Raw genomic sequence first — 57,422 nt, forward strand, 5'->3', positions numbered from 1 at the left:
GAAATTGGTGACCCATTGATTGTGATTGACGATGGTTCAGCTGCTGCTCCTGATTTGGCTAAAGGCGGCGACGCCGATGCTGCGCCCACTGAAGATGCCACTCCGGCACCAGCCCCAGCGCCAGAACCAGCTGCTGCCCCAGCGCCAGCACCTGCACCTGCCTCAGCGGGTGTTCCAGCTGCTTCTGATCCAAATAAATTAGTGATGGCGATGCCATCCGTCCGTCAATACGCACGAGACAAGGGCGTTGACATTACATTGGTTGCCCCAACTGGTAACCATGGCCAAGTCTTAAAGGCTGACATTGACAACTTTAACGGTGCCGCTGCTCCAGCCGCTGCACCTGCAGCCGCAGCAAGTGATGCTGGTACCGTTAAGAGTGCTGGTGGCAGTGCTATCAAGCCTTGGAAGGCTGACCGTCCAGATCTCGAAACTCGTGAACCAATGTCAGCAATGCGGAAGATTATTGCCAAGAGCATGCGGACTTCAAAGGATATTTCACCTCACGTAACGTCATTCGATGAAGTGGAAGTATCAGCCTTGATGGCAAATCGGAAGAAGTACAAGCAAGCCGCTGCTGACCGGGACATTCATCTGACGTTCTTGCCGTACATCGTTAAGGCCTTAGTTGCCGTTATGAAGGACTTCCCAGACCTGAACGCTTCCATTGATGACACGACTGAAGAAATTGTTACCAAGCATTACTACAACATCGGGATTGCCACGAATACTGAACATGGTCTCTACGTTCCTAATATTAAGAACGCCGATTCCAAGGGCATGTTCGAAATTGCCAAGGAAATCACCGAAAATACCCAAGCAGCCTACGACAACAAGTTGAAGCCTGACGCAATGTCTGGTGGCTCAATTACCATCAGTAACGTTGGTTCCATTGGTGGTGGCTGGTTCACACCAGTTATCAACCAACCTGAAGTGGCGATCTTAGGTGTTGGCCGGATTGAAAAGGCACCTTACGTTAACGATGATGGCGACATCGTTGTTGGTCGGATGCTGAAGCTTTCCCTGAGCTACGACCACCGGTTGATCGATGGGGCCTTGGCTCAAAATATCTTAAACGAATTAAAGGCATTGCTCCACGATCCAGAAATGCTGTTAATGGAAGGGTAGGAATAATATGGCAGATGTTGAAAAAAAGGACACCGTCATCGTCGGTGCCGGACCCGGCGGCTATGTTGCCGCAATTCGGGCTTCTGAATTAGGCCAAAAGGTCACTTTAGTAGAAAAATCCGATACCTTGGGTGGTGTGTGCTTGAACGTGGGCTGTGTACCTTCCAAAGCCTTGATTCAAGCTGGTCACCGTTTAGAACAAGCCAAGGATGGATCCACTTATGGGATTTCGACTTCCTCTGCCGTCATTGATTTCAAGAAGACGCAAGATTGGAAGCAAACCAAAGTGGTTGACCGGATGACGAGTGGGGTTAAGATGCTGATGAAGAAGCATCATGTTGACGTCGTCAATGGTGAAGCCGTCTTCCTTAGCGACACGCAACTTCGGGTCATGCCTACCGGTGAAAAGCAATTTATGTCCACCGATACTGGTCAAACCTTTGAGTTTAATAACATCATTATCGCTTCTGGTTCTCACCCAATTGAAATCCCTGGGTTCAAGTTTGAGGGCCGGGTGGTTGATTCCACCGGCGGTCTGAGCTTGCCAGAAGTCCCTAAGGAATTTGTTGTCATTGGTGGTGGGTACGTTGGAACTGAATTAGCTGGTGCTTACGCCAGTTTAGGTGCCCACGTCACAATCATTGAAGGAACCGGCTCGATCTTACCTAACTTTGAAAAGGACATGGTTGCCGTTGTCCTGAAGAAGTTAAAGAAAAAGGGTGTCGATGTCATCACGAACGCGATGGCTAAGGGTTCCACTCAAGATGACAACAGCGTCAGTGTTACTTACGCCGTTGATGGCAAGGAATCCACGATTAAAGCAGATTACTGCATGGTAACCGTGGGACGCCGGCCGAATACCGATGACTTGGGCTTGGAATACACCAAGGTCAAATTGGATGACCATGGGCTGATCAAGGTTGATAACCAAGGTCGGACCGATTCTGAACACATTTGGGCAGTTGGGGACGTTGTTCCTGGCGCTGCATTGGCTCACAAGGCCTTTGCAGAAGGCAAGACGGCCGCCGGTGCCATTTCCGGCAAGAAGACCGCCAACGACTGGCTCAGTGTTCCTGCAGTTTGCTTCTCTGACCCTGAAATTGCCACTGTTGGTTACAGCGAAGCCGCTGCTAAAGACAAGGGTATCAAGGTTAAGACAGCAAAGTTCCCATTTGCTGGGAATGCTCGGGCGGTTTCCCTGGACTCACCTGATGGCTTCGTTCGGTTCATCTACACGGATGACGACAACAAGAATATCGTGGGTGCCGAAGCCGTCGGTCCTGAAGCTAGCACCATGGCTGGTGAACTCTCAATCATTGTCAACGATGGCTTAAACGTTGAAGACGTTGCGTTGACTATTCACCCACACCCAACATTAAACGAACCAATTCAAGAAACGGCTGACATCGCAATGGGCTTCCCAACTCACATTTAAAGTGACTGGACCCGTACGAATAGGCTTAAGGAGTCACTCTGCGGAGTGACTCCTTTTTGAGTAGAGTGAGCGTTCCAGCTTGCTATCCCGTACGGTTCACTTATAATAAGTTTATGTCAGTATTTTACGCAGAAAGGGGGGGCCACCATGAAACCGACGTTAATTATTCAAGGTAACTTAGAACAAGCCAGTCAATTGATTCAACTCTTATTGGTGGCAGATTTGCCGGTGGACTGTGTGGTCATGCCTAATACCCTGGACGATACACCGCGTTATCAGTCACTAGTAGTTGCTAGTACCGTTTGTGCTCACTTGGCTTTAAGGGTCGGTACTGCCGCCGATTATGGCCAGGCACACTGGGTCGTCCTTTTGGATCGGGCCGAAGCGGACACACCACAGGTGGAACGGGTCGCCGAACTTCGCCGGCTGTTGAACCATATGGTTGAAAACGGGTTTAAGGGACAATTAGTCTTTGCAGGGCGAGAGGACGATGTGTTGACCAGCTTTGCCAGTCACTTTTCCGGGTTACCTACGGAACAGATTTGGGGCTTGGGAACGTATCCACTGACGCGGTTGTTGGCACATCGATTAGCCGATCAGCTGGGGCTAGGCGCTGCAGCCATCCGAGCGACGGTGGTCGGAAGTGCAGCGAATCCCACGGTGGCTTGGAGTCGGACCTATGTGGGCCCAACGCCAATTCTCATGTATTTGGCCAATGAGGATGCCAAATTCAGTGGGGATGACCTCAGCAAGGTTGGCAATTGGCTGCGTCGTGAAGCAACCGAGCAGTTGGAGACCTTACGTCTTTTAGGCCTGATTCATCTCCTCGAGGTCATCCTGGCCGATCAGCCGGTGATTGAGACGGTGACAAATATTCAGCCCGGTGAAGCGACCTATGCGGCAGCAACCCCTATTTTGGTAAATGCCACGGGCGTTCATAGGTTAACAAACTTGGTGTTGTCGGAAGACGAACAACAAGACTATGCAGCGGGCATTACGGAATTAAAAACAACGATCACGGCGATCGAAGGCCAACAGACGGAGGGAAAGTAAGGCATGACAACGAGTTCAAACTATGAATATCCATTATTTCCAGATTGGTCAACGGCAGATATTGTCGCTGTAACCAACCTTTATCAATTAGTTGAGGCAGCCTATGAGGATGCTCACGGTGTGGCGGCTGACGAGTTGGTTACTGCTTATCGGGGATTTCAGAAGGTTGTTCCCCAAAAGTTTGAAGAAAAACAACTTGACCGTGATTTTGAAACGGCTTCCGGTTATAGCATTTACCGAACGGTTAAGGCGGCACGGCAAGGCGACGGTCAGATTAAAATGAAGGAGCACAACTAATGGCACAAGACTGGCAGCAACTGAATGAACAGGTGACAGCTCTCTTGAAGACGGCAAGAGAACAGGTATTGGCAAAGATGCAGTCTCCGCTGACCGTTGACGAAAAGACAAATCGGAAAGACTTGGTGACCAATGTCGATAAGTCTAATGAACAATTTCTGATTGAGCAAATTCATCAGATTGACCCGGCGGCGCGAGTCTTAGGTGAAGAGGGCTTTGGCGACACTTTGCAAGATTTGGATGGCCGTGTCTGGATCGTTGACCCAATTGATGGCACGATGAACTTTGTGAAACAACGCGATAATTTTGCCATGATGATTGGCATTTACCAGGATGGCGTCGGCCAGTTGGGCTACATCTATGATGTCATGCAAGATGTGCTGTATCACGGTGGGCCAGCACTGGGGGGCGTATTTGCCGGTGAACGCCGTTTGAAAGCCCCAGCCAATATCGCCTTGGCCGATGGTTTAATTGGCGCTAGTGGGCCGCTGGTGGTCCATGACATTAGTCATATGCAGGCCATCGTGCATGCTAGTGCGGGGATGCGAGTCTACGGTAGTGCAGGCATCGAATTAATTAATATCATGTTGGGTAAGACCCTGGGTTATATTTCTTATCTAAAACCCTGGGATATTGCCGCCGGGAAGGTCCTGCTTGAGGCGTTAGGGTGTCAAGTAACAACTATTGACGGGCAACCGCTCAATATGTTATCATCTAACCTTGTACTAGTAGCGACGGAAAAGGCGCAACGTGATATTCTCCAAATTGAAGAAGATGACGTCTCACTGTGACACTGTCACAGTTTTTTTATGCGGCCGGCTGGTATGGATGGACTTTACCAGTTATAGACGCTACACTAAGCGTACTTACTCAGTAAGCATGCCGTGATTCCATCTAATTCACCAAGCACGAAAGGAAGAAATACACTTGAAAATCAGAGATGATATCCGCAACATTGCCATCATTGCCCACGTTGACCACGGTAAGACCACCTTGGTTAACGAAATGCTCAAACAGTCCGATACATTAGACGAACACGCGTCTATTGAAGACCGTGCCATGGATACTAATGCTATCGAAAAGGAACGGGGTATTACGATCCTGTCCAAGAACACTGCCGTCCGTTATGGCGACAAACAAGTTAACATCTTGGATACCCCAGGACACGCCGACTTTGGTGGTGAAGTGGAACGGATCATGCGCATGGTTGACGGCGTTTTGCTTGTCGTTGACGCCTACGAAGGAACGATGCCACAAACTCGTTTCGTTCTGAAGAAAGCCCTCGATCAACACTTAACCCCAATCGTGGTTATTAACAAGGTTGACCGTGAAGGCGCTCGTCCATCCGAAGTCGTTGATGAAGTCTTAGACCTCTTCATCGAGTTGGGTGCTGACGAAGACCAATTAGACTTCCCAGTTGTTTATGCTTCAGCTATGAACGGGACCTCTAGTTACGAACCAGAAATTTCTTCACAAGAACACACTATGAAGCCAATTTTTGACACTATTATTAAGCACATCCCAGCACCAATCGATAACAGCGACGAACCATTACAGTTCCAAGTTGCTATGTTGGATTACAACGACTTCGTTGGTCGGATTGGGATTGGTCGGATCTTCCGTGGGAAGATCAAGGTCGGTGACAGTGTTACGGTTATGAAGCTTGACGGTTCTAAGCAAAACTTCCGGGTTACCAAGTTATTTGGTTTCTTCGGGTTGAAGCGTTTGGAAATCAACGAAGCTCAAGCCGGTGACTTGATTGCCGTTTCTGGGATGGAAGAAATCAACGTTGGTGAAACGGTGGTTGCTCCTGATCATCTGGAACCACTCCCAGTTCTGCGGATTGACGAACCAACCTTGCAGATGACTTTCCGGACTAACGACTCACCATTTGCTGGTCGAGAAGGTAAGTTTGTGACATCTCGTCAAATCGAAGAACGTTTGAAGCGTGAACTTCATACCGACGTTTCTTTACGGGTTGACGATACCGACAATCCTGGTGCCTGGATCGTTTCCGGTCGTGGTGAACTTCACTTGTCTATCTTGATTGAAACGATGCGGCGTGAGGGTTACGAATTACAAGCTTCTCGTCCAGAAGTTATCTACAGAACGATTGATAACGTTCGTTGCGAACCATTTGAATCTGTTCAAATTGATACGCCAGACGAATATACCGGTTCAATCATCGACACGCTTTCTCAACGTAAGGGTGAAATGAAGAACATGGAAGCCGTTGGGAATGGTCAAACGCGTTTGACATTCTTGGCGCCTTCTCGAGGGTTGATCGGTTACTCAACTGAATTCCTGTCCTTGACTCGTGGTTACGGGATCATGAACCATACCTTCTCCAAGTACCTGCCAGTTATCAAGAACTGGAACCCAGGTCGTCACAACGGGACTTTGGTTTCCATCAATTCCGGTAAGGTTACCACGTACGCCATCATGGCTGTTCAAGACCGTGGATTAATCTTTACCGATGCTGGGACGGAAGTTTACGAAGGAATGATCGTCGGCCAAAACAGCCGAGACAACGATATCTCCGTTAACATCACGCGTGGTCGTAACCAAACCAACGTCCGGGCCGCTGGGTCTGAAGATATTGCTAAGGTTAAGTCACCACTGAAGATGTCACTGGAAGAATCACTTGAATTCATTAACGAAGATGAATACTGTGAAATCACTCCAGAACATGTTCGTTTACGGAAGACTATCCTGAACACGGGTGAACGTGAAAAGACCGCTAAGAAGCGCCGGACCGCTGCTCGTAAGTAAGCCTAACTTTAATTAAAACTTTACCGGTAACAAACGTGGGTAACCACGGGTGTTACCGGTTTTTTTATGCAAAAATGGTCGCGGAGCTATGCTATAATATAAACATTCGATTACCGTGGAGAACGGTAGATTTGGAGCGAACTAATCGTATGCGAAAGTTAAAATATCTAGACTATTGGTTATTGGTCCCGTACCTGGTGTTGAGTATCTTCGGAATTGTGATGGTGTACTCGGCCAGTGCGGATATTGGCAGTCAAAACGGGGGAAGCCCGCTGAGTTACCTAATCAAGCAAACCATTTACGTCATCATGGGGCTGTGCATTTTGAGTTTCATGACGATGATGAACATTAATAAGTTACGTAATAAAAACGTATTGAAGTACGCAGGCTACGCGGCTCTGGGTTCCTTGGCGCTGTTGTTAGTCATGGGACAGACCATTAACGGGGCTGCTGGGTGGTTCCACTTGGGGCCCATTAGCATCCAACCCGCTGAGTTTGTAAAGTTCTACGTGATTATTTGGCTAGCTAACGTCATTGCTAATCGTCAGGATGAGATTCAGCTTGAAGGTTGGTGGGCGACGATGCGCTGGCCGTTGATCATCTGCCTTGGAATTGTGGGACTGATCTTACTCCAACCGGACCTTGGTGGAGCCACAATTAATGCCAGCATTATTTTCGTTATGGTTCTGGCCAGTGGTTTTAACTGGAAAGGTGCCATGTTGGTTTTCGGCGGGGCCTTCTTGTCGGTGGTGGGGATTCTTTTTCCAATCGTCGTCAAAGTTTCTGAAATGGGCTTTGCCAAGAATAATTATCAACTCCAACGGATTGTGGCGTTTATCAATCCGTTTGAGCATTCCCAATCGGTTGGCCAGCAATTGGTTAACTCCTATTATGCGCTTAGTAATGGGGGGGTCTTCGGGGTTGGCTGGGGGAATAGTATCCAAAAGACCGGGTACCTACCAGAACCCAATACCGACTTCATCATGGCCATTTTGGCCGAGGAGCTGGGATTGATCACGGCGCTTGGCATCATTGCCCTGCTATTCCTGATTATTATTCGGACAGTGTTAATTGGTATCCGGAGTAATTCAGCTTATCAATCATTAATTTGTTATGGTACGGCAACGTATCTGACCGTCCAAACGTTGTTTAATTTAGGTGGCGTCCTCGGGATGTTACCGATTACCGGGGTAACCTTTCCATTTATTAGTTATGGGGGGTCCAGTACCTGGACGCTTGCGCTAGTTATGGGGGTTGTCCTGAATATTGGAACCCGGCAGAAACGTTATCGATTGACCCATTAGGAGGTGGACCAATGGCATTTGAAATGCAAGACCGACAAAGCTTAATTGTTTACACCTACAGCTTGAAACAAACCCGTCAGCTAAAGCGTTATGGGACTGTGATGTATGTCTCGAAGAAGATGCGTTACGTGGTGCTCTACGTCAATCGTGACGATATCTCGGCATTGACGGATCAACTGAGTCATCTGCGTTTTGTTAAGCGGGTGGTGGCTTCAAACCGTCCCGACATCAGAGAAACGTTCAATGGTGTTGCGGAAGACTTAAAAACCCCAGATTTAAAGGATGAGGAAGAATGAGAATTGTTGCAGGAGAATATGGTGGCCGGCGGCTAAAGGCTGTGCCAGGAATGGCCACGCGGCCAACAACCGATAAGGTTAAGGAAGCCTTGTTCAATATGATTGGACCGTACTTCGACGGTGGTCGCAGCCTAGACCTATTTGCTGGTTCCGGTGGTTTAAGCATTGAAGCCGTTTCGCGGGGGATTGACGAGGCGGTTTTGATTGACCGGCAGTACGCTGCGATCAAAACGATTAAGGATAACGTGGCCGTGACCAAGGCACCGGAGAAGTTTGAGATCCTGAAACGCGACGCCAATCGGGCCATCCCCGAATTAGCAGATCGCGGCGATCAGTTTGACTTGGTTTTCTTCGATCCACCGTATGCGCAACAAAAGATTATGGCCGAAATGACCCGGCTTCATGAATTGGGGTTATTAAATACTGGTGCTCGGATTATTTGTGAGACCGATCAACAGGCTCAATTGCCGGATGAAATTCCGGCCTTTGAATTGGTTGAACGGCGAGACTATGGAATTACCGAAATCACTATTTATAAATTGGGAAGTGACGTGCAATGACCATCGCTGTTTTTCCAGGAAGCTTTGATCCCTTAACCAATGGCCACCTTGATCTGATTCGCCGGGCTAGTCGCCTGTTTGATCAGCTGATTGTAGCGGTTGGTCAGAATACCAGCAAGGCCAGCGTCTTTACGCCAACTGAACGGGTAGCATTTATCGAAGCAAACGTGCAGGATTTGCCAAACGTCAAGGTTCAGATTGAATCCGGACTAACGGTGAGTTTCATGCGGCAGAAGCAGGCCACGGCCCTGGTTCGGGGACTGCGTAACGGCACCGACTTTGAATATGAGCAGGGGATTGCCGGGATGAATCGTTCCTTGGCCCCGGAGATTGAGACGGTCTGCCTTCTAGCGGACAGTCAATATCAGTTTGTCTCGTCTAGTTTGTTAAAGGAAGTGGCACGGTTTGGTGGGGATCTATCAAACTTAGTCCCGCCAGTCGTTGCCGCGGCGTTGGTGGACCGATTAGAAAGTGGGCGGACACGTGATTAAACGATTATGGCATCGGGCCGGCCGCCAGATTTTAGTAACGGTGGCGCTAGTAGGGGCCGTATTGGCATTTTTCTTTTGGCCACTGCCTAAGTACATTGAGGGACCAGGTGGGGCGGACGACTTGAAGTCGTTTGTCAGTATGCCTGGACATGCTGATAAACGGAGTGGGAAGTTTATGATCACTTCCGTTGCCTTGGCGCAGGCCCGTCCAGCCTCCTATCTGTATGCCAAGTTTAATCCCACTTTCAGCGTTGAGAGTGCCGATACGGTGACCGGTGGGGAAAGTAATGCCACCTATGACCGGGTCCAGAACTTCTACATGCAGAGTGCTATTAACGAATCAATTTATACGGCATATAAGGCGGCTGATAAGACGGTTAGTCGCCAGTACTTAGGGATTTACGTGCTTAACGTGGCCAAAAATTCGCCGTTTGTCAAATCACTCAAGGTGGGTGACACGGTGACCAAGGTGAATGGTCGACACTTTAACTCGATGGTTGGGTATCAACACTACATTCAGAAGCAGGAGGTTGGCCAGCGGGCAACCGTGACCTATCAACATGCCGGCAAAACACGGGAGGCGACGGCCAAGCTGATGACGTTGCCAGGCACCAAGAAAGCCGGCATTGGGATTACCTTGACCGATAACGTTAAGGTTACCGCTAAGCCGAAGGTAACCGTCAATCCAGGTAATATTGGTGGTCCTTCTGGTGGCTTGATGTTTAGCCTACAGATTTATACTCAGGTGACTGGAAAAAATCTGCGTCAGGGTCGAAAGATTGCTGGTACCGGAACGGTTGATAGCAATGGCGATGTCGGCGAAATTGGCGGCATTGACAAGAAGATTATTGCTGCCAAGCGGGCTGGTGCAACGGTGTTTTTTGCGCCATACGTGAAGCCAACCAAGCTCCTGCTGAAGTATGAGGAACATCATCAGACTAATTATCAATTAGCCAAGTCAACAGCAAAAAAGTACGCACCAAATATGAAGGTTGTTCCGGTCAAGAATTTTAAAGACGCCGTAAACTATTTGGAAAAATAATTGGATTGCCAGCGATGGCAATCTTTTTTTGTTGTAGTCAAATAATCGGCACGGTTTAACGGAGTTAGTCGATAAGGGAGGCGAGAACATGCAACGAATTAGTGACTGGTGGATACAATTGCCGCGGGTGTGGCAACTGGGGCTTGGTCTAGCTGGTGGATTAATCATCGTGATCATGGGATGGGGATTACTTGCGCCATTGAAGGCCCCAGCGGCTGGCCCGCAACCGTTAGTGAGTACGGCGGTTACGTCGCAAGTGTCTCATAGCCGCTCATCTCTAATGGAGAATTCGACACGATCCGGCAGTGTGGTTAGTCATCCGACCCGAATTTTTGTCGATGTGCAGGGGGCGGTGCACCATCCGGGTCTGTACCAGTTTACCAATGAAATGCGGGTAGCAGATGCGTTAAAGGCGGCCGGAGGACTGGTCAATCGAGCCGATCGACGACAGGTGAATTTGGCGGCTCGGCTCACCGATCAGCAACAGCTGTATCTTCCATTAAAAGGGGAAAAGGTTCCACCGACGGCCACGCAAATGACTGGCGCAACCAGTACTAGCGAAAGCGCGGCAACTGTGGTTAATCTGAATTCAGCAACGGTGGCCGAACTGCAGCAACTCACGGGGGTGGGTGAGAAAAAGGCCGAGAAGATTGTTGCCTATCGTAACGATCATGGGTCCTTTCAGTCGGTAAAGGATCTGGCCCAAGTACCGGGCTTTGGCGATAAGACGGTTGCCAATTTAGCCGACCAACTGACGACGTGACACGTGGTATACTAGCCAACAAAACAATTGAAATGGGGTCATTACTGATGACAGATGAAAGAATTCCATGGGATCAATACTTTATGTTGCAAGCGCTGGTGATTTCGACGCGAAGTACCTGTAATCGCTTGGCGGTCGGAGCAACTCTAGTCCGGGATAAACGGATCATTGCTGCAGGCTACAACGGGTCCGTGTCCGGTGATGAGCACTGTCTGGATGAGGGGTGTTATCTGGTTGATGGCCACTGCGTGCGCACGATTCATGCCGAAATGAATGCCGTGTTGCAGTGTGCCAAGTTTGGTGAGGCCACAGATGGCGCCGAGATTTACGTGACGGACTTTCCGTGTCTTCAATGCACCAAGATGTTGTTGCAAGCCGGAATTAAGAAGATTAGTTATCTCAGAAATTATCATAATGACCCATACGCGCAGAAGCTGATTGATCTGAAGCGAGTTGAGCTACATCAGGTGACGGTGGATCCCGAATTGTTGAACCGGATCAAGACTGATTTACCGACTGACAAATAGTGCCAGCGGCCTGGTTTTTCTTTGGCCTGACGTTGGCGGCGGTCAGTGTCACGGGCGGTGGCCACTTTTGGGGTGGTTGCGGACTGTTAGCATTGATTTTGCTGCGGGTGATTAGTCTCAAATCACGGCGGGTCTTGTGTACCGTCTTGATTGGTGGCGGATTATTTGGTGGCTGGCTTTGGTTACAGCAACAGCAGTTGGATCGGTGGCGTTTGGCGATGGGGGCCAAACAGACCCAGGCATTGGAGATTAGAGTTCAACCCGACGCGATGGTTGTCAGGGGAACCAGTTATTATTTTGTCGGTCGTGATCAAACGCATCACGATTGGGTGACGGTGCACGGGCAGTTACGAACGCCACACGAACAAACGACTTTGCAAAACGTTGATCGGGCCATGCTTTGGCGGGTCACAGGGGAAATAAGTGGGATTCTACCAGCAACCAATTTTAATCAGTTTGACGCGGCCCGGTACTGGTCACATCGGAGGATTGTGCGATCGGTCAAGGTGACTGCGGTTAATAGCCGGTCCCCCAGTGGGGCGACAATTTGGCAGTACTGGTCAGATTGGTGGCATCACTGGCGTTCCCAGCTAATTCATTATTGTGAACGACTGCCAGGTGCCCTGTCCGTCTATGCACTTGGTCTATTTCCAGGAAATAAAAGTGTGGCCTTTGCGGATGAAATGCAGGGAATGCAGCAGTTGGGTTTGCTACATCTATTCGCCATCTCTGGGCTGCATGTGGTCCTGTTGTTAACCGTCTTGGAATGGTTAGCCGTGCGACTACATTTACCCCGTGAATGGTGGGAATGGGGGCTCTTCGTCTGCTTACCCGGCTATCTGATCCTAGCGGGTGGTGGTAGTGGGGTCCTGCGGGCGTGTTTGATGCACGGCAGTCAGTTACTGGGAAAACGCTGTGGGTATCGGTTGGATCGGCTGACCGGTTGGTCGATAGCCCTAGTCGTCGGCTTAATCGTTAACCCAGGATTGCTCTTTGAATTGGGCGGTCAGTTGAGCTATGGCTTGTCGCTAGGGTTAATCTTGTGGGCACGTGAATCTTTGGTTTGGCGTCAGCTAGGACTGACCTTGTTAAGCCTCCCAGGCATCTTGACGGCCTTCTTTCAATGGCACGTATTGACCCTATTAGCCAACTGGTTGGTGGTGCCTTTATTTCCCAGTGTGATTTTACCCCTCACGGTGGTGGGAACCGTTTGTTTCAGTTGGTTTCCACGGGTCAGTGTTGCCTGTAGCTGGCTCCTAGGTAGTTTTGATCAGGGCTTACGAATGGTTGGCCGGCTACCTGGTAATATCTTATTTGGGAAGCCCGTGTGGTGGATTGCCTGGTTGTGGGTTGTTCTGACCTGGCAGCTGTTCAGTCGACCAGTCAGAGCTCGTCGGCTTTGGTTAATTGGCTTATTCGTTATTTATAGCGGGATGTACGGTTGGAATCACTGGCCGGTTACCGGTGAGGTGGCCTACTTTGACGTGGGGCAAGGGGATAGCATTTTATGGCGTGAGCCGTTCAATCGGCGAGTAAGTTTGATCGATACCGGAGGGCGGCTGGCATTCCCCCAACCGACTTGGGCAACTCGGGCACCAGTCCGGTACGGGGCAGAACGGACTTCAATCAATTATTTACATAGCCGTGGGATTCACCGAATAGACGACTTGTACCTGACACATCATGATGCGGACCATATTGGGGACTTACCAGCGTTTATAAAACAAATGCAGATAAAGCGACTCCTGGTTCCGGCGGGGATGGAACAAGAACCCAGTTGGCAAAGGGGGTTACATCTATCCGGAATTCGGGTCCAACCTATTAAGGTTGGGGTGGCCTTACCGGTTGTGGTGCGCCATCCCTATGAATCTGCTCCAGCCGAAAATGCCAACTCACTAGCATTACAGACTCAGGCAGGGGGGCTAAACTTTTTGTTTATGGGCGACTTGGATCGGCCGGGAGAACAAAAGATGATGGCAGCAGATTCCCAGTTGCGAACGGACGTGTTAAAATTAGGACATCACGGAAGCAAGACCGCGTCGGCCCCTGCGTTTATTCAGCAGCTGCGGCCACGCCTAGCCATCATTTCTGCCGGTCGGGACAACCGTTATGGTCATCCCAATCCGGAAACGTTAACAACGCTGGCACAGGCTCATTTGCCCGCCCTGAGTACCCAAACTAGTGGGATGATTCGCTACGTTTATCGGGGGAATTGGGGGCAGTGGCAAACTAAACTTGGAGGGAGACCATAAGACGTGTCAATTACAGAACTTTTAAAGAGTCTACAGGACCAACGAACTTTGAAAAATGTGTATCTCATTCTCGGACAGGCGGATTATCTACAGCAACGGATCAAGTCGAGCTTGAAGCAATTGGTTCCAGATGAGGAACAGACCATGAACTTTGCCAGTTATGATATGGACACGGTGCCCCTGGCTGTCGCCCTGGATGATGCCATGGCGGCACCATTCTTTGGTGAACGGCGAGTTGTCTGCATCGACAACCCCCAGTTTTTGACGGGGGAGACCAAAAAGCAAAAAGTGACGCACGATGTTGACAGTTTACAAAAATATTTAGAGTCCCCGATGCCCAGTACGATTCTGACTTTCTTTGCGCCATATGAGAAGCTGGATGGTCGGAAGAAAGTTGTTAAGCAGTTAAAAAAGATAGCCACGACCATCGATCTCGGCCAGTTTAATGAGCGGGACACTCGGCAGTTCGTTCAGTCGCGTTTAAAGTCCGATGGCTATACGCTAGAAGAGGTCGCACTCAATGAGTTAATCCAACGGACCGATGCCGACCTGACGTTGATGATGAGTGAGTTGCCGAAGCTTGAGCTGTTTTCGTTACCTGATAAAGCGATCAAGCTCGCGGCGGTTCAGGGATTAGTCACACAGACCTTAACGCAAAATGTTTTCGATCTCGTTAACAAGGTGCTGGCTAAGGATACGGCTGGGGCAGTGACCTTGTACCGGGAGCTCTTACAAGCTAAAGAAGAACCACTTAAGATTAATGCGATTCTTCAGGGACAGTTTAGATTGTTAATCCAGACGAAAGTCTTGGCTAAGCAAGGCTATAGTCAGGGAAAATTAGCCAGTATTTTAAAAGTTCATCCGTATCGAATTAAGCTCGCACTTCAGTCACAACGCCGGTTTCAATTAACTGACCTGAATCGGGCCTACCTCGGACTCTTTCGGGTGGAGCAGCAAATGAAGTCAACACCGCTTGATCCAGAAATGCTATTTTCGCTGTTTATGACCCAGTTCGCGGGGCAGTTCGTTCGCGTTTAAAAGTAACCAAAAAGGGCGTCAACCATATCGGTTGACGCCCTGAATGTATCATCTAATCGTTTGATTAATTGATTACTTTGCTAAACGTGCAGCCATCCGTGACTTGTCACGAGATGCCTTGTTCCGCTTGATTAAGCCCTTTGAAGCAGCCTTGTCAACGGCAGCACTAGCTTGACGGTATAATTCTTCCGCGTTGTCAGCACCGGCAGTCTTAGCAGCTTCGAAACGCTTAACAGCAGTCCGCATCGTGCTTAATTGTGCGGAGTTCCGTTCGTTAGCCTTAACGTTAGTCTTGGCACGTTCGATAGCAGATTTGATAATTGGCATGAAAATTTCACCTCCGAATGAGAAATCCTGGTACCGGAAATCTTAATTTCAACGTATGTAATTATACAGAACGAAAAGACTGAATGCAATACTTTTGACAGATAAATGTAAAGTAATTTTACTTGATAGGCGGATTGACGAAAATCCTTGCTATTCCGGGTGAACTTCAGTATGATAGATAACTGTGCTAGGCACAAACCTCTCACTTAGTTCGCTCGCCGGCCACCGACGACTTACTCAGTCTGAGGCACTTATATTGAAGGGTGGTACATTTACCATGGCTATTAGTCAAGCAAAGAAAAACGAAATCATCAACCAATACGCACGTCACGAAGGCGACACCGGTTCTACCGAAGTCCAAGTTGCTGTATTGACTGCTGATATCAACGAAATCAACAACCACATGAAGATTCACCGGAAAGATTTCCATTCACAACGTGGTTTGATGAAGAAGATTGGTCACCGTCGTAACCTTTTGGCTTACTTACGGAAGACCGACGTTCAACGTTACCGTGAATTGATCAAGAGCTTGGGCCTTCGTCGTTAATCGACAGCCTTGCTCGAACCCATTCTCATTGGAGAATGGGTTTTTTTGTGCATTCTGAGTTCACTATGGCTTCGGAGTTCTGTAAATGATTAAAGTATGGTACACTGAAGAAAGCTTAATCATGGACGACTGGGGCGTTTTTTAGCTCTGAAGATTCTTTCGACGAACAGATTAGTCGAAAAATAAATTGAAACTATCGAAGATACTTGAGGTGAACTTATGAGTGCAAATATTAAAATCATTCCGTTTGGCGGTGTCCGCGAAAACGGGAAGAACTTGTACGCCGTTGACATTAATGGCGGAATTTATATTTTAGATTGTGGGTTGAAGTACCCTGAAAACGAACTGTTAGGGATTGACGTGGTTATTCCAGATTGGTCCTATTTACGAGAAAATAAAGACCGGATCGTTGCGGTTTTCTTAACCCATGGGCATGCCGATGCCATTGGGGCCTTACCTTACTTTCTCAGCGAGTTTAAGGTGCCGGTATTTGGGTCAGAAATGACTATTTCATTGGCTAAGCTGGGGGTTCAGTCCGAAGATAAGCTGAAAAATTATAATGACTTTCACGTGGTTGACGAAAAGACAGAAATTGACTTCGGCGACGTGACCGTTTCCTTCTTCTCAACGACACATTCGATTCCAGAATCATTGGGGATTGATTTGAAGACCGACGCAGGCCAGATTGTCTACACCGGGGATTTCAAATTCGATCAAACAGCTAAACCCGGCTATCAAACAGACTATGCCCGGTTAGGTGCCATTGGTCAGGCCGGTGTATTGGCGTTGCTGGGGGACTCCGCGAATGCTGAAAACGCCACGATGAATGCTTCGGAACAAACGATTGCCGAATCAATTGAAGAAACCTTCCATTACCAAGATGGTCGGGTTGTGGTTGCCTGCGTGGCATCCAACATTTTACGGATTCAACAGGTCTTTGATGCCGCCGTCGAAACGGGACGGAAGGTTTGTCTGACGGGTCAGGATCTCGAAAAGATCGTTAATACGGCCATGAAGCTTGGCAAGTTGGAATTTGATGATGACCTGTTAGTCACACCAGAGCAGTTGGACAGCCTGGCTCCTAACCAGATTGTGATTTTGCAAACGGGTAAGATGGGTGAACCAATCAAGGCTATTCAACGGATGGCGAACAAGCAGGAAAAGACGATTAACATTCAAAAGGGTGACTTAGTATACATCACCACGACACCTTCGCATGCGATGGATACGACCGTTGCTCGGACCCGGGACATGATTTACCGGGCGGGTGGCGAAGTTAAGGCTATTTCAGATGAGATGAATTCATCGGGTCATGCCTACAAGCGTGACTTGCAATTAATGCTAAATCTCTTGAAGCCACAGTATTTGATTCCAATTCAAGGGGAATACCGTTTGCTGAATGCTCATGCACAAGCCGCTATGGAATTAGGGATTCCGGCTGACCATATCTTCATCTTGGCCAAGGGGGATGTTTTAACCTATGCGAATGGCCAAATGGGGCTCGGCGATGGCATCGACGTCAGTGACACCATGATTGATGGGATTGGTGTTGGTGATATCGGAAACATTGTCCTACGAGATCGGAAAGTCTTAGCTGATGACGGTATCTTTATCGCCGTGGTTACCATTGACCGCAAGAAGAAACAGATTGTGGCAGAACCTAAAATCACTTCACGTGGATTTGTCTACGTGAAGGCTAACAAGGATTTGATGCAAGAGAGTGCTCAGATTATCAGTAAGGCGGTTCAAAATAACCTGGATAATAAGGAATTTGACTGGGGGCACTTAAAACAAGATGTTCGGGAACATTTGAGTCATTACCTCTTTGACCAAACTCACCGGCGTCCAGTGATCTTGCCTGTGATTATGGAAGTCAACCAACATCATCGTCGAACCACGCCTAAGGGTAAAGGAAAAGACGGTAAGGAAGTCGGCTCAGCCAAGGAGTCAAAGGCTAAAGATACCAAGGCTAAGGAAGGTAAGTCGGCTAATAAGCCAGCTCATAAGGCTCACCGTAGCCGCAAACACCATCGGCCAGAAAAGGCTGCAGCGACGGATCAGAAAAAATAACGTCATGGACCGGGAGCCGTTAAGGCCGTCGGTCCATTTTGATCCTAAAATTATGGCAAAAAAGGAGGAGACCAACGTGCAAGAACAGCCAGATAAGTTCATGGACCAAGAGGCCTTTAAACGGGCGGTCAGTGCCTTTGATAGTGGCCATTACTCGGAGGCCGGCTCGGCCTTTGAAGCGCTGTATCAGGAGCAACAGGTCACCAGTATTAACCATTATTTAGTAGCGAGTCTCTACCAAGATCAACAATTTTTGGCGGCGGAACAATATGCGGCGGAAATGGATGCCAGTTACCTGGCGTCGTCGGCGTTATTTACGCGACGACTGCAGGTTGCTTTGGCCAATCAGCAGTTTATCTTTGCTCGTGAGTTTGTCAGTCTTCCCGCCGCTCGAAATTGGCGTGACCAGGGGTTATTGACGATTGAGGCGGCCGAGAAGGAGAGTCGCACGTCACTGGCAGCTAAACAACGAGTAATTGCCAAACAATTTTCTCATTTAGGGGATGTATCGTTTGGTGAACAGCGGCGGCGTTATGAACGAGCCAAGCAACTTCCCTTACAGGAATTTATGCAGGGGTTAAAGTTTCTCTTGGTCGATCCGTTTTTGCACCCGCTGATGAAGGCAACCTTACTGGAAGAACTTTTGCGTCTACGGGTGGATGATACGGTCCAGCTCACTTGGCTGGACGGGACCACCCAGTCATTAGACACCAGTACCCTGGAACCTGTGGGAGCGAGTTACGCCGCCCAGACGATTCAGCAGTATTTGCAAGGTCGACTGGGACAACAGGATCCGGTGAAGGCGGCCGGTCTCCAGCAGACGGTGACCTTGCAGTTGATGATGCTTTATCCCTATATTGATCGCATTATTACGAATCCAGTGGCTTGGATTCAAAATCAAGGGGACATCCCGTTCGATCCAGAGCCTACCAGTAGCGAAATAAAGGGGATTCGGGATTGGCAAGAACGATTGGAAAACTTAATCACAGATTTATTGGGACCCATGGGCCCCGAAAGTGCCGAAAATCCCGAAAAACCGTAAATTCATTGATTTTTTAGTTTACAAATAATTCTTCAGCATATATACTGGTCAAGGATTCTTTTTTGAGAGGGCTCCAGCTTTCCCTTTCCGAAAAGAAGTAGTATAATTTTACGCAAAGGGTGGTTAGTTTTCTAACGGGAACTAGTTATCCTTGCGATAAAATACAGGAGGGTTTCATTAATGGCTGAAAAAGAACATTATGAAAGAACTAAACCCCATGTAAATATTGGTACTATTGGCCATATTGACCATGGGAAAACGACGTTAACTGCTGCAATTACTAAGGTACTTGCTGACAAAGGTTTGGCAAAGGCCGAAGATTACGCTGATATCGATGCAGCTCCAGAAGAACGTGAACGTGGTATCACGATCAACACCGCCCACGTTGAATACGAAACTGAAAAGCGTCACTATGCGCATATCGATGCCCCAGGACACGCTGACTACATCAAGAACATGATCACTGGTGCTGCCCAAATGGACGGTGCTATCTTGGTTGTTGCCGCAACTGATGGTCCTATGCCACAAACTCGTGAACACATTTTGCTTGCTCGCCAAGTTGGTGTTAACTACATCGTTGTCTTCTTAAACAAGACCGACTTAGTTGACGATGACGAATTGGTTGACTTAGTTGAAATGGAAGTTCGTGAGTTGCTTTCAGAATACGATTACCCTGGTGATGACATTCCTGTTATCCGCGGTTCTGCTTTGAAGGCTCTTGAAGGCGACGAAGAACAAGAAAAGGTTATCCTTCACTTGATGGATGTTGTTGATGATTACATCCCAACGCCAGAACGTGAAAACGACAAGCCTTTCTTGATGCCAGTTGAAGACGTCTTCACGATCACTGGTCGTGGGACTGTTGCTTCTGGTCGTATCGACCGTGGGCAAGTCAAGGTTGGTGACGAAGTTGAAGTTGTTGGTTTACATGACGACGTACTGAAGACGACTGTTACTGGTCTTGAAATGTTCCGTAAGACGCTTGACCTTGGTGAAGCTGGGGACAACGTTGGTGCCTTACTTCGTGGTATTAACCGTGAACAAGTTGTTCGTGGCCAAGTACTTGCAAAGCCAGGTTCGATCCAAACCCACAAGAAGTTCAAGGGTGAAGTCTACATCTTGAGCAAAGAAGAAGGTGGCCGTCATACGCCATTCTTCTCAAACTACCGTCCACAATTCTACTTCCACACCACTGATATCACTGGTGTTATCGAATTGCCTGATGGCGTAGAAATGGTTATGCCTGGTGATAACGTGACGTTCACTGTTGAACTGATCCAGCCAGCTGCCATTGAAAAGGGTACTAAGTTTACTGTTCGTGAAGGTGGCCACACTGTTGGTGCCGGTACTGTTACGGTAATCGACGACTAATTTAATTAGTCGTACCTTAAAGAGGGACCGAGAAGCTATGCTTCTGGGTCCCTTTTTATTGTCCTGACATGACTCGTCGATGACGCGGGTGGCGTCACCGGTAATTCGATACGAGCGTTGTAGCCAAATTGAACGTGGATCTTTGGAATAAAATTACGGGAAACCGCGTCATTCACGGCGTTTAAGCAAAAATCATTTTACAATTTTGGCCGTATAAGGTACACTAATACAGTATGCAATTGCTAGAATTGTAAATAGTAATATCTTTCATTTCGGAGGGAAAACAATGACTGCAAAGTGGGAAAAACAGGAAGGCAACAAAGGCGAATTGACCTTTGAAATCGCCCCTGAACAAATCAGTGAAGGTTTAGACAAAGCCTTCCAACGGACTAAAAAGAACTTATCTGTACCAGGTTTCCGTAAGGGCCGGGTACCTCGCCAAGTCTTTAACCAGATGTACGGCGAAGAAGCATTGTACGAAGATGCTTTGAACATTGTTTTACCAGATGCTTATGATGAAGCAATTAAAGAAACCAACATCAAGCCAGTTGATCAACCACAAGTTGACGTTTCCTCAATGGACAAGGGCAAGCCTTGGGTATTGAAGGCCGTTGTCACGGTTGAACCAGAAGTTAAGCTTGGTGAATACAAAGGCTTGAGCGTTACTAAGCAAAACACCCGCGTATACCAAAAAGATATTGACGCTGAATTAGAAAAGCAACGTCAACAACAAGCTGAATTGGTTCTTAAGGAAGACGAACCAGCAGCTAAGGGCGATACGGTCGTTATCGACTTCGAAGGGTACGTTGACGGTAAGCCATTTGAAGGTGGCCAAGCTGACAACTACTCACTCGAATTAGGTTCTAACTCCTTCATCCCTGGTTTTGAAGACCAATTAGTTGGTCACAAGGCTGGCGAAGATGTTGAAGTTAAGGTAACCTTCCCTAAGGATTACCAAGCCGAAGACTTACGTGAAAAGGAAGCAACCTTCAAGGTTACGATTCACGAAGTTAAGGAAAAGCAATTACCAGAATTGGACGATGAATTTGCCAAAGACGTTGACGAAGAAGTTGACAGCTTAGACGAATTAAAGGCCAAGACTAAAGATCGCTTGAAGGAAGAAAAGGTTTCCGGTTCTCGTGAGGCCATCGAAGATGAAGCCGTTAGCGAAGCCACTGACAACGCTGAAATTGGCGAAATTCCTGCAACCATGATCGAAGCCGACATCAACCGTCAAGTAGAACAATACCTTGCTAACATGCAACAACAAGGGATTGAACCAAAGATGTACTACCAATTGACTGGGACTACTCAAGATGACCTGCGGAAGCAATTCGCCGACGGTGCCGAAAAGCGCGTTAAGACGAACATGGTTCTGGAAGCCGTTGTTGAAGCTGAAAAGATTGAACCAACGGAAGACGAAATCAACGCAGAAATCAAGGACTTGGCTAGCCAATATGGTATGGAAGAAAGCGCTGTTCGCAGTGCCCTTTCAGACGATATGTTGAAGCATGACATCACGGTTAAGCATGCTGTCGACTTGATTGCCGATTCTGCTAAGCAAGACAAGAAGAAGGATGCTGACGATAAGGATTAATTTCAAGTCGAATGCATTTGGAACCGGGATGACAGTCAGTTATCCCGGTTTTCTTTTTGACTAGCCTAGACAAATAGTCAACGAGGCCAATTGATTTTCTAAAAGCGTCAGTTGTGGTATAGTACACGATTGACAGGGAAATCGGTTAGTTTGTCGCGCTTACTGACTAGATTATAGGCAAACTAAGCCGATTCTTAGCCGAATGAGAAAGGGTGAGTTTATTGTTTGAAAACACCGAAACTGATGGCACAGTGACCTGCTCGTTCTGTGGTAAAACACAAGACCAAGTTCAGAAAATTGTTGCTGGCCCGGGTGTTTACATCTGTAATGAATGTATTGACCTCTGTAAAGAAATCATCGATGAAGAGTTTAACCAAGACAATGCACAGGAGGACTTGGAAGTTCCAACGCCTGCTGACATCGTCAACACGTTAGATGACTACGTCATTGGCCAAACTGAAGCCAAGCGGACGCTCTCTGTGGCGGTTTACAATCACTACAAGCGAGTTAACGAAATGGCTAAGGCGGACGCCGAGGATGGTCCTGAATTACAGAAAAGTAACATTGCTGTGATCGGGCCCACTGGTTCTGGGAAGACTTACCTGGCCCAAAGCCTCGCTAAGATCTTGAACGTTCCATTTGCCATTGCGGATGCCACGACCTTGACTGAGGCGGGTTATGTCGGTGAAGACGTTGAAAATATCCTCTTGAAGCTGCTGCAAAATGCGGATTACGATGTTGATCGCGCCGAAAAGGGCATTATTTACATCGACGAAATCGATAAGATTGCCAAGAAGGCCGAAAACGTTTCGATTACTCGTGACGTTTCTGGTGAAGGGGTTCAACAAGCCTTGTTGAAGATCTTGGAAGGAACGATTGCCAACGTGCCGCCGCAGGGTGGTCGTAAGCATCCCCAACAAGAATTCATTCAAATTGACACAACCAACATTTTATTTATCGTTGGTGGGGCCTTTGACGGTATCGACAGCATCGTCAAGCGTCGCCTGGGTGACCAGACCATTGGATTTGGTGCTGATTCCAAGGAACAAGATGTGCTGGCATCCGGTGATAGCCTAATGCAACACATCATTCCAGAAGACCTCTTGCAATTTGGTTTGATTCCAGAATTTATTGGTCGGTTGCCGATCTTGACTGCTCTGGAAAAGCTGGATGAAAACGACCTGGTTCGCATTTTAACTGAACCTAAGAACGCCCTGGTTAAGCAGTACGTGAAGTTGCTGTCGCTGGATGGTGTTGGTCTGCAGTTCCAGCCTGATGCTTTGCGTGAAATGGCCAAGTTGGCGATTGCGCGGAACACCGGAGCTCGTGGTTTACGGTCGATCATTGAAGATGTTATGCGTGACATCATGTTCGACTTGCCAAGTCGTGACGATGTGGATAAGGTGATTGTCACCGCCAAGACCGTCACTGATCATGAGGAACCTGAGTTGGTCTTGAAGGACCAAAAGGCTTCATAATAAAGTTGACGAGTTGTGACTAAAAAGATCGGCATACGCCGATCTTTTTTTGTGGGGTGAAAGCTTGTTGCGAGGGGCTTTGCCCTCATCGTTAAAAAAAGGCTCCCGGATTTTCGGTTTTTCTGTGTTAGAATGATGAAAGATATTTTGGAGAGGATGACACGAACGAATGGAAGTCAATCATGTTGAATTAGTGATGAGTGCGGTTGATCCCGCGCAGTACCCAACGACAGGGTACCCAGAGATTGCCTTTGTTGGGCGGTCAAACGTTGGCAAGTCGTCCTTGACCAACGTTTTAATCAATCGGCATTCCTATGCCCGGACGTCCAGTCAACCAGGGAAAACACAGACGTTGAACTTCTATAATGTGGAGGATCAGTTATACTTTGTGGATGTTCCTGGATATGGCTATGCGAAGGTGTCTAAGGCCGAACGAGAGAAGTGGGGCCAGATGATCGAAACCTATTTAACACAGCGTGAGCAGCTGCGTGGGGTTGTTTCACTGGTCGATGCTCGGCATGCTCCCACCGAAGCCGATGTTCAAATGTATCAGTGGTTGGCTTACTATGATTTGCCAACGTTGATCGTTGCCACGAAGGGTGATAAGGTTGCCCGGGGCAAATGGAACCAAACCATGAGTCAGATTAAAAAGACGATGGACTTACCCAATACGGATAATATCGTGGTCTTCTCAGCACCCAAGAAGATTGGGAATGACCAGGTTTGGGATTGGATTGAACAACAAGCGTTTGGGGGGCAATAACAGTGGAATTCAATGACTATCAAAAGGCCGCAAACCGGACCTTATACGGGAATGAACAGGTTTTAACCAACTGTGCTTTGGGGCTGGCTGGTGAAACGGGTCAGGTTGTTGACCTCGTTAAGCGCTACACGTTCCATGGTCAGGACTTGGATCATGAGGCGATCGTCAAAGAAATGGGCGACGTGCTCTGGTACCTGAGCCAAATTGCTCAGTGGGCCGACATCGACTTCGATGAAATCGCTCAGGATAATATCAAGCGGTTAAACGCCCGTTATCCAGACGGTTATCAACCTAATCATTAAGGCAAACAAAAAACCTTGGCGCTTAAACGCCAAGGTTTTTTAGTCATTTTTTTTGGATGCGTGCCTTGATTTATCGTCGTCGATGAGGCCTTTGGAACGTTTGTTGTCCTTGTGAGCATCATCGCGCTTGAGAAACTTGTCACGCTTAACATCGGTGGGGTCCATTTCGGCAAATTTACCGAACATGGAATCCAGGTCGTCTTGTCGTTTAACCTTTAAAGCCAATTCAGCCACCTCCTTGCCATTTCCAGTAATCATAGCAGAATTTTTGCGATTTGTCATGGATGAGTCAAGACTCGACGGTTGGGAGTGAATTGCTTGCGCCAAACACGCATTCGGCCTATACTTTATAGGCTAATTAACGATTTGAACAGGAGGGATTGTCCGTGGCATCGGAATATTTAGAACATAAATTGGCGTTGTTACCGGGACTACCCGGGTGTTACCTGATGAAAAATATCAATAGTCAGATCATTTATGTGGGTAAGGCGAAGAACCTGAAGAACCGCGTGCGGTCCTATTTCAAGAGTAGCCATACCGGAAAGACGGCCCAACTGGTGAGTGAGATCGTTGATTTTGAAACGATTATCACGTCGACGGACAAGGAAGCCTTCTTGCTTGAAATTACGTTGATCCAGAAACATCAACCCTACTTTAATATCAAGTTAAAGCGAGGGACGGGTTACCCCTACATTAAGATTACCAAGGAACGGGACCCGCAAATTTTGTTGGTGAGTGATATTCGTAAGGATGGGGCCTATTACTTTGGACCATATCCCAACGTATACGCTGCCGAGGAAACCATTCATTTTATTCAGAAGGTTTACCCGTTGCGGCGGTGCACCGGTTTTCAAGGTCGGCCCTGCCTGTATTATCATATGGGACAGTGTTTGGGTGCCTGTTTTAAAGAGGTGCCAGAGAAGGATTATGAGCGGCAAATCACTAAAATTAAGTCATTTTTGAATGGCAACGTTGGTCACGCGGAGAAGGAATTGACGACCCGGATGGAGCAGGCAGCAGCAACGATGGAATTCGAGCGGGCAGCCGATTTGCGAGATCAGATTCGCTACATCGAAGCGACCGTTGAAAAGCAAAAAATTATTTCAAATGATAGCACGCCACGAGATATTTTTAATTTCTATCTGGACAAGGGCTGGTTGTCCATTCAGGTCTTCTTCATTCGCCAAGCGCGATTGATGAAGCGTGAAAAGCGGCTCTTTCCAATCGTGAATACCGCGGAGGAAGAAATTGCCAGCTTCATCGTGCAGTTCTATCAACGGAAGAATACGGTGCTGCCGCGAGAAATCTTAGTTCCCGCCAGCATTGATGGTGAGGTTATTGAGGAACTACTCCATGTCCCCGTACGGACGCCCAAGCGGGGGACTAAACGGGATCTGTTGGAAATGGCTGGTAAGAATGCGCGCCTAGTCCTGGAAGAAAAGTTCCGGTTACTTGAACTGGATGAAAGCAAGACGACCGGGGCAATGAAAGAGATCACCGATGCCCTGGGGATTAAGCCCGGCCACAAAATCGAAGCGTTTGACCACTCCCACATTCAGGGGGCGGACCTAGTTTCTGCAATGGTGGTGTTCGTTGACGGTCAACCCAATAAGAAGCTTTATCGTAAATATAAATTACGGACGGTCGATCACGCCGATGAAACGGCCAGTACCATTGAAGTTATTCGCCGGCGCTATACTCGGCTCTTAAAGGAGCATGCGGCGATGCCCGACCTGATTTTGATGGATGGGGGCGACATTCAAATGAATGCCGTCAAGGATGTCCTAGAAAACGAATTGGACCTGCACATTCCGGTAGCCGGGATGGTGAAAAACGATCATCACAAGACCGCGGATCTGTTATTTGGGGAAGATGATCATCATATTCATTTGGACCCTAAGAGTCAGGGCTTCTACCTGGTACAGCGAGTCCAAGATGAAGTTCACCGTTTTGCCATCACCTTCCATCGCCAGGTCCACTCGAAGCATTCCCTAGGATCGCGCCTTGACCGGATTCCCGGTGTGGGACCCAAGACACGAAATAAGCTGTTAAAGAAATTCGGTTCGATGAAGAAAATTAGTGACGCCAGTCTGGATGACCTTCAGGCCTTAGGAATCAGTAAGACGGTGGCGCAAACCATTCGTCTGAGTCTTCAGGCCGATCCGGCGGAAGTTAAGAGTCCCCGGACGCCAACGAACCTTTGACGTGCCGGGACTTTGCCGGTATACTGTCAAACAGGAGTCTCAGCGCGAAGACGGGGATGACCGTCTTAGAAATCGAGGAAAATTAATATGTTTGTAGACCAAGTGAAAATTAATGTGAAGGCCGGAAACGGTGGCAACGGAATGGTTGCCTTCCGGCGTGAAAAATTCGTGCCGAATGGTGGCCCAGCCGGCGGTGACGGCGGCCGTGGAGGGGACATTGTCTTCGTCGTTGACGAAGGTTTGCGGACCCTGATGGACTTCCGTTACCAGCGTAAGTTTAAGGCTAAGAGTGGTGGCAATGGGGCCATCAAGTCGATGACGGGTCGGGGTGCCGACGACACCATTATCAAGGTGCCTCAGGGTACGACCGTGATGGATGACGAGAGTGGTCAGGTTATTGGTGACCTGGTAGACAACGGCGATTCCGTAGTCGTGGCGCATGGTGGCCGTGGCGGTCGGGGTAATATCCATTTTGCATCCCCAAAGAATCCCGCTCCCGAGATTGCCGAGAATGGTGAACCTGGTGAAGAAAAGGAAATTCGCCTAGAATTAAAAGTCCTAGCCGATGTTGGCCTGGTAGGCTTTCCTTCTGTTGGGAAGTCCACGCTCCTGTCGACGGTGACGAGTGCTAAGCCTAAGATTGCGGAATATCACTTTACCACCCTGGTGCCTAACCTGGGGATGGTCCGCTTACCCGATGGTCAAGACTTCGTCATGGCTGACTTACCAGGGTTGATCGAAGGTGCCGCAACCGGTGTCGGACTGGGTTTTCAGTTCTTACGGCACGTTGAACGGACGCGAGTTATCTTACATTTGATCGATATGAGTGGGGTTGAAGGACGAGACCCGTACGATGACTTCGAAAAGATTAACCATGAGCTGGCAACCTATGATCCAGATATCTTGAAGCGGCCACAGATTGTGGTTGCCAACAAGATGGACATGCCGGATTCAGCAGATAACTTGGCCAAGTTCAAGGAAGACCTGAAACAAGATGAGCTATTAGCCGAAGAGCCTGAAATCTTTGCCATTTCAGCTTTGACGCATGATGGGTTAACGCCATTGATGCAACGGACGGCTGAGGTGTTGGCCGCGACACCGAAGTTTCCAGTCAAGCAAGAAGAAGTTTCGACCGAAGCCTCCTATGAATTTAAGGAAGCCCCAGCGTTCACGATTGATCGTGATAAGGATGGGACCTGGATTCTTGGTGGTGAAAAGCTAGAGAAGCTGTTTAAGATGACGGATATCAATCACGATGAAAGCCTCCTGCGGTTTGCCCGGCAAATGCGGGGACTGGGAGTCGACGACGGTTTGCGTAAGCAGGGTGCCAAGACCGGAGATTCCGTTCAAATCGACGATTTTGTTTTTGAATATTTAGCCTAACTAAAAAAAACGACGATGACCGCGGTCATCGTCGTTTTGTGTTTAAAGGGTTAATTTTAGCCAGCCGGTTGGGTCGACGACTCGTTGATGCTTGCTGTCAAAAGCAGCGGCAAAGGCGACTTTGACGCTCTTAAACGTTGGTTTAGTCTTCTCATTGGCGAGTCCCGTGGCAAAGGTATTTAATTTGCCCTCGGCCGGAATGGTTTTACCCGCACTGGCATCGCTAAGTTGGCCGGCGGCATTTAGATCATGGTCACCCGTCAGCCGAATGGTCTTGATGCCATCGGTAGTCACGGCCTGTTTTCCGCGATTAGAAATGGTAAACTTGAGTTGAATCGTGTAATAAGGACTCTTGATCGTGGCTAGGTTCAAGGCAGAGGCAGCCATACGCTTAGCAGCGGCCGTTTCCGCGGTGTTTTTGATTAACCGCACCGTGGTCACCTTGTAGGTCAGTTGCCCGCTCTTAATCGTGGTCTTGGGATGACTGACACTCGTCAGTTGCAGACGGGTGCCAACCTTATCGAAGGTATATTGGCCGGTCTTCTTCAGGTTACCAGACTTCACATACTTGGCCCCCTTGATTGCGGCGGCCTTAGGCTTGTAAGTCTGGGCTTCCTTCTTAGACGAGGAGGCGGTGACCGCCGCGTCCGGTTCCGGCGCCTGGTAGCTACTGCTGGTCTTGCTACTACTGTTTTTGAAGCTAGCGGTACTCTTAGCGGCGTTATCTCCACAGGCGGTCAGGCCTAAGGTCAGAAGACTAATTCCTGCGAGAACCATTACTTTTGTAAAACGCATGAAAATATACTCCTTTCAGCCAAACAAAATTTGATGGGGGACCAAACGATAGCCATAGAGGCGTTGCGGTGGGTTTCCGGCAATGAACAAGTTGGCATGGCCAGAAACCTGCTGGACTCGTGCTCGGAACTGGTCGAGCGTTAGTGGCGATGTGCCTTCAGTCATGAGCCGGAGTTGCCCGGGTTGTGCCTGCAGATCCGTAATCGGCAATTGTTGACCCGCATGCTCCCAGAATAGCTTCAAGCTGGGATGTAGGTCGATGGTTGAGAGATTGAAGTCGGTTAGTTGCATAGTGGAACTCCCCCGAATTTAACTTGTTTCTAGGTCAAGTATACCTAATTTTTTCGTGGAACCCTAATGATATTTCTGCCAAGGGAAGCAAATGGGGGAAAAGTTGCGCTTTACGCAGAAATCCCCTAAAATAGTGAACGGACTTTAATTATAGAATAGGATCGAAAAAAATATGGAAATTGAATTTTTAGGGACGGGCGCTGGCTCTCCCGGAAAGTTTCGCAATGTGACCAGTACGGCGTTACGTTTGCTTGATGAGCGTAACTCGGTTTGGCTGTTTGACGTTGGTGAAGCCACGCAACATCAAATCTTACGGACCACATTAAAACCACGAAAGATTGATAAAATTTTTATTACCCACTTACATGGTGACCATATTTTTGGGTTGCCCGGGTTGTTAAGTAGTCGTTCCTTCCAGGGCGGCAATGAACCTTTGACGATTTACGGACCAAAAGGAATTCGTAACTTTGTGGAGGTTAGTCTACGGGTGTCCGAGACGAAACTCTCCTATAAGATTCATTATCAAGAATTGAGTTCCGATGGGATGATTTTTGAAGACCAGAAGTTCCGGGTCTATGCGCAACATCTAGACCACCGGATCGAATGTTTTGGCTACCGGATTGTTGAGAAGGACCATCCGGGTGAGCTGCAGGTTGACCGGCTACGAGCTGATCAGATTCCGTCCGGTCCAATCTATGGAGACTTGAAGGCTGGCAAGACGGTGACGTTACCGGATGGCCGTCAGGTCAATGGTCGAGATTACCTGGGACCTGCTCAACCAGGTCGTATCGTGGCGATCTTAGGGGATACCCGGCAGACGCCGAACGCCGAACGGTTGGTAAAGGATGCCGACGTGCTGGTCCATGAGAGTACGTTTGCCAAGGGTGAAAGCAAGTTGGCACATTCCTATTACCACTCGACAAATATTCAGGCAGCCGAATTGGCTAAGCGGATGCATGTGAAGATGCTCCTATTGAACCACATTTCGGCTCGTTATACCGGCAAGATGGCGGTCGAACTTCAACAGCAGGCGCGAGATGTCTTCAGGAATACGCGAGTTGTGAAGGATTTTGATGAGGTGACCGTTCCATTTCAGAAGGTACCAGCCCAGGAGGCTAAATCATGAAAAATCAATGGCGGATCGTGGTCACCATTTTGTTAATTATTGTTGTGGCAATTTTTGCCATTCTTAACGTCGAAAGTGTTCCGGTCTCATTCGGTTTTACGACCGTTCACTGGCCATTAATCTTATTGTTATTGGTTTCAATCCTGATTGGTGCAGTTCTGGTCTTACTCTTTTCTGCCATCACAAACGTGCAGCGGAACCGCGCCTATAAAAATTTGGAAAAAACGACTGATGCCAAAATTGCCAGCCTGACAGATGAGAATGACCGGCTTAAGATGCGGCTACAAAATTCTTCAAGCAAACAGGCCAATGGTCAACAAACTAAGCAAATTGAAGCCTTACAAAGTGAAATTGCGAGTCTAAAGGACCAGTTAGCAGCTAAATAGGAAATGAACGTGGAGTGGTGTGGTGAGCACCACTCTTTCAAGTTAGAAAGGATGTTTTGCTGGTGATTATGCCACAGTACCGTTGGCAAATTAAGAACGTCGACCAACCGAGTTCCGCAGCTCAAGAGTTAGCAACGGCAGAAAGTATTTCGCCATTGGTAGCCCAGATCCTGTGGAATCGCGGCTATCAATCACAATCTGCCGCGCATGAATTCCTGAATCCAGGGCCAGAACAATTACACGACCCCAACTTGTTGCATGATATGCAAAAGGGAATCGAACGCATTGAACAGGCGATTGGGAGTGACCAACAGATCACGATCTATGGCGACTATGATGCCGATGGCGTCACCAGCACGGCCATTCTTTACGAAACGTTAAATGAGATGGGCGCCAAGGTGAATTATTATATTCCTAATCGATTCACCGATGGCTATGGTCCGAATACGGCGGCCTTTAAGCGGTTAATCGAAGCGGGGACGCAACTATTTGTTACCGTGGATAATGGCGTTGCCGGTAACGAGGCCATTGCGGCGGCTAATGAGGCCGGCGTGGATGTCGTCGTGACCGATCACCATGAGTTGCCCGCTGAATTACCGGCAGCCTATGCGATTATCCATCCCCGTTATCCAGGTGCCGAATATCCCTTCGGTGGGCTTTCCGGTGCTGGGGTAGCCTTCAAGGTTGCTCAGACCATCCGGGAAGAAATTCCCCAAGATGTTCTTGATTTAGCTGCCATTGGCACCGTGGCCGATTTGGTCCCACTCGTTGATGAGAATCGGGTGCTGGTTCATTTTGGCCTGCAACTCCTGCAACAAGACGAGCGGCCAGGCCTACAGGCACTGATGAAGGGGGCCGGCCTGAATCCGGCAGAGTTGACCGAACAATCGATTGGGTTCGGCATCGCACCACGACTGAATGCACTCGGTCGCTTAGACGATGCCAGTCCAGCGGTTGAGTTATTGACGACGCTAGACGATACCCAGGCTGAGGAGCTGGCGTCGACGACCGAGCAGAAGAATCGGCAACGGCAAGATCTGGTCAAGTCGATCAGTACCAGTGCCCTTGAACAGGCTCAGGATGCCGATCATCAACAACGGCCAGCTCTCGTGATCAGTGGCCATGATTGGCATGAAGGGGTGCTAGGGATTGTGGCCAGTAAGGTTGTTGAGGCGACCGGTAAACCGACACTGGTTTTGAATGTGAATGATGAAGGGCGCGCCAAAGGTTCCGGTCGGAGTGTCCCGGCATTTAACCTCTTTATGGCCCTAGATGGTCACCGTGACCTTATGACGGCTTTTGGCGGTCATCACATGGCTGTTGGGTTAACGGTGCCAGAGGACCAATTAGGGGCTTTGGCGGATGTCTTAGCTGAAGAGGCAGTCGCCCAGAAGTTGACCGAGAGTGGCCCCAGCGAATTAGCGGTGGCGGCCACGTTGAAGGTGGACCAGGTGACGCCGCGGCTGTACCAAGAATTGGCTAAATTAGCCCCATTTGGCACGGATAATGACCAACCACTCTTTGCCTTTGAAACGGCGGCGGTTACTCAACCTAAGGCGATTGGTAAGGACCAGTCCCACCTGAAGTTCCAGCTACAGGAGGGGACGCACCAACTCAATGCCATTCAGTTTGGTGCTGGATCGGCTGTGGCGGCCCTCAGCGCGGTCGATAGTCAAACGGCCGTGGTCGGGGCCATCGAAGACAATGTCTGGCAAGGCCGACATTCGCTGCAGTTGATGGTCAAGGACCTGAAGGTTACCACGCCACCGGTTGTCGATGCCCGAACCAAGCAGCTCTCAGCGGGCTTATTTCAGGCGTCAGGGATCTACGTGTTCTTCCACCGGAATATCTATCGGCAGTTACTCAAACAGTTACCAGCGGACGCTCAGGCCGTTTTGTTCGATGGTAGTCAGGTGACCGAACCAACTGGTGGGGAGTTATTTCTCGTGGATTGTCCAGATGCAACGACGGACCTGGAACAGGTTCTCAGCCAGCTACAACCGCAACATGTGACGGCGTATCTTTATAAAAAGGAAAGTCTTGAGCGATTAGGGATGCCAACACGCGAACAATATGCTAAACTATTTAAGTTCGTTGAATCACATCAACAGGTTGATGTGGGGCATCAATTGGCGGAACTCGTTAAATTTTTGCAGATTCCGCGAACCCAGTTGGTATTTATGATTCAGGTCTTCTTTGAATGTGGTTTCGTGACCATTGATCATGGGGTGATGAATGGTGTCGTCCATCCAGAACACCATGATTTGGCCACCGCGCCAAGTTACCAGCTTCGGCAACAACAGATGCAAACTGAAAAAGATCTATTACTCTGTTCAAGCGCTGACTTACTGCAGCGTCTCCGTGCCCCATTGAACTAAAATAAAGGAGCTACACATTCTTATGGCAACTGATTTTACGAAGTATATTGCAAGCGTTCCGGATTATCCCGAAAAGGGCATCATGTTCCGGGACATTTCCCCACTGATGGCAGATGGCAAGGCCTTTCATGCCGCTACTGATGAAATTGTCGCCTATGCGAAGGATAAGGGCGTTGAAATGGTCGTGGGTCCTGAAGCCCGGGGCTTCATCGTTGGTTGTCCAGTGGCGTACGAAATGGGCATCGGGTTTGCTCCTGCCCGTAAACAAGGGAAGTTGCCTCGCGAAACGGTCAAGGCAACCTATGACCTTGAATACGGTCAATCTGCCTTGTACATGCATAAGGACGCCATCAAGCCAGGCCAACGCGTTTTGGTTACCGACGACCTTCTGGCTACCGGTGGGACCATTCAGGCCACGATCCAATTGGTCGAGGACCTTGGTGGTATCGTGGTTGGGACGGCCTTTCTAATCGAATTGGCTGACCTGCACGGTCGCGACAAGCTTAAGGGCTACGATATCTTTACTTTAATGGATTACTAAAAATAATTAGGCGGCGGTTTTTCAGTAATGAGAAGCCGTCGTTTTTCTTTAACGAAAAACCGTCAGTTACTGCCTCGCAGTCCTGACGGTTTATTTTGAACCTTAGATTATTCGACAATTGACCCGTGCCGTTGAATCAGCACACCAGTAGCGGTTAGAGCGACGGCGCAGGCGGCCATGATCCCGAGGACCAGCACCCATGATTGAGTGAAGCCATGAATGAAGCCAAAGACTAGTGGACCAAATGCGGCCAAAAGATAACCGGCCGATTGGGCCATCCCGGATACCGCCGCCGTTTGGTAGGGGTTGGTCGTCTTTTCTGTAAAGAAGAGAATAGCCAGGTTGAAGGCAGCACCGGAACCGAAGCCAATGATTAACGCGGTGATGGTCAACAGGACCAGTGATTGGGTGGGAATCAAGAGGGATAATGGGGCGACCACGTAACCCAGGCTCATGACGCTGAGGAGAATGGTCACGCCGTGGCGCCGGCCATACAATAATGGCACCATGAAGGATAAGGGCAGGCCACTGAGTTGGAGTAACGTGAGTAGATTACTGGCCGCGATAGTTGAGACCCCGTGAGTGGTGAGAATTGCGGGCAACCAGGTGATGATGGCGTAGTAAACTAACGACTGTAACCCGAAGAACAAGGTGATTCGCCAACCCTGACGTTGCGTCCATACACTGTGATAGTGCGGCCGTTCGAGCGGATGACCGGGAGCAGTATCTCGTTGGTTGGCTCGTAAGTTGGGTATCCAGGCCACTAAGGCAATGATGCCGATGGTGGCCAGTAGGCCTTGGGTCACGGCAAACGATGTATGTGAGATAAGCAGGCCGGCGACGGCGGTTCCGATGGCCCCGACGAGTAACATGGACAGGGTGTACAGGCTCATGCCTAGTCGTAATTGCGTGGGTAGGTGGTCCTTGATGAGAGCGGGGACCAGGACGTTTCCGCTGTCGATGCCGATACCGACGAGGAAGGTTCCCAGAAATAGGGCCAGTGTCGTGGGAATAATCCGCACGTAGGAACCGATGACCAGAAGTGTAAAGAGCACGAATACCGTGAGCTCGTTGCCCCAGCGTTGAGCAATTTTCACGATGATGGGCGAGCAAATGGCAAAGGTGACCAGCGGGATGGATGTGATTAAGCCGGCCATACTGCTGGGCAGCCCGAGGTCGTGCTCAATAGCGGGTAACAGGGGTGGAATAATGGTGATGGGTAGTCGGAGATTGGCGGCAATGAGCATCATGCCGATCAGGAACCACCGTCGCTTTGAATCTGGCAAAATTGTTTCCTCCTAATATGGTTGGCCTAAGAAAATAAAGGTCGATTTAGTGTCTTATGTAAATGTGGCAGCAATTCAGAACGCTCACATGAATTTTTTTTATTCAGTGAAGTCGTGAAGAAACTCTGATAGAGTATACGCTGTGTGGGAGGATTTGGCCAGATTGATGATTAGTGATGAGGAGTGAGGTTTTAAACAAAGCTTGCATTTATACTCATTATTGGTAAAATATATTAGTAGTTACTTGGAGAGTTGGCAGAGTGGTAATGCAACGGACTCGAAATCCGTCGAACCGGCTAATACCGGCGCGCAGGTTCAAATCCTGTACTCTCCTTCAAGTAGTTATTCATATCGCTGTAAGACGCCGCTAACCGTTGGATTTACGGCGTTTTTGTTTGTCTTAAGGCGGATTAGAACGAGATAAAACGAGAACTTGGTGCACTTTTCGGTGCACTTTTACAAAAAGTGCACCGAATTTGCTTTTTTCGAAAAAATAAAGTGCACCATTTAGGTACTGAAATCAATCGTAATCCCTTTAGTACCATGCGATCTGACGAGTGCACCAAATGCACTTTTTAGTTGATGTTTTCGAGTGCTTTCAGAGTCAAAGCCTCCTCTTGTTGCTGGTCTTCTTGCATCAAATGAGCGTATACATTATTTTAATTCACCTAGGCGGGTAGAATTGTGGATTAAGGTTGTGGCAACACCTCCTTTAAGTTAATATTGAATATGTAAAAAGGGTTCACTAATCCTTTGGATCTTATATGATGCGCATCTCCACTGTCTTGGCGGGTAGGGGGATGCGCTTTTTTATTTTCATAATTAAATACCTATGGTCTAGCATCAGTGGTGTACCGGCGTTCATTTATTTTACGAATTAAAAACGAGTACAGAATTAATTAGATTCACTTAAATCGGTTTTAGATTTTGTTACTAGTTTGTCATTCATAAAGGAGAAAGAAACAGATTTTGTTCCTTGAACGTAAGAGAGATCTTGGGCGTTCATTGAACCTATCTTAGAAATAGATTCGCCTTCGGGTGTTCCAAGCTGCTTTTTTACATCCTTAACGGTAGTGCCAGTTTGAACGGCCTTATATTTTGCATCGCTTATCTTGTGACTGATTGAAGCTGAGACGTAACCTTTTCCGACAGCGACACCATCAATAAAGTCGACGTTAACCGTAGCACCCTTCAAAGAAGACGCGACTTTGTTCCAAGAGTATTGGGTTGCTTTCTTAGTGGCCCCGGGTACTTCGGTCTCAGTCTCGATGGTTGCCTTACCAAACATCTTTTTAACTTGTTTTTTGGTGGTTCCATTGTCGCCAAGCTTGACTGAATTATATTGAGATAACGTCACACCAATCTCTTTCTTGCTACTAGAGTTACTAGAAGTCTTGGATGAGCTTGATGTGTCACTTGAGCAGGCAGCTAGGGACAAGCTGGCTAAAAGGGTAATACCAATGGTAAGAATACGTTTCATGATATTGCCTCCTTATTGGGAGTTATGTATTTGCAGCTTTTAATGCCTTCAGCAGTATTGGGCGGGCATTTATGATTTGGATGAAGCGATAAGTTCATTGACACGGTCTAGTCTTTTAGTGAAGTCCTTGCGTGCAACCCCAGGATTGCGCTTAGTTCGCTCGATTCCGATTTCTAAGATTCTAGCTTCATCCTCGAGACGTTGCTGCTTTCTGTAGAGCATAGCCAAAGTGTGAAAGATAACGGGATACCAATTACCCTCCTGTATGGCGCGTAAACCAAGTGATTCAACTTGGTTTAATTTTTTTTGGCTCCAAAGCCCCGATAAAGTCTGACCTTGACGGAAGAAGTAATCTTCTGTGAATGTAGCTTTATCTACTCGAGTTGAATTAATATGTTTCGCTAGCAGCGATTCCTTAGTTGTGGTTAGAGCATTAGCTACATTGATTATGCCGTCTTTTGAATTATTTTTATGTGCCCATACTAAATAGCTGTATTTTTCTAAAAGACTGTTACCAGTTGGCGTACATATGAGAGACCGGTTCACAAAAGAAGTAGAGTACGAACTTTCGCCGATATTGTCAGTGATACGCTGAATTAAGTCAGGTTTCTTTCCTGATACTTTTTGGTTGTTCTCCCGAAGGATATCTTTAAGTTCAGGTACTCTTAAAGATTTTAGTGATTCAGAAGGTGAGGCAACTGTTAGGTAGCCCAGTCTGATAAGGTTATGCCTGTCTTTGGCCGCATTGAGTCCGTATTCGTATTTAAAGTAGGCGGGTATACTGGCAGTTTCGCTTTTATGGTTAGCCCAATCCAAAAGAATAACTTCGCCAGGTAACAATCCTTCCTCAAGGGGGGGCATTAATCGCTTGTCTGGTACGTTTGTTTGGTTATTGTGTGGCTGCGCATCATTATGTTTGGGGCGGTTGATCGACGAATGTTCAGGGCTATTATTAGCATTAGATACTTCTCGGACGGGATCGAAAATTTGTTTTCGTATCCATGAAAAAATACTCATTGACTAAACGCCTACTTTCGGTCAAGTTTGATTCGTTAGCGTTAATAACGAAGACTGTACGGGGTGTGCTTTCACTGAATTTCATGGGAATTGAATTCGGAACTGGTTGTCGTCTATACTCCTGACATAGCCTAAATGAAAAATAGAAATTTGGACTCTATGATATTTGAATATTGTATTTATTTTAAGTTTTTTTAATACCTCAGGCATAAAAAACCTCCTAGGATTAAAGTGTTTTCACTTTAACTCTAGGAGGACACTTCGGTTTAAAGTCATTCAAATAATAATTTATTTCTTCCCAGCACTCTTTTCATGAGCGGCAACTGCTAATTCAGGGAACCAGATGGCAATTTCATGGTGGGCGTTTTCACGGCTATCTGACGTGTGGACCACGTTACGGAGAACACCGTCAGGGTAGGAGTGGGCGTAGTCGCCCCGAATCGTCCCTGGTTGCGCATCGTTTGGCCGTGTCTTGCCGGCTAGGTTATGAACCGCCTTGACGATGTCAGTCCCAGTGGCGATGATGGCCACCAGTGGACCTTCTTGCATGTACGTTTCAATTTCGTGGAAAAATGGTTTGTCGACTTGGTCAATGTAGTGCTTCTTCAATTGCTCGGAAGTCGCGTTAACCACCTTGAGCGCGGTAATCTGATAATTTTTACGTTCCAAACGGCTGATGATATCGCCAATGTGTCCCTCAGCGACCCCGTCCGGTTTGACTAACAGTAACGTTTTTTCAGAATTTGCCATGACAGAAACCCCCTTGAATTTTTAAACAATGCAAAGGCAATCGTTTAGCTTTCAACAAGTTGCTACCTTAAAGTGTAAATGAAAACGCTTCCATAGTCAACTATGTTCAGTAGAAAAGCGTGCCAGTGTTAACCAGCACGCTTAGTCAGTTCTATTCGGGATCGCCCATAATCATCCACAAAATGAGGTAGGCAATTAAGCCGGGAACAACCGGCGTGATGGCGAGCACAACGAATAGGAGTCGGGCGACGCCAACATTCCAATCGTAGTGTTCGGCGAGGCCGCCGATAACACCAGCAACGATGCGATTATCTTTTGAACGATGGATATTTTTCATAAGAATACCTCCTAGGATTGAAAATCGGTCTTGTTAAAGAAGACGACATGGATATCATCATCGGTAATTTCCAACTTGGTAATACTGCCATTGATTGTGGCCACACCCTCATCAAGTTCTGGCGTGTAGCGGTCCACAATGGAACGAATCGTCATGCCATGAGAGACAACCAGAACCTGGTCGCCATCCTTTGAATTGGCCCGTAACTTGTCGAAGCCCCGGTCCAAGCGTTTCCAGAACATAGCGTTATCCTCGGCATCGCCATACAGGTCAGCCTGATGGATGAGGTCTCGTGCTCGTTCCAAGCCGTAGGTCCCTAGGACATCGGACTCGGAAGTCATCTTGACTTGTTCACCGACGAATTGCCACATTTGATTGGCATCATTGCCCTCAAAGTAGCCGTGACATTGTTCGCGGAACTCGGGGTATTGATAACTCACAATATTCATATTATTAGGATTTTCGCGAAGGGCAATTCGTGCCGTTTCGATGGCCCGGCCAGAATCGCTACTGTAGGCAGCGGCGAAGGGAATGTTGCTGAGCTGCTTGCCGGCCCGTTTTGCGTCCGCACGACCCTTTTCGGTTAGGGGGGAGTCAATCCACCCTTGAATTTTATTATAGTGGTTGAGCATGGTTTGTCCGTGACGAACAAAGTACGCAGTGACCTTTTTCATAGACTCACGACTTCCTTTCATGGAACTTCATCAGTAGAACCACTTTCAGTATAGCAAGCTACTGCCGTGATTGCGAAATTTTTGCCAGAAATATTCAGGAGAATGCAAGCCTTTTCAAGTAGGATGGATCATGCTACAGTAATGGCATAACAGGAGATGATTGGTATGAGTACGGAAGCGAGTTACCGGTACACGGGTGAAACGGATATCGACCTGAGTCAATTAGCCACACAGGTTGGCCGCGTTCCTGAACAGGCGATTATCGAAAATGCCTTACAAGCCAACGGGGTTAAATTGGCCGACTTGCAGGGGCGATTGTATTCCGAAAAGCAGACCGGAGTTATTATCATTCTGCAAGGGATGGACACCGCCGGTAAGGATGGGTTGATTCGTCACGTCTTTACCGGATTGAACCCCTCGGGGACCAGTGTGGTCAGTTTCAAACAACCGACGCAGGTTCAACTGGATCACGATTTTCTGTGGCGCATTAACGAAGCGTTGCCAGAACGCGGGGGAATTCGGGTCTTCAATCGCTCACAATACGAGGACGTCTTAATTAGTCGCGTACATCCGGAAATGTTACTCCACCAAAATCTCCCAGGGGTTAACGACTTGACCGACGTGGATGAGGCTTTCTTCCAAAAGCGCTATCACGATCTGCGTCATTTCGAAAAATATTTGCGGCACCAAGGCTTTGTCACGATCAAGTTCTTCTTACACTTGTCGAAGGAAGAACAAACTCGGCGCTTTGAAAGACGGATTCAGATTCCCAGTAAAAATTGGAAATTCTCGCCCAGTGACATGCAGGAACGGGCATTTTGGAATGATTATCAAACAGCCTATCAACAAATGTTAGAGAATACCGCGACCAAGAAAAATCCGTGGTATTTAATCCCGGCGGATGACAAAGGGATTGCCCGGTTGATCGTCTCCAACATCTTGGTCAAACGACTGAAAGACCTGAATCCGCAGTATCCAGCCGTGAGTGACGATGAACGCCAGCATTTGAATGCGATTTTAAAGGACTTGAAGTCTGGTAAATTGTAATTAGCAATTTGCCATTTTAAAGGGTGAAAACTCTTTGCATAAACCATAAGATTGCTAGATACAACTGGTCGGTGGTTGCCTTGGACTTGACATTAATGCTAGAGTTAATGATAACGAATTTTGCCCGGTTGGGCGCAAGGAGGCGTCAGTGAATGAGCGTCAAGGTCGGCATTGATCAGATCGGGTTTTACACACCCGACCACTATTTGCCATTAGCGGATCTGGCAGTGGCCAGAGGGGATGATCCCAACAAGTACCTCATTGGTATTGGTCAGACGAAGCAGGCGGTGATTCCACCTACCCAGGACGTGGTCACCATGGCCGCAAACGCGGCTGAGCAGATTTTGACTGATACAAGTAAGTCGGAAATAGCCATGGTGCTTTTTGGTACGGAATCGGGGGTCGACAACTCTAAGGCCAGCGCAGTCTACCTGGCCCATTTGCTGGGACTGCCCGCGAATACGCGAGCGATTGAACTCAAACAGGCCTGTTATGGGGCCACGGCCGGATTACAAATTGCGGCCGACTTCGTGCGAGTTCATCCGGCAGCTAAGGTGTTGGTCATCGGGGCGGACATTGCCCGGTATGGCTTGCACAGTGCCGGTGAAGTGACCCAGGGTGGTGGGGCCATCGCCATGCTGGTGACGGCCGATCCACGCATCCTAACGCTGGATGAGGTCAGCAGTTATCACACCGAAGATGTCATGGACTTTTGGCGACCGGTCTATCGGACCGAAGCCCTCGTTGATGGCCGTTACTCGACCAATGTTTACCTCAAGTTTTTCGAAAAAGTTTGGCGGGATTATCAGAATCAAACCGGTAAAACCATTGCCGACTTTGCGGCGTTTGTCTTTCATTTACCTTTTACCAAAATGGGTCGGAAGGGATTGCAGCAAATTCTGCCCAGTGCATCGGCCGACCAGCAAGTGAGTCTAACGGCTAACTTTGAGGCGAGCCAGGAGGACAACCGCAATGTCGGGAATCTGTATACTGGCTCCCTGTATCTGAGCTTTTTGTCCTTGTTGCGCCACGGTCCACTCCAAGGCGGTGAGACTATTGGGCTCTTCAGTTATGGGTCGGGTGCCGAAGGAGAGTTCTTCAGTGGCACCGTTGAACCCACTTATCACGAAGGATTTGCCGAGGCCAAGATTGCGGCAATGCTGGATCATCGGACGGCGGTTATCGTTGATGAATATGAAGAACTCTTCAACGAACAATTACCCAACGATGCCGAGGACGTGCGTTTGCCGGTTGGGACGGAGCATGCTCAATATTACTTAGCGGGACGCCGTGGTGAACAACGGTTGTATCGGCAACAAGGGACTAATAAATAGTGATTGATCAAAAGGAGACTGCGATTTTTTATCGCAGTCTCCTTTAGCTTGGGCAGATAATTAATCAAATTCGTTCTTCGTCACGGTCCCGTCCTTGAAGACCAACACCGGTGATTCATTCTTGATGCCGAGGGTTAGGGTGTAACCATCGCCGAGCGACTTTTGAATAGATTTACTGGTTTTCGTGAAATTATCCGTGAACCGTGGCCATTTAGCGCGCTTAGCCTGACTCGGATCTTCTTCCAAGGCCTTGATGGTCTTGATCAGGTCCTTATTGGTTACGGTGATGACGTAGGTCTTGCTGTCGCTGTCGAAGGTAATGGTACCGATCGACTTCAAGGCCTTGCCAAGTTGTTGACGAATAAGCTTTTCGGCTTCAGGTCGTGACATGGTCGAGCTGGATGAGGCCCCAAAGGTTTGGCTACCGCTGGAACTCATTGAAGACTTTTGTGACATCGAAGTCGTCGGTTTTGAGTCGTTATTCGACCAGTAGGGTAACTTCCAAATAGAAAAGCCCGTACCAATGACGGCAACCACTAATAGTAGAGTAGCCCCGATCCAGGAATCATGTTGCTGAATGGCAGTCATAAGCGAAAAGGCTGCGATGATGGCGATAATCGCCCCAAAAATTGCAAAACCTAGAAACATAGTAAACCTCCCACAACACAATTTAAATCCAGTATAACACGTTGGTTCGTTTGCTGAGCGTTCAAGAAATATTTTGGAATAAAGTCGAATTATTTCAGATATAAAAGGAATTATGGCCCTCTAAGCGAAATATAACCGAATATTAATGTTAAAGTAGTCGCCAAAAGTTAATGTTTCCAGTATAATACTCGTATACCAGAGAAATGAGGAGATTAGTGTGACCAATATCTATTTAGCAGGACCATTTTTTGATGATGAACAGATCGAACGAATCGAACGGGTGGAAAAGGCCTTAGCTGCCAACCCGAAAATTGGCCATGTCTTTAGCCCTCGTTTGGACGAAATCCCTGGCTTAACCATGGGAACGCCAGAATGGGCAACGCAAACCTTCCAAATGGATGTCTCGCAGATTGATAAGGCTGATGTTGTCGTCGCTTTATCAGACTTCGTGGACGATCAAGTGGACTCGGGGACAGCCTTCGAAATTGGTTATGCCTTCCACAGTAAAAAGCCGATTGTCTTGCTACATGAAAAGAAAACGATTCTGAACTTGATGTTAGCTGAAAGTCTCCATGCGCACCTAACGGATGCTGCGGACCTCGCAACCTATGATTTTTCGACTTTACCTGAAAGTCACTACGAAGGTAAGGTTATCTAAGACTGAACGAAGAAAAAGAGCTGTTACCTTCATTGGTAACAGCTCTTTTGTCGTTAGTGGACGTCGTCGCGGAATAGACCCACGACCTTACCCAAGACACTGACGTGATTCAGAATAATTGGTGCCATGGTGTCATTTTCAGGTTGTAAACGGAAGTGGTCGGCTTCCTTAAAGAATCGCTTGCAAGTTGCTTCGTTTTCCTCCGTCATGGCAATGACGATGTCGCCGTTGTCGGCGGATTGCTGGCGACGAACGATGACTTGGTCACCGTTCAAGATGCCAATGTTAATCATGCTTTCGCCACGAATGGTTAGCATGAACAACTGGTCGTCGTCACGTTCAAATTCAGGTGGAATGGGAAAGTAATCGGTGGCCTCTTGTACGGCCAGAATGGGTTCCCCAGCTGTGACTGTTCCCAAGACGGGAATTTGCGTTTGTTTTTCGTGGACGCCCAGTTCGTCCAGGCCGGCAGGGGTGACTTCGAGTGCTCGGGGCTTGGTCGGGTCCTTCGTCAGCAACCCTTTCTTTTCCAAGCGAGCGATGTGACCGTGAACGGTCGACGTTGAAGACAGTGAAACGGCTTCGCCAATTTCACGAACCGTTGGCGGGTATCCTTTTTCGTTAACGCGTTCCCAAATGAAGCGCAGAACCGCGAGTTGTTTACTTTCTGATGCTTTGCTCATCTTATTTTGCCACCTCATTCGTCAGTCATAGTTTGGTTTAAAGCAATTGTAGCATAGGGTTACGGCTTTTTCAAACAGATGTTCGGGTAGATTGGTTGAATTCACGAATCAACCCTGATATCATATGAGCTAGTGAAAAATCAGTGAAAATAATAAATTTGAGACAGAGGAGTGGATTTGATGGCTGAAACCACGATGGACACGTTGCTGGTTCGGATTAACGAACTGGCGCACAAGGCGAAGGGGACCGGATTAACCGATGATGAAACGGCGGAACGGGCCGATCTTCGACAACAATACCTAAAGCTCTTCCGGGCCAGCTTTAAGAGTCAGATTGAAACGATGGCGGTTTTTGATAAGGATGGCAACGAAGTCACCCCTAAAAAAGTCCAAAAGCTACAACGTGCCAAGGGACTTCGCGATAATTAATTGGCTGAGTGAGTCTTTTTTGAAGATTCACTCTTTTATTTTGCCCGGTATTTGTGTAAAATTGACAAATGAATGACTTCAAGCGAGGAGGAACACGCTTTGGCTAATATTGCACCTTGGATTTGGATTTTGATTATTATTGTGGTTGCGATTGCAAGTGCGCTTGCCGGATTCTTTGGCGCCCGTAAGTACATGCAAAATTACTTAAAAGATAATCCACCAATTAACGAAGACCAGCTGCGGGCAATGATGCTGCAGATGGGTCAAAAACCATCTCAACGTAAGCTTCATCAAATGATGACGGCTATGAAACAAAACGCTCACGAGAAGTAAGCGTCGACATACTGAGGCTCACCCTGTCAGTTCAGACAGGGTGAGCTTTTTTAGTTGCATTTTGCAGAAAGTTGGGTAAACTTATTAAGTCTGTAATATTTTTAATCGTATTCTAATTTAAGGAGGGATCGACATGAGTATTTTTCGCAAGTTGGCGTGGTATTTCCGTCTCGAGTGGCGGCAGTATCTCGTTGGGATCGTGGGCCTCTTACTAACCGCGATTATTGCGATTATCCCGCCACGGATTATTGGGAATCTGGTCGATGGGATTCATGGTCAAACAATGTCGGGACGACAGTTGGCCTTAGACATTGGGCTGATTATTCTGGCAGCCATTGGCCAATACGCCACGCGGTACATGTGGCGTAATGCTATCTGGGGTGGCGCGGCTCATCTGGAACAGCTACTCCGTAATCGGTTGTTTAATCACTTCATGAAGATGGACCGGGTTTTCTATCAAAAGTATCGAACGGGGGATCTGATGGCCCATGCCACCAATGACCTTGAGGCGATCCAACGAGTAGCTGGCGGGGGTATTTTGCAGTTTGCCGACGCCATTATTACCGGTGGGACGACCCTGATTGCTATGATGACCCTGATTGACTGGCGGTTGACACTTTTAGCTATTATTCCATTTCCATTCTTGGCGGTTATTTCACGTTACCTAGGTCAAAGGATTCATCGGGCTTTCAGTGCCTCTCAGGCGGCCTTTTCACGCCTGAATAACAAGGCTCAAGAAAGTATTAGCGGCATCAAGGTTATTAAGGCCTTGGGCCAGGGTGAGGCCGATGTGGCTGACTTTGACCAGCAGGTTGACGAAACCATCAAGATTAATCGCCGGGTGAACCGACTGGATTCCATGTTCGATCCCGCCATTACGCTAATCATCTCGATTTCTTATGTGGCGACAATTGTCTTGGGGGGCTTGTTTGTCACCCATCACGTGATCACCATTGGTAACCTGGTTTCCTTCATTAGTTATTTGGCCATGATGATCTGGCCCATGTTTGCTGTGGGGATGTTATTCAATACCATGGAACGGGGTAATGCCAGTTATGACCGAGTCATGGAGCTCTTGGAGCAGGAGACCCACATTATTGACCGGAAGAATGGTTTGACGATTCGGCCGACCGGGACGATTGATTATCATATCAATCGTTTCGATTATCCCGAGAATGCTGGGGCCAGTCTCAAACAAATCGATTTTAATTTGCCTGCTGGCCACACGCTAGGAATTGTCGGTCGAGTGGGTGCCGGCAAGTCGACGATTATGAAGTTGTTGTTACGTGAGTTTGACCAATACGATGGCGAAATTGCCTTTGGTGGGCATTCCATCAAGGACTATGCACTAGACAGCTACCTACCAGCCATCGGTTACGTACCCCAGGAAAGTTTCCTGTTTTCGAGCACCGTGTTTGAAAATATTCGTTTTGCTCGGCCGGAAGCCAGTAAGAAAACGGTTGAGGCGGCAGCCGCCAAGAGTGACTTGGCGGGTCAAATCGACCAGTTACCGGCGGGATATGAAACCCAAGTTGGAGAGCAGGGAATTTCACTGTCCGGTGGGCAACGACAACGGCTAGCTATCGCACGGGCCTTGTTGATCGATCCCGAATTGTTAATCTTAGACGATGCGCTATCCGCGGTAGACGCTGAGACAGAAGCAGAAATCTTACAAAATTTGAAGACCGAACGGGCGAACAAAACAACCATTATCTCGGCACATCGACTAAGTTCCGTGATGAATGCCGATGAGATTCTCGTGTTAGACGAGGGTGCCGTGGCTGAACGCGGGACGCACGCTGAACTCATGGCCCAGGGGGGCTGGTATCAAAAGATGTTTACCGAACAACAATTAGAGACCCAAGCGAAGGGAGGGATCACCAATGGCTGATAAATCTCATCAATCCGCGTGGGCTAAGAGTATGACCACCAAGGAACAACTGACTGTGATCCGTCGCTTGATGGGTTTCGCGGGCCCGTACAAATGGTTTTTCATCTGGTCGGTCGTCCTGTCCGCCACTATCAGTGGGATCAATGTATTCCTGCCATGGTTGTTACAAACCTACATGGACCGCTATTTGCGAACTAGCAACGCCACGATTCAAATCATGTGGATGTTTGCGGGCTTCTATTTTGGTGGCATGCTGGTACGAGCGATCATGCAATTCTGGCAAAACTATTCGAGTACGATGGGTGCCGAGTATATGTTGGAAAATGTGCGGCGAAAGTTGTTCAGTCAACTGCACGCCAAGGGCATGCGGTATTTTGACCAGACGCCGGGTGGGTCGATTCTTTCTCGGCTAATGAACGACACCATGACGTTTGCCAACTTCTGGGCGCTGCTAAACACGTTGATTCTGGCGTTGTTTGCGGTGGTCTCGTCGTTTATCGCGATGTATCTGACCGACGTTAAGGTGGCACTGTGGACGCTGATCTTGGTGCCATTCCTGGTCATGACCATCTGGTATTATCAACACTACAGTTCCAAGGTTTATCGTCGGATGCGGGAACGGCTGAGTCAACTTAATACCAAGTTGGCTGAAGCCATCACTGGGATTACGGTTATTCAGGAATTCCGGCAAGAGGATCGGACATCCAAACGGTTTCAGAAGACCAATCAGTCCTATTACGATACTCGTAAGGCCATGATTAAGACGAACACTTTACTGTTAAGCCCCATGATTAATTTGTTCTATGCGTTGGGAACAGCGCTGGTCTTGGGCCTATTCGGGGTTCGCGGGCTCCATGAAATTGTGGCGGCCGGGGTCATTTATGCCTTTATTACGTACCTAAATAATTTTTACAGCCCAATGAGTAACATGATGGATAGCTTGAGTGACTTCCAAAATGGGATGGTTGCGGGTTCACGGGTCTTACGGATCGTGGATGACCAAACGCTGGCTCCCCAGCAGCATCCGGTTGCCGGTGCCACCATTACCCGGGGGAAGGTTGAGTTCCGACACGTCACATTTGCCTATGATCAGGAGCACCCGGTCCTAAAGGATGTTTCGTTCGTGGTGGAACCCGGACAAACGGTGGCGCTAGTGGGCCAAACTGGTTCGGGGAAGACGTCAACGATTAATGTCTTGATGCGGTTCTATGAGTTCCAATCCGGTGAGGTCTTGGTGGATGATCGGGATATTCGGGACTATCCGGCCGCAGAGCTCCGCTCGAAGCTGGGGTTAGTCCTCCAGGAGCCGCAACTCTTTTACGGCGATATTCAAACCAACATTCGGATGTACAACACGGCGATCTCGGACGAGGAGGTTCGACAGGCGGCGCGGTTCGTCCAGGCGGATGAGTTCATTGAACGGTTACCACAGGGCTATACAACACCGGTCCTCGAACGGGGAACGGAGTATTCTGCCGGTGAGCGGCAACTAATTACCTTTGCGCGAACGGTGGTTACCGATCCCAAGATTCTGATCTTGGATGAAGCGACGGCCAACGTCGATACCGAGACGGAAACGATGATTCAAACTGGATTGAACAAGATTCAAGAGAATCGGACAACGATTGCCATCGCACACCGGTTATCAACGATTCAAAATGCGGACCAGATTTTGGTCCTTCATCAGGGCCAGATTGTGGAACGTGGGACCAATGATGAGTTGATGGCCCAAGCGGGGTACTATTACGATATGATTCAACTTCAAAATGCCGCACACAAAGATTGATTGTGTCATGCAAAAATGGAGCCAGATATAATCTCTGGCTCCATTTTTTTAGTGGTATTTATTTAAGCTTGTTCTGTTGCTTGGCGGCCTGTTCTTCACCAGTGACATCCACGTAGTGAAAGTTGGGGTTAATTTCCTTATCCAAATTATCAAAGGCGGCCTGCATCTGTTGCTCAATTTGTTTTTGACCGGATTCGTCTAATTTTAATTTACGATCAATGGTAATTGGTTTCCCAAAGGCCACTGTGACCCGTTGTCGTGAGAAGAGGCGCTTAAAGGTCAGCGGCCCCTGATAAACGGCGGGAACCAGGGGTACCCGAGCCATCTTGGCGATGACGGCGGCGCCGCCCTTTAGTTCGGCCGAGTGACGGGAACCCGAGGGAAACATGATCAAAGACAGGTCTCCTGTTCGTAAAATGCGAACGGGGGTCTTGATGGCCGAGGGCCCCGGATGATCACGATTTACCGAAAAACCATTGACGCGAACCAAAATCCATCGCAGAATTGGATTCTGGAAGAGTTCTTCTTTAGCCATGAAGCTAAATTTTCGAGGGCTAGCCGCCAATGCAAAATAGACCGGGTCGAACCAAGTTCGGTGGGGACCGACTAAGACGTAAGGCCCATCGGGTAGATCCTCTCGATGCAGGTAGGTTGCCCGCCCGTTAATTAGAAAGAGTAAGACGCGAATGATTCCGCGCAAAAACGAATAAAACATGAGTGCACTCCTCTCGCAGCGTTTCTATATTAGACTAGTATGCAAAAAAAATGCTGGCGTTGCAAGTGATCTGCGAGGGTTTGCCGAGAGGAAGAGTAGAATGACTAGCTTAAAAGCAGACGAACGAATCGACCAGCTGTATAGTCAGGATGTTCAAATCATCCAGAGCCCCAGTGTCTTTGCCTTTTCATTGGATGCCGTTTTGTTGGCAGACTTTGCTACGTTGCCGGTCCGCGCCAAGAGCCTGACGGTCGACCTCTGTGCGGGAAATGGTGCCGTGGGCCTATTCATGAGTGGTAAAACCCACGGACAGATTGCGGAGGTGGAGCTCCAACCGCGCTTAGCAGATATGGCGCGACGCAGTGTCACCTTGAATGGTCTGGATGACCAGATGACCGTCTATGAAGGCGATCTGGCCAAGGTTAACGACTGGATTCCTAAGGATTCGGCCGACGTGGTTACCTGTAATCCGCCATACTTTGCAGATCTACCTGATAGTCAAAAGAATCCCAATCAGTATTTGGCGATTGCCCGTCATGAGATTACCACGAATTTAGCGACGATTGTGGCAACGACCAGTGGCTTGCTTAAGATGAACGGGAAAGCCTACTTTGTCCATCGACCAGACCGTTTTCTAGAATTAACGCAACTGATGACTGCCAATCGTTTGGCGCCCAAGCGAGTCCGTTTGGTTCATCCAAAGCCGGGAAAAGAAGCCAATATGGTTCTCGTTGAGGCGATCAAGGATGGTCGTCCAGGAGGGATGCGGTTCTTGGCACCGCTCACGGTATACAACCAACAGGGGGACTACTCCTCCGAAGTGGAGGCGTTGCTCTATGGCCGACACTGATGCTTATTTTTTCTATGTGTTGCTATGCGAGGATCATTCCTTGTACGGGGGATTTACGACCGATGTCGCCAAAAGATTTGCGACCCATTTGGCTGGCAAGGGGGCCAAATACACCCGGGTCCACCGACCGGTCAAGGTCTTGTTCAGCCAGGGTTTCGACAACAAGCACGACGCCTTACATGCCGAGTGGGCGTTTAAGCACCAGACTCGTCGCCGTAAGTTAGTTTTCCTCGCCGACCACGGGGTACGGTTACCCGAATAGGTCTTTGACTAAGCAAACAACTGACGCTGTGTTAGAATAAAACCGTACCGAATACTGAATCATTTATAAATGGATATAAGGAGGAACTTACTGTGAAAATTATTGCTTATGGCATCCGTGACGATGAACGCCCATACTTAGATCAATGGTCCAAGGACCAAGGGATTGACGTTAAGGCAGTCGGAGACTTACTAGACGACACGACGGTTGATCTTGCTAAAGGCTATGACGGGGCAGTGGTTTACCAACAAAAGCCTTACACGGCATCCGTACTCGACAAGTTAGCCGCTAATGGCATTACCAACCTGTCACTGCGTAACGTTGGGGTCGATAACGTCGATACCGATGCAGTCAAGCGCAATGGGTTTAAGGTGACCAACGTGCCAGCATACTCACCGGCGGCAATTGCCGAATTTACGGTAACCGAATTAATGCGGCTATTGCGACGGACACCAACCTTCGACCGCAAGCAAGCGGCCGGGGACCTGACCTGGGCGCCAGACATTGCGGACGAACTGAACTCGATGACGGTCGGGATTGTTGCCACCGGACGAATTGGCCGGGCAGCCATGAAGATCTACCAAGGTTTTGGGGCTAAGGTGATTGCCTACGATGTTTATCACAATCCGGAATTGGAAAAGGCCGGCATCTACGTGGACTCCTTGGATGAACTTTACGCAAAGGCCGATGTGATTTCACTTCACACCCCAGCGACGAAGGACAACAACAAGATGTTGGATGACGCGGCTTTTGCCAAGATGAAGGATGGCGTCTGGATCTTGAATCCAGCCCGTGGAGCCTTAATTGATACCGATGCTTTGATTCGGGCACTGGACAGTGGCAAGGTTGCCGGTGCAGCTCTGGATGTCTATGAAGACGAGGTCGGGATTTTCAATACCGACTTTGGCAGCTTCGAGGCCATTCCCGATGAGCGACTGAAGAACCTGATGAAACGAGACAACGTGTTGGTTAGTCCCCACATTGCCTTCTACACCAAGACGGCTGTTAAGAATATGGTGCAATTTGCCTTGAACAACAATAAACAACTGATTGAAACTGGCCATGCCGATAACCAAGTTAACTTTTAGGGCTATTAGATAAGCCAGTTGGGGGTCCGAAAAGCACTTGCTTCGGACCCCTTTGCGTGGTCTTGGCAGTCAGCTAGGATAAATTTGACAAAGATCAGATTTTAACTTGTGTTTAGACGGCTAGTTTTGTATAATTACTTTCGGTGCGTATGCGCCAATTCACACCTCATGTGATGATCGAATGGGTGCTCGGAAGAGTTCTTTGGTCGTGTGAGCATGGGGGAGGAAATCAAAAACTATTTGGAGGCATTTTATCATGGCTGTTATTTCAATGAAACAACTGCTCGAAGCCGGTGTCCACTTTGGTCACCAAACTCGTCGTTGGAACCCTAAGATGAAGCAATACATCTTCACGGAACGTAACGGTATCTACATCATCGACTTACAAAAGACGGTGAAGTTAATCGATGCTGCTTACACTTACATGAAGGACGAAGCTGCTAAGGGCGCCGTTGTTCTGTTTGTTGGGACTAAGAAGCAAGCACAAGACTCTATCGAAGAAGAAGCTACCCGTGCTGGTCAATTCTACGTTAACCATCGTTGGTTAGGTGGGACTTTGACTAACTGGGAAACCATCCAAACGCGGATCAAGCGTCTTAAGTCATTGAAGAAGATGGCGACTGACGGAACGTTTGATGTTCTTCCTAAGAAAGAAGTTTCCTTGCTTAAGAAGTCTCAAGACAAGTTGGAACGTTTCTTAGGCGGTATCGAAGATATGCCTAAGCTTCCTGACGTTATGTTCATCGTTGACCCTCGTAAGGAACAAATCGCCGTTCACGAAGCTCAAAAGCTGAACATTCCGATTGTTGCTATGGTTGACACGAACACTGACCCAGATGAAATTGACGTGGTTATCCCATCTAACGATGACGCTATCCGTGCCGTTCGTCTGATCACTTCAAAGATGGCTGACGCTATCGTTGAAGGTCGTCAGGGTGAAGACGAAGTTGACGAAAAGACCTTCGATGGTCAAAAGTCTGCTGCCGCTGATGGCGACAAGAAGGCTGCTGACAACTCGATGGAAGACATCGTCAACGCTGTTGAAGGCGACAACAAGTAATTAAATGCAAAGTACCGGTAACGGTACTTTCCAAATACTAGATTTAAAGCACCTTAGGCTGGCTTAATGTTTAGGACCGTTGATGGCCTGAGATATTGAGTCAGTCTTTTTTGATGCCTTGAATGAAATGAAAATAAGGAGGCCATTACACATGGCAAGTAAGATCACTGCAGCACAAGTTAAAGAGTTACGTGACAAGACTCAAGTTGGGATGATGGATGCTAAAAAGGCCCTTGTTGCTTCTGAAGGCGACATGGACAAGGCCATCGACTTCTTACGTGAAAAAGGGATTGCTAAGGCTAAGAAGAAGAGTGGCAACATTGCTGCTAACGGTTTAGCTCGCGTGAAGGTCAACGGTAACACCGCTGCCATCATCGAAGTTAACTCTGAAACTGACTTCGTGGCAACCAACGATACGTTCAACGGATTAGTTGATGCTATCTCAGATGCTATTGCTGCTAACCAGCCAGCGGATATGGATGCCGCATTGGCATTACCAACTGCTGATGGCACCACGGTTAACGATGCGATCATCAAGACGACTCAAGTAACGAGTGAAAACGTTAAGTTACGTCGCTTTGCGGTTGTTAACAAGACTGACGGCCAAGTATTTGGTGCTTACTTACACCAAGGTGGTCAAATCGCTGCGGTTGTTGTCTTAGACGGTGCTGACGAAGCCACTGCCAAGGATGTTGCGATGCATGTTGCGGCGATCAACCCTGAATTCGTTTCTAAGGATGACATTCCAGCAGACCGTTTGGACCACGAACGCGAAGTTCTGAAGCAAGAAGCTTTAAACGAAGGCAAGCCTGAAAAGATCGTTGAAAAGATGGTCGAAGGTCGTCTTCACAAGTTCTTGTCAGAAATCAGTTTAGCTGACCAACCATTCGTTAAGGATGGCGACCAAACTGTTGGCCAATTTGTTGCCAGCAAGGGTGGCAAGTTAGTTAGCTTCGTCCGTTATGAAGTTGGCGAAGGGATCGAAAAGAAGACGGTTGACTTAGCTAAGGAAGTTCAAGACCAAATCAACGGTTAATTTCATAACCAAAGCGTGGATTTCCGTAAGGAGACCCGCGCTTTTTTTATGAAATTTGCTGGGTGGCCGGACCACGCCAGTGAAAATTGCAGATTTGGTAAGGATTTTGTTAGAAATCAAGGGTTTTCCTGTCCCGTTACTATCACTCATCCGGGGTTTATGATAAAATTGTTGTCAGAATACAATAGGAGGAAACACAATGGCGGACGTAAAGTATAAGCGGATTATGTTAAAGCTCAGTGGTGAAGCACTGGCCGGTGATAAAGGAGTTGGCATCAATCCGCCAGTAATTAAAACCGTAGCGGAAGAAGTAAAGGATGTCTATGAAATGGGCATTCAAATCGCTATTGTGGTTGGTGGTGGTAACATGTGGCGTGGTGAAGCTGGTGCACAAATGGGCATGGAACGTGCTCAAGCCGACTACATCGGCATGTTAGCGACGATCATGAATGCCTTGGCCCTTCAAGATAATTTGGAATCAATTGGGGTGCCAACCCGGGTTCAAACTTCTATTGAGATGCGGCAAATTGCCGAACCTTACATTCGGCGCAAGGCGATCCGGCATCTTGAGAAGGAACGTGTCGTGATCTTTGCCGGTGGAACAGGGAGTCCATACTTCTCTACCGACACCACGGCAGCCTTACGGGCAGCAGAAATCAATGCCGACGCCATCTTGATGGCTAAGAATGGCGTTGACGGTATTTACTCTGCCGATCCGAACAAGGATCCTAAAGCCGTCAAGTTTGACCAACTGACACAGTTGGACATCATCAACAAGGGCTTGGACGTCATGGATACGACGGCCAGCTCACTTTCAATGGATAATGATATTCCATTCGTCGTCTTCAACTTGAACCAACCAGGAAATATCCGACGAGTTGTCGAAGGCGAAAATATTGGGACGACAGTTAGGGGTAAATAATAATGGCAGATCAGATAATTACAAACGCTCAAGACAAGATGAAAAAGGCCGAAGACGCCCTCACTCGTGAGTTAGGAACGATTCGGGCCGGTCGGGCTAACGCTAGCATCTTGAACCGGGTCATGGTGGACTACTATGGTGCCGCAACGCCACTGAACCAAGTGGCTTCAATCACGATTCCCGAAGCACGGATTTTGATGGTAACACCTTACGATAAGTCAGCTTTGGAAGATATCGAAAAGGGTATCATGGAATCCGATGTTGGGATTACCCCAGCTAACGACGGGACTGCTATTCGGTTGGTGATTCCACAATTAACTGAAGAACGTCGTAAGGAAATTGCCAAGAACGTTAAGGCCAAGGCCGAAGAAGGCAAAGTTGCCGTCCGTAACGTTCGTCGCGATGCCATGGACAGTATCAAGAAGGGTCACAAGAACGGTGATTATACCGATGACGACCTGCACAACTTGGAAGAACAAGTTCAAAAGGTCACGGACAAGGCGATTAAAGGCGTGGATGCCATCGCCGCGGCCAAAGAAAAAGAAATTATGACCGACTAAATTTTTACCTAAAAAGTGAGGAGTGCTTAGAATGGCAGAAGAAAATAACCAAGACAACGTTGAAATCACCCCAGGTTCCAAGGAATTTGGGAAGATGGTCTTCCGTTTAAACAATCCTGTAAACGCGGAAAACGTTTCTAGCTTGAACTACAATGGGGCCGAACTTGAAGAAATTCAAGACGGTGTATACGCACAACCAGCCTTCGTTAGCGATGAATTCAACTTATTCTTCGTGGTTACCCAATTAATTGGGGATGACTGGATCATTGCCTTCTCTAAGGCAACCATTGAAAACGGTAATGAAATTACCGATCTTTCCGACCCAATCCCAACCGGTGAAGGTTTGAACATGTTGGGCGATGCTAGTGCTGATGATGCCAACAATCTGTTGAGCTACTTCGGCACGTTAGTAGACGCTAAGCGTGGGGAATGGCGGCTAATCGAGTAATCTTAAAGATTTCGCTCAATTTGAGAGCCGGGATAGTTTCCCGGTTCTTTTTTTGTTATGATTAGGGGTTGTAGCGACCAATGGAGGTGCACTGTGTTTTCATTTTTAAATAAGGATCAAGTTACCGGCGAAGTCGCCGAACAGGCGTTAGACGAATCTAAGATTCCAGCGCATATTGCAATCATTATGGATGGTAACGGCCGATGGGCCCAACAGCGTCATTTGCCCCGTATTGCCGGTCATAAACAAGGTATGAATACCGTAAAAACGGTGGCTAAGGCAGCCAGTCACTTAGGGGTCAAGGTTTTAACCCTCTATGCCTTTTCAACCGAAAACTGGAAACGACCAGCGGCAGAGGTTAATTACTTGATGAAACTGCCCGTAGACTTTTTCGGTACTTTTGTGCCAGACCTGGTTAAAAATAATATTCGCGTTAAGGTTATGGGCTACACGGATCAGTTGCCGGCGTCAACTCAACAGGCGGTGCACCAGGCGATCGCGGACACTGCTCACTGTACGGGGATGGTCTTAAACTTTGCTCTGAACTATGGCGGTCGGGCCGAAATTGTGACAGCCGTCCATGGGTTAGCCCAACAGGTCAAGGATGGAGAGCTAGAACCAGACGATATTGATGATGAATTGATTAGTGATCGCTTGATGACGGCCGACCTAGGCGAATTACGCGATCCCGATTTGTTAATCCGGACAAGCGGGGAGCTCCGTCTATCGAATTTCATGCTCTGGCAGGTGGCCTACAGCGAGTTTGTCTTCACCGAACAACATTGGCCCGACTTTGATCAGACGTCGTTAGAGACCGCGATTTATGAATATCAACAGCGCCACCGTCGTTTTGGCGGCTTGGCTTCAAAAAAAAGCTAAAATAAGAGAAATTGAGGAGCAATTAAAATGAAACAACGGGTTATTACGGCGGTTATCGCCTTGATTATATTTATTCCCATCATCATCGCGGGTGGCATTTGGATCGATATTGCCGGCTTTGCCTTGGGATTAGTGGCCTTGTCGGAAGTTTTGGTCATGCGTAAGAAACTATTGGTGAGTCCGGAGGCCATTATCTCTGGTGTTGGGATTTTGGTGGTCATTGCCCCACAAAATTGGTGGAATCATTTACCTCATTTCTTAGATCCCTGGTACATCGTGTACCTATTCATCCTATTATTGTTAATCCGCACAGTGGTTTCACGGAACCGATTCTCGTTTGATGATGCCAGTGTGATTACGCTAAGTATGCTTTATATCGGGATTGGCTTTCACTTTTTCATCGCTGCACGGGGTGTGGGGCTGACAGCCTTGTTATACGCATTGTTCATTGTCTGGACGACGGACTCCGGTGCTTACATGATTGGTCGGAAGCTTGGGCGTCACAAGCTGGCGCCACACATCAGTCCTAACAAGACCTGGGAAGGTTCCATTGGTGGGTCCCTGGTGGCCACCATCGTTGGTAGTTTGTTCTGGTACTTCTTCCCATTCGGTCACTTTAACCTAGCCATCATGATTATCTTAACGTTAGGCTTCTCGGTGGTTGGCCAACTTGGTGACCTGGTAGAGTCAGCCTTGAAACGGTATTACGGCGTTAAGGACTCTGGAAAGATTCTGCCCGGTCACGGCGGTATCTTGGATCGGTTCGACAGCCTGCTCTTAGTATTGCCGGTCATTCACCTTTTTGGTCTGATTTAGACCATAGGCAGGGGTGGCGCTTGCACCGTTCGGGGTGCTTAGGGTATGCTAGGTAGCAGACAAATTTGTTGCACACAGCAAGACTGAAGAAGGGACGACATCTGTGATTACAACGATCATTACCTTTATCATTGTTTTCGGAATCTTGGTTATTGTCCATGAGTTTGGCCACTTTTACTTTGCCAAACGTGGCGGCATCCTGGTCCGTGAGTTTTCAATTGGGATGGGGCCCAAATTATTCTATCATCGCGGCAAGGATGGTACGACGTATACCCTGCGACTATTACCAGTTGGGGGATACGTTCGAATGGCTGGTGCCGAAGAGGATGAAGAAGAGTTAAAGCCTGGGACGCCAGTCAGCCTGTATGTGGGTGACGATGAACAGGTTCAACGAATCAATACGAGTAAGAAATCCACGTTGTTTAACGGTATTCCACTTGAAGTAACCGCCACCGATCTGGAGAATGAACTCTGGATTGAAGGTTATGAAAACGGCGACGAGTCCGAGATTAAACGTTATCCGGTGGGACACGATGCCACGATTATTGAAAGTGATGGGACTGAAGTTCAGATTGCCCCTAAGGACGTTCAATTTCAGTCGGCTTCGTTAGGTCGCCGGTTAATGACTAACTTTGCCGGTCCAATGAACAATATCTTTCTGGCCATTGTGGCCTTTATGCTGATGTCACTGGCTCAAGGTGGGGTTGCTACAGGGACTAATCAAGTTCAAGTTTCCCAGACGCCCGTCTCCGTTGCCAAGCGAGCTGGGGTTCAGACCAACGACAAGATTACTGCCGTTGAGGGCAAGCCGACGAAGACTTGGACGGACTTGAGTACGGCCATTCAGCCACGAGCCAACCGAGCAACTAGGTTA

General features: G+C 48.2%; 60 protein-coding genes and 1 tRNA gene (2 of these 61 cut by a window edge). 48 read left to right on the forward strand and 13 right to left on the reverse strand.

Features of this window, described 5'->3' with window-relative positions:
• From LSE01S_RS01710 to holA, 15 genes are all read left to right on the forward strand, one after another.
• Positions 1–1,128 carry the 3' portion of a 2-oxo acid dehydrogenase subunit E2 gene (locus LSE01S_RS01710; protein ID WP_061775907.1) on the forward strand. 201 nt of this gene lie to the left of the window's left edge, so the window shows 1,128 of its 1,329 coding nt (coding positions 202–1,329); its start codon lies off the left edge, out of view; it ends in the stop codon at positions 1,126–1,128.
• A 7-nt stretch (positions 1,129–1,135) separates the two neighbouring features.
• On the forward strand, positions 1,136–2,563 hold the full coding sequence (gene lpdA / locus LSE01S_RS01715; RefSeq protein ID WP_061775908.1) for a dihydrolipoyl dehydrogenase: 1,428 nt from the start codon (positions 1,136–1,138) through the stop codon (positions 2,561–2,563).
• Positions 2,564–2,710: 147 nt separating this feature from the next.
• Complete coding sequence (locus LSE01S_RS01720) at positions 2,711–3,616, forward strand: Rossmann-fold NAD(P)-binding domain-containing protein (RefSeq protein ID WP_061775909.1); 906 nt, start codon at positions 2,711–2,713, stop codon at positions 3,614–3,616.
• Between the two features lie 3 nt (positions 3,617–3,619).
• On the forward strand, positions 3,620–3,913 hold the full coding sequence (locus LSE01S_RS01725) for a UPF0223 family protein (protein ID WP_061775910.1): 294 nt from the start codon (positions 3,620–3,622) through the stop codon (positions 3,911–3,913).
• Positions 3,913–4,704, forward strand: coding sequence for an inositol monophosphatase family protein (locus LSE01S_RS01730; protein ID WP_061775911.1), 792 nt, complete (start codon positions 3,913–3,915; stop codon positions 4,702–4,704). The genes LSE01S_RS01725 and LSE01S_RS01730 overlap by 1 nt, the downstream gene beginning before the upstream one ends.
• A gap of 136 nt (positions 4,705–4,840) precedes the next feature.
• On the forward strand, positions 4,841–6,685 hold the full coding sequence (typA, locus tag LSE01S_RS01735) for a translational GTPase TypA (protein WP_061775912.1): 1,845 nt from the start codon (positions 4,841–4,843) through the stop codon (positions 6,683–6,685).
• 149 nt (positions 6,686–6,834) lie between these two features.
• Positions 6,835–7,989 carry an FtsW/RodA/SpoVE family cell cycle protein gene (locus tag LSE01S_RS01740; RefSeq protein WP_061775913.1) on the forward strand — a complete coding sequence of 385 codons (1,155 nt, stop codon included), beginning with the start codon at positions 6,835–6,837 and terminating at the stop codon, positions 7,987–7,989.
• Positions 7,990–8,000: 11 nt separating this feature from the next.
• Positions 8,001–8,285, forward strand: a complete 285-nt coding sequence (locus LSE01S_RS01745; RefSeq protein WP_061775914.1) for a YlbG family protein — start codon at positions 8,001–8,003, stop codon at positions 8,283–8,285.
• A complete protein-coding gene (gene rsmD / locus LSE01S_RS01750) occupies positions 8,282–8,845 on the forward strand; it encodes a 16S rRNA (guanine(966)-N(2))-methyltransferase RsmD (RefSeq protein ID WP_061775915.1) in 564 nt (187 codons plus the stop codon). The genes LSE01S_RS01745 and rsmD overlap by 4 nt, the downstream gene beginning before the upstream one ends.
• Entirely contained in the window at positions 8,842–9,336 is a 495-nt protein-coding gene (coaD, locus tag LSE01S_RS01755) for a pantetheine-phosphate adenylyltransferase (protein ID WP_061775916.1), read from the forward strand. Before rsmD ends, coaD begins: the two co-directional genes overlap by 4 nt.
• Positions 9,332–10,378, forward strand: coding sequence for a SepM family pheromone-processing serine protease (locus LSE01S_RS01760; RefSeq protein ID WP_061775986.1), 1,047 nt, complete (start codon positions 9,332–9,334; stop codon positions 10,376–10,378). The genes coaD and LSE01S_RS01760 overlap by 5 nt, the downstream gene beginning before the upstream one ends.
• A gap of 88 nt (positions 10,379–10,466) precedes the next feature.
• Positions 10,467–11,141 (forward strand): ComEA family DNA-binding protein, encoded by a 675-nt coding sequence (locus tag LSE01S_RS01765; protein WP_061775917.1) that lies wholly within the window; start codon positions 10,467–10,469, stop codon positions 11,139–11,141.
• Between the two features lie 47 nt (positions 11,142–11,188).
• Positions 11,189–11,668: a ComE operon protein 2 gene (locus tag LSE01S_RS01770; RefSeq protein ID WP_061775918.1), complete on the forward strand. Its 480-nt coding sequence runs from the start codon at positions 11,189–11,191 to the stop codon at positions 11,666–11,668.
• Positions 11,668–13,920, forward strand: a complete 2,253-nt coding sequence (locus LSE01S_RS01775; protein ID WP_082622313.1) for a DNA internalization-related competence protein ComEC/Rec2 — start codon at positions 11,668–11,670, stop codon at positions 13,918–13,920. The genes LSE01S_RS01770 and LSE01S_RS01775 overlap by 1 nt, the downstream gene beginning before the upstream one ends.
• 3 nt (positions 13,921–13,923) lie before the next feature.
• On the forward strand, positions 13,924–14,958 hold the full coding sequence (holA, locus tag LSE01S_RS01780) for a DNA polymerase III subunit delta (protein ID WP_061775919.1): 1,035 nt from the start codon (positions 13,924–13,926) through the stop codon (positions 14,956–14,958).
• Positions 14,959–15,030: 72 nt separating this feature from the next.
• Here holA and rpsT read toward each other — a convergent pair whose 3' ends face one another.
• Complete coding sequence (rpsT, locus tag LSE01S_RS01785) at positions 15,031–15,285, reverse strand: 30S ribosomal protein S20 (RefSeq protein ID WP_061775920.1); 255 nt, start codon at positions 15,283–15,285, stop codon at positions 15,031–15,033.
• 277 nt (positions 15,286–15,562) lie between these two features.
• Between rpsT and rpsO the strand changes: the two genes are divergently transcribed.
• The 8 genes from rpsO to LSE01S_RS01825 all read left to right on the forward strand — a co-directional run bounded on the left by rpsO (position 15,563) and on the right by LSE01S_RS01825 (position 24,455).
• A complete protein-coding gene (gene rpsO, locus LSE01S_RS01790; RefSeq protein WP_061775921.1) occupies positions 15,563–15,832 on the forward strand; it encodes a 30S ribosomal protein S15 in 270 nt (89 codons plus the stop codon).
• A 219-nt stretch (positions 15,833–16,051) separates the two neighbouring features.
• Positions 16,052–17,902, forward strand: a complete 1,851-nt coding sequence (locus LSE01S_RS01795; protein ID WP_061775922.1) for a ribonuclease J — start codon at positions 16,052–16,054, stop codon at positions 17,900–17,902.
• 76 nt (positions 17,903–17,978) lie between these two features.
• The gene (locus LSE01S_RS01800; protein WP_235808287.1) at positions 17,979–18,944 is read left to right on the forward strand and encodes a hypothetical protein; all 966 of its coding nucleotides are present in this window, start codon (positions 17,979–17,981) and stop codon (positions 18,942–18,944) included.
• Positions 18,945–19,124: 180 nt separating this feature from the next.
• Complete coding sequence (gene tuf / locus LSE01S_RS01805) at positions 19,125–20,315, forward strand: elongation factor Tu (protein WP_061775923.1); 1,191 nt, start codon at positions 19,125–19,127, stop codon at positions 20,313–20,315.
• A gap of 286 nt (positions 20,316–20,601) precedes the next feature.
• Positions 20,602–21,912 carry a trigger factor gene (gene tig, locus LSE01S_RS01810; RefSeq protein ID WP_061775924.1) on the forward strand — a complete coding sequence of 437 codons (1,311 nt, stop codon included), beginning with the start codon at positions 20,602–20,604 and terminating at the stop codon, positions 21,910–21,912.
• 221 nt (positions 21,913–22,133) lie between these two features.
• Positions 22,134–23,390, forward strand: a complete 1,257-nt coding sequence (clpX, locus tag LSE01S_RS01815) for an ATP-dependent Clp protease ATP-binding subunit ClpX (protein WP_156470445.1) — start codon at positions 22,134–22,136, stop codon at positions 23,388–23,390.
• A 169-nt stretch (positions 23,391–23,559) separates the two neighbouring features.
• Positions 23,560–24,153 carry a ribosome biogenesis GTP-binding protein YihA/YsxC gene (gene yihA, locus LSE01S_RS01820; protein WP_061775926.1) on the forward strand — a complete coding sequence of 198 codons (594 nt, stop codon included), beginning with the start codon at positions 23,560–23,562 and terminating at the stop codon, positions 24,151–24,153.
• Positions 24,154–24,155: 2 nt separating this feature from the next.
• A complete protein-coding gene (locus tag LSE01S_RS01825; protein WP_061775927.1) occupies positions 24,156–24,455 on the forward strand; it encodes a nucleoside triphosphate pyrophosphohydrolase family protein in 300 nt (99 codons plus the stop codon).
• A 39-nt stretch (positions 24,456–24,494) separates the two neighbouring features.
• On the opposite strand, the gene LSE01S_RS01830 is transcribed toward LSE01S_RS01825, so the two are convergent.
• Entirely contained in the window at positions 24,495–24,680 is a 186-nt protein-coding gene (locus LSE01S_RS01830) for an SPJ_0845 family protein (RefSeq protein ID WP_061775928.1), read from the reverse strand.
• A 161-nt stretch (positions 24,681–24,841) separates the two neighbouring features.
• Here LSE01S_RS01830 and uvrC point away from each other — a divergent pair, with 161 nt between their 5' ends.
• Positions 24,842–26,659, forward strand: coding sequence for an excinuclease ABC subunit UvrC (gene uvrC, locus LSE01S_RS01835; protein WP_061775929.1), 1,818 nt, complete (start codon positions 24,842–24,844; stop codon positions 26,657–26,659).
• Between the two features lie 87 nt (positions 26,660–26,746).
• Positions 26,747–28,042: a GTPase ObgE gene (obgE, locus tag LSE01S_RS01840; protein WP_061775930.1), complete on the forward strand. Its 1,296-nt coding sequence runs from the start codon at positions 26,747–26,749 to the stop codon at positions 28,040–28,042.
• A gap of 42 nt (positions 28,043–28,084) precedes the next feature.
• Here the strand turns inward: obgE and LSE01S_RS01845 are convergent, their stop codons facing one another.
• Positions 28,085–28,837 (reverse strand): hypothetical protein, encoded by a 753-nt coding sequence (locus tag LSE01S_RS01845; protein WP_061775931.1) that lies wholly within the window; start codon positions 28,835–28,837, stop codon positions 28,085–28,087.
• A 15-nt stretch (positions 28,838–28,852) separates the two neighbouring features.
• On the reverse strand, positions 28,853–29,128 hold the full coding sequence (locus LSE01S_RS01850; protein ID WP_061775932.1) for a hypothetical protein: 276 nt from the start codon (positions 29,126–29,128) through the stop codon (positions 28,853–28,855).
• 172 nt (positions 29,129–29,300) lie between these two features.
• Here LSE01S_RS01850 and rnz point away from each other — a divergent pair, with 172 nt between their 5' ends.
• The 4 genes from rnz to LSE01S_RS01870 all read left to right on the forward strand — a co-directional run bounded on the left by rnz (position 29,301) and on the right by LSE01S_RS01870 (position 33,559).
• On the forward strand, positions 29,301–30,254 hold the full coding sequence (gene rnz / locus LSE01S_RS01855) for a ribonuclease Z (RefSeq protein WP_061775933.1): 954 nt from the start codon (positions 29,301–29,303) through the stop codon (positions 30,252–30,254).
• Entirely contained in the window at positions 30,251–30,640 is a 390-nt protein-coding gene (locus LSE01S_RS01860; protein WP_061775934.1) for a lipopolysaccharide assembly protein LapA domain-containing protein, read from the forward strand. Before rnz ends, LSE01S_RS01860 begins: the two co-directional genes overlap by 4 nt.
• Before the next feature lie 68 nt (positions 30,641–30,708).
• Positions 30,709–33,018, forward strand: coding sequence for a single-stranded-DNA-specific exonuclease RecJ (gene recJ, locus LSE01S_RS01865; protein ID WP_235808289.1), 2,310 nt, complete (start codon positions 30,709–30,711; stop codon positions 33,016–33,018).
• Between the two features lie 22 nt (positions 33,019–33,040).
• Positions 33,041–33,559, forward strand: coding sequence for an adenine phosphoribosyltransferase (locus tag LSE01S_RS01870; protein WP_061775936.1), 519 nt, complete (start codon positions 33,041–33,043; stop codon positions 33,557–33,559).
• 107 nt (positions 33,560–33,666) lie between these two features.
• Here the strand turns inward: LSE01S_RS01870 and LSE01S_RS01875 are convergent, their stop codons facing one another.
• Positions 33,667–34,845 carry a CynX/NimT family MFS transporter gene (locus tag LSE01S_RS01875; RefSeq protein WP_235808288.1) on the reverse strand — a complete coding sequence of 393 codons (1,179 nt, stop codon included), beginning with the start codon at positions 34,843–34,845 and terminating at the stop codon, positions 33,667–33,669.
• Positions 34,846–35,091: 246 nt separating this feature from the next.
• On the opposite strand from LSE01S_RS01875, the gene LSE01S_RS01880 reads away from it, so the two are divergent.
• Positions 35,092–35,179 (forward strand) — tRNA-Ser (locus LSE01S_RS01880).
• Between the two features lie 561 nt (positions 35,180–35,740).
• Here the strand turns inward: LSE01S_RS01880 and LSE01S_RS01885 are convergent.
• The 5 genes from LSE01S_RS01885 to LSE01S_RS01905 all read right to left on the reverse strand — a co-directional run bounded on the left by LSE01S_RS01885 (position 35,741) and on the right by LSE01S_RS01905 (position 39,103).
• On the reverse strand, positions 35,741–36,325 hold the full coding sequence (locus LSE01S_RS01885; RefSeq protein WP_061775937.1) for a DUF3862 domain-containing protein: 585 nt from the start codon (positions 36,323–36,325) through the stop codon (positions 35,741–35,743).
• A gap of 69 nt (positions 36,326–36,394) precedes the next feature.
• Entirely contained in the window at positions 36,395–37,342 is a 948-nt protein-coding gene (locus tag LSE01S_RS01890; protein WP_061775938.1) for an SAP domain-containing protein, read from the reverse strand.
• A 288-nt stretch (positions 37,343–37,630) separates the two neighbouring features.
• Entirely contained in the window at positions 37,631–38,092 is a 462-nt protein-coding gene (ndk, locus tag LSE01S_RS01895; RefSeq protein WP_061775939.1) for a nucleoside-diphosphate kinase, read from the reverse strand.
• A gap of 151 nt (positions 38,093–38,243) precedes the next feature.
• Positions 38,244–38,429, reverse strand: a complete 186-nt coding sequence (locus LSE01S_RS01900; protein ID WP_061775940.1) for a PspC domain-containing protein — start codon at positions 38,427–38,429, stop codon at positions 38,244–38,246.
• 11 nt (positions 38,430–38,440) lie between these two features.
• Complete coding sequence (locus tag LSE01S_RS01905) at positions 38,441–39,103, reverse strand: histidine phosphatase family protein (RefSeq protein ID WP_061775941.1); 663 nt, start codon at positions 39,101–39,103, stop codon at positions 38,441–38,443.
• Between the two features lie 165 nt (positions 39,104–39,268).
• Between LSE01S_RS01905 and LSE01S_RS01910 the strand changes: the two genes are divergently transcribed.
• Positions 39,269–40,150 (forward strand): PPK2 family polyphosphate kinase, encoded by an 882-nt coding sequence (locus LSE01S_RS01910; RefSeq protein WP_061775942.1) that lies wholly within the window; start codon positions 39,269–39,271, stop codon positions 40,148–40,150.
• 152 nt (positions 40,151–40,302) lie between these two features.
• On the forward strand, positions 40,303–41,484 hold the full coding sequence (locus tag LSE01S_RS01915) for a hydroxymethylglutaryl-CoA synthase (protein ID WP_061775943.1): 1,182 nt from the start codon (positions 40,303–40,305) through the stop codon (positions 41,482–41,484).
• 60 nt (positions 41,485–41,544) lie between these two features.
• On the opposite strand, the gene LSE01S_RS01920 is transcribed toward LSE01S_RS01915, so the two are convergent.
• Entirely contained in the window at positions 41,545–42,132 is a 588-nt protein-coding gene (locus LSE01S_RS01920) for a hypothetical protein (protein ID WP_061775944.1), read from the reverse strand.
• Between the two features lie 217 nt (positions 42,133–42,349).
• On the opposite strand from LSE01S_RS01920, the gene LSE01S_RS01925 reads away from it, so the two are divergent.
• On the forward strand, positions 42,350–42,790 hold the full coding sequence (locus LSE01S_RS01925) for a nucleoside 2-deoxyribosyltransferase (RefSeq protein WP_061775945.1): 441 nt from the start codon (positions 42,350–42,352) through the stop codon (positions 42,788–42,790).
• Positions 42,791–42,843: 53 nt separating this feature from the next.
• On the opposite strand, the gene lexA is transcribed toward LSE01S_RS01925, so the two are convergent.
• A complete protein-coding gene (gene lexA, locus LSE01S_RS01930; RefSeq protein WP_061775946.1) occupies positions 42,844–43,473 on the reverse strand; it encodes a transcriptional repressor LexA in 630 nt (209 codons plus the stop codon).
• Positions 43,474–43,653: 180 nt separating this feature from the next.
• On the opposite strand from lexA, the gene LSE01S_RS01935 reads away from it, so the two are divergent.
• The 4 genes from LSE01S_RS01935 to LSE01S_RS01950 all read left to right on the forward strand — a co-directional run bounded on the left by LSE01S_RS01935 (position 43,654) and on the right by LSE01S_RS01950 (position 47,912).
• On the forward strand, positions 43,654–43,902 hold the full coding sequence (locus LSE01S_RS01935; RefSeq protein ID WP_061775947.1) for a DUF896 domain-containing protein: 249 nt from the start codon (positions 43,654–43,656) through the stop codon (positions 43,900–43,902).
• 108 nt (positions 43,903–44,010) lie between these two features.
• Complete coding sequence (locus LSE01S_RS01940; protein ID WP_061775990.1) at positions 44,011–44,235, forward strand: YneF family protein; 225 nt, start codon at positions 44,011–44,013, stop codon at positions 44,233–44,235.
• A 133-nt stretch (positions 44,236–44,368) separates the two neighbouring features.
• Positions 44,369–46,126 (forward strand): ABC transporter ATP-binding protein, encoded by a 1,758-nt coding sequence (locus LSE01S_RS01945; RefSeq protein WP_061775948.1) that lies wholly within the window; start codon positions 44,369–44,371, stop codon positions 46,124–46,126.
• Entirely contained in the window at positions 46,119–47,912 is a 1,794-nt protein-coding gene (locus LSE01S_RS01950; RefSeq protein ID WP_061775949.1) for an ABC transporter ATP-binding protein, read from the forward strand. The genes LSE01S_RS01945 and LSE01S_RS01950 overlap by 8 nt, the downstream gene beginning before the upstream one ends.
• Before the next feature lie 58 nt (positions 47,913–47,970).
• Here the strand turns inward: LSE01S_RS01950 and LSE01S_RS01955 are convergent, their stop codons facing one another.
• On the reverse strand, positions 47,971–48,627 hold the full coding sequence (locus LSE01S_RS01955) for a lysophospholipid acyltransferase family protein (protein WP_061775950.1): 657 nt from the start codon (positions 48,625–48,627) through the stop codon (positions 47,971–47,973).
• 100 nt (positions 48,628–48,727) lie between these two features.
• On the opposite strand from LSE01S_RS01955, the gene LSE01S_RS01960 reads away from it, so the two are divergent.
• From LSE01S_RS01960 to rseP, 11 genes are all read left to right on the forward strand, one after another.
• Complete coding sequence (locus LSE01S_RS01960) at positions 48,728–49,477, forward strand: tRNA1(Val) (adenine(37)-N6)-methyltransferase (RefSeq protein ID WP_061775951.1); 750 nt, start codon at positions 48,728–48,730, stop codon at positions 49,475–49,477.
• On the forward strand, positions 49,464–49,739 hold the full coding sequence (locus tag LSE01S_RS01965; RefSeq protein WP_061775952.1) for a GIY-YIG nuclease family protein: 276 nt from the start codon (positions 49,464–49,466) through the stop codon (positions 49,737–49,739). The genes LSE01S_RS01960 and LSE01S_RS01965 overlap by 14 nt, the downstream gene beginning before the upstream one ends.
• 92 nt (positions 49,740–49,831) lie before the next feature.
• Positions 49,832–50,827, forward strand: coding sequence for a D-2-hydroxyacid dehydrogenase (locus LSE01S_RS01970; RefSeq protein WP_061775953.1), 996 nt, complete (start codon positions 49,832–49,834; stop codon positions 50,825–50,827).
• A 256-nt stretch (positions 50,828–51,083) separates the two neighbouring features.
• A complete protein-coding gene (rpsB, locus tag LSE01S_RS01975) occupies positions 51,084–51,887 on the forward strand; it encodes a 30S ribosomal protein S2 (protein WP_061775954.1) in 804 nt (267 codons plus the stop codon).
• A gap of 151 nt (positions 51,888–52,038) precedes the next feature.
• Positions 52,039–52,923 (forward strand): translation elongation factor Ts, encoded by an 885-nt coding sequence (gene tsf / locus LSE01S_RS01980; protein ID WP_061775955.1) that lies wholly within the window; start codon positions 52,039–52,041, stop codon positions 52,921–52,923.
• 199 nt (positions 52,924–53,122) lie between these two features.
• Positions 53,123–53,845, forward strand: a complete 723-nt coding sequence (pyrH, locus tag LSE01S_RS01985; RefSeq protein WP_061775956.1) for a UMP kinase — start codon at positions 53,123–53,125, stop codon at positions 53,843–53,845.
• 2 nt (positions 53,846–53,847) lie between these two features.
• Entirely contained in the window at positions 53,848–54,405 is a 558-nt protein-coding gene (frr, locus tag LSE01S_RS01990; RefSeq protein WP_061775957.1) for a ribosome recycling factor, read from the forward strand.
• A 31-nt stretch (positions 54,406–54,436) separates the two neighbouring features.
• Positions 54,437–54,853 carry a hypothetical protein gene (locus LSE01S_RS01995; RefSeq protein WP_061775958.1) on the forward strand — a complete coding sequence of 139 codons (417 nt, stop codon included), beginning with the start codon at positions 54,437–54,439 and terminating at the stop codon, positions 54,851–54,853.
• Between the two features lie 93 nt (positions 54,854–54,946).
• Positions 54,947–55,732 carry an undecaprenyl pyrophosphate synthase gene (gene uppS, locus LSE01S_RS02000; protein WP_061775959.1) on the forward strand — a complete coding sequence of 262 codons (786 nt, stop codon included), beginning with the start codon at positions 54,947–54,949 and terminating at the stop codon, positions 55,730–55,732.
• Positions 55,733–55,759: 27 nt separating this feature from the next.
• Positions 55,760–56,548 (forward strand): phosphatidate cytidylyltransferase, encoded by a 789-nt coding sequence (locus LSE01S_RS02005; protein WP_061775960.1) that lies wholly within the window; start codon positions 55,760–55,762, stop codon positions 56,546–56,548.
• A 103-nt stretch (positions 56,549–56,651) separates the two neighbouring features.
• Positions 56,652–57,422: the 5' portion of an RIP metalloprotease RseP gene (rseP, locus tag LSE01S_RS02010; RefSeq protein ID WP_061775961.1), read on the forward strand. 507 nt of this gene lie beyond the right edge of the window; only the first 771 of its 1,278 coding nucleotides appear in the window; the start codon lies at positions 56,652–56,654; its stop codon lies beyond the right edge, outside the window.

This window comes from Levilactobacillus senmaizukei DSM 21775 = NBRC 103853 (genome assembly GCF_001592085.1).
Lineage (GTDB): Bacteria > Bacillota > Bacilli > Lactobacillales > Lactobacillaceae > Levilactobacillus > Levilactobacillus senmaizukei.

What these genes read in the sequence shown, in the direction of transcription:
- LSE01S_RS01845 (WP_061775931.1), bottom strand. Translation starts at nt 28,837, where the DNA reads ATGCGTTTTACAAAAGTAATGGTTCTCGCAGGAATTAGTCTTCTGACC.
- LSE01S_RS01850 (WP_061775932.1), bottom strand. Translation starts at nt 29,128, where the DNA reads ATGCAACTAACCGACTTCAATCTCTCAACCATCGACCTACATCCCAGC.
- rpsB (WP_061775954.1), top strand. Translation starts at nt 51,084, where the DNA reads ATGGCTGTTATTTCAATGAAACAACTGCTCGAAGCCGGTGTCCACTTT.
- rpsT (WP_061775920.1), bottom strand. Translation starts at nt 15,285, where the DNA reads ATGCCAATTATCAAATCTGCTATCGAACGTGCCAAGACTAACGTTAAG.
- LSE01S_RS01905 (WP_061775941.1), bottom strand. Translation starts at nt 39,103, where the DNA reads ATGAAAAAGGTCACTGCGTACTTTGTTCGTCACGGACAAACCATGCTC.
- LSE01S_RS01900 (WP_061775940.1), bottom strand. Translation starts at nt 38,429, where the DNA reads ATGAAAAATATCCATCGTTCAAAAGATAATCGCATCGTTGCTGGTGTT.
- LSE01S_RS01885 (WP_061775937.1), bottom strand. Translation starts at nt 36,325, where the DNA reads ATGAAACGTATTCTTACCATTGGTATTACCCTTTTAGCCAGCTTGTCC.
- tuf (WP_061775923.1), top strand. Translation starts at nt 19,125, where the DNA reads ATGGCTGAAAAAGAACATTATGAAAGAACTAAACCCCATGTAAATATT.
- LSE01S_RS02005 (WP_061775960.1), top strand. Translation starts at nt 55,760, where the DNA reads ATGAAACAACGGGTTATTACGGCGGTTATCGCCTTGATTATATTTATT.
- rpsO (WP_061775921.1), top strand. Translation starts at nt 15,563, where the DNA reads ATGGCTATTAGTCAAGCAAAGAAAAACGAAATCATCAACCAATACGCA.
- rsmD (WP_061775915.1), top strand. Translation starts at nt 8,282, where the DNA reads ATGAGAATTGTTGCAGGAGAATATGGTGGCCGGCGGCTAAAGGCTGTG.
- pyrH (WP_061775956.1), top strand. Translation starts at nt 53,123, where the DNA reads ATGGCGGACGTAAAGTATAAGCGGATTATGTTAAAGCTCAGTGGTGAA.
- yihA (WP_061775926.1), top strand. Translation starts at nt 23,560, where the DNA reads ATGGAAGTCAATCATGTTGAATTAGTGATGAGTGCGGTTGATCCCGCG.
- ndk (WP_061775939.1), bottom strand. Translation starts at nt 38,092, where the DNA reads ATGGCAAATTCTGAAAAAACGTTACTGTTAGTCAAACCGGACGGGGTC.
- LSE01S_RS01765 (WP_061775917.1), top strand. Translation starts at nt 10,467, where the DNA reads ATGCAACGAATTAGTGACTGGTGGATACAATTGCCGCGGGTGTGGCAA.
- lexA (WP_061775946.1), bottom strand. Translation starts at nt 43,473, where the DNA reads ATGAGCAAAGCATCAGAAAGTAAACAACTCGCGGTTCTGCGCTTCATT.
- LSE01S_RS01870 (WP_061775936.1), top strand. Translation starts at nt 33,041, where the DNA reads ATGGCAACTGATTTTACGAAGTATATTGCAAGCGTTCCGGATTATCCC.
- LSE01S_RS01770 (WP_061775918.1), top strand. Translation starts at nt 11,189, where the DNA reads ATGACAGATGAAAGAATTCCATGGGATCAATACTTTATGTTGCAAGCG.
- obgE (WP_061775930.1), top strand. Translation starts at nt 26,747, where the DNA reads ATGTTTGTAGACCAAGTGAAAATTAATGTGAAGGCCGGAAACGGTGGC.
- lpdA (WP_061775908.1), top strand. Translation starts at nt 1,136, where the DNA reads ATGGCAGATGTTGAAAAAAAGGACACCGTCATCGTCGGTGCCGGACCC.
- LSE01S_RS01950 (WP_061775949.1), top strand. Translation starts at nt 46,119, where the DNA reads ATGGCTGATAAATCTCATCAATCCGCGTGGGCTAAGAGTATGACCACC.
- LSE01S_RS01740 (WP_061775913.1), top strand. Translation starts at nt 6,835, where the DNA reads ATGCGAAAGTTAAAATATCTAGACTATTGGTTATTGGTCCCGTACCTG.
- rnz (WP_061775933.1), top strand. Translation starts at nt 29,301, where the DNA reads ATGGAAATTGAATTTTTAGGGACGGGCGCTGGCTCTCCCGGAAAGTTT.
- LSE01S_RS01730 (WP_061775911.1), top strand. Translation starts at nt 3,913, where the DNA reads ATGGCACAAGACTGGCAGCAACTGAATGAACAGGTGACAGCTCTCTTG.
- LSE01S_RS01965 (WP_061775952.1), top strand. Translation starts at nt 49,464, where the DNA reads ATGGCCGACACTGATGCTTATTTTTTCTATGTGTTGCTATGCGAGGAT.
- coaD (WP_061775916.1), top strand. Translation starts at nt 8,842, where the DNA reads ATGACCATCGCTGTTTTTCCAGGAAGCTTTGATCCCTTAACCAATGGC.
- LSE01S_RS01725 (WP_061775910.1), top strand. Translation starts at nt 3,620, where the DNA reads ATGACAACGAGTTCAAACTATGAATATCCATTATTTCCAGATTGGTCA.
- LSE01S_RS01720 (WP_061775909.1), top strand. Translation starts at nt 2,711, where the DNA reads ATGAAACCGACGTTAATTATTCAAGGTAACTTAGAACAAGCCAGTCAA.
- recJ (WP_235808289.1), top strand. Translation starts at nt 30,709, where the DNA reads ATGCCACAGTACCGTTGGCAAATTAAGAACGTCGACCAACCGAGTTCC.
- LSE01S_RS01745 (WP_061775914.1), top strand. Translation starts at nt 8,001, where the DNA reads ATGGCATTTGAAATGCAAGACCGACAAAGCTTAATTGTTTACACCTAC.
- LSE01S_RS01935 (WP_061775947.1), top strand. Translation starts at nt 43,654, where the DNA reads ATGGCTGAAACCACGATGGACACGTTGCTGGTTCGGATTAACGAACTG.
- LSE01S_RS01795 (WP_061775922.1), top strand. Translation starts at nt 16,052, where the DNA reads ATGAGTGCAAATATTAAAATCATTCCGTTTGGCGGTGTCCGCGAAAAC.
- LSE01S_RS01890 (WP_061775938.1), bottom strand. Translation starts at nt 37,342, where the DNA reads ATGAGTATTTTTTCATGGATACGAAAACAAATTTTCGATCCCGTCCGA.
- LSE01S_RS01915 (WP_061775943.1), top strand. Translation starts at nt 40,303, where the DNA reads ATGAGCGTCAAGGTCGGCATTGATCAGATCGGGTTTTACACACCCGAC.
- LSE01S_RS01945 (WP_061775948.1), top strand. Translation starts at nt 44,369, where the DNA reads ATGAGTATTTTTCGCAAGTTGGCGTGGTATTTCCGTCTCGAGTGGCGG.
- LSE01S_RS01995 (WP_061775958.1), top strand. Translation starts at nt 54,437, where the DNA reads ATGGCAGAAGAAAATAACCAAGACAACGTTGAAATCACCCCAGGTTCC.
- LSE01S_RS01960 (WP_061775951.1), top strand. Translation starts at nt 48,728, where the DNA reads ATGACTAGCTTAAAAGCAGACGAACGAATCGACCAGCTGTATAGTCAG.
- tsf (WP_061775955.1), top strand. Translation starts at nt 52,039, where the DNA reads ATGGCAAGTAAGATCACTGCAGCACAAGTTAAAGAGTTACGTGACAAG.
- LSE01S_RS01920 (WP_061775944.1), bottom strand. Translation starts at nt 42,132, where the DNA reads ATGTTTCTAGGTTTTGCAATTTTTGGGGCGATTATCGCCATCATCGCA.
- tig (WP_061775924.1), top strand. Translation starts at nt 20,602, where the DNA reads ATGACTGCAAAGTGGGAAAAACAGGAAGGCAACAAAGGCGAATTGACC.
- frr (WP_061775957.1), top strand. Translation starts at nt 53,848, where the DNA reads ATGGCAGATCAGATAATTACAAACGCTCAAGACAAGATGAAAAAGGCC.
- LSE01S_RS01910 (WP_061775942.1), top strand. Translation starts at nt 39,269, where the DNA reads ATGAGTACGGAAGCGAGTTACCGGTACACGGGTGAAACGGATATCGAC.
- LSE01S_RS01860 (WP_061775934.1), top strand. Translation starts at nt 30,251, where the DNA reads ATGAAAAATCAATGGCGGATCGTGGTCACCATTTTGTTAATTATTGTT.
- LSE01S_RS01955 (WP_061775950.1), bottom strand. Translation starts at nt 48,627, where the DNA reads ATGTTTTATTCGTTTTTGCGCGGAATCATTCGCGTCTTACTCTTTCTA.